The sequence below is a fragment of the Citrobacter sp. R-1.5.2 genome, from assembly GCF_035064245.1.
In the GTDB taxonomy this organism is placed as follows: Bacteria; Pseudomonadota; Gammaproteobacteria; order Enterobacterales; family Enterobacteriaceae; genus Citrobacter.
This window is the reverse complement of the sequence record NZ_JASEYC010000004.1, coordinates 1-53,982: the sequence shown is the minus strand read 5'-3', so window position 1 is coordinate 53,982 and position 53,982 is coordinate 1. Positions and strand designations below refer to the sequence as shown.

The following is a 53,982-nucleotide window of genomic DNA, read 5'->3' as shown; positions in this document are numbered from 1 at the left end:
GCAGCACCAGCAGCCTGGCGGCCAGTTCAGCATCCACCTTGTTCAGCAGCGCGACCATGCGCCGGGCGACGCCGGTACCGTAACGCGTCACGTACAAGCCGTGCGCGATGGTCTCGTCCAGTAGCCTGTCATTCACGGAACGGGCCATTTCACACCCCCGACGGTGGTTCACTCAGTGACGCAGACTCGGCCAGCAACTCGCTCAGCACCGTATCAGGATCCGCGTCGGCATCAATCAGGTTGAGTTTTTGCAGGGCTTTAATCGCATCGATACGGCGAAGGTCACCGCCCTGGCGCAGGGACTGAATAGCCAGCGCAGCAGGCGGGTTGAATTCTTTCGACTCAACATCCAGCTCGGTGCGCACATCTACGTTGCCGCCCTCCTTCTCGCCGATGTACTCAGCCATGATCTGCAGGATGTTGTCGATCGCGTCTTCGAGGCTGGTGGCCATAGTGTAGAGCGGCGACTGCTCCTGCATTTTCTCTTCGGAGGTCTGATCCACCGATTTGGTAGAGGTGTTCTCCGTGCGCAGCAGCTTCGCGCCAGCCTGGCGCATCTGCTCCACCAGCTCTGCCAGCGACTCTTTGCCGGCACCAATGGACGAACCGGTATGTTCAACATATTCCAGACCCTGGGTTTGCCGATCGGTGAACGATGTGGCAGACGAAGACCCAATTACCAGCTCTTCTCCCTGCTCAAGCCCGAACACCGTCAATATAGGCACCCGGGCGACGTGCAGGATGTTGTCCTGCTCACTTTGGCTTTGCCAGTGCTTGATGTTCAGCATGGCCATGTTGAGTAGAGGCGGTGAACCACACATAAACCCGGTGCGCTTGGTGTAGAGCGTCACCAGGGTGATATCTTTACGAGAGGTCTCCCATTGATTGAATATCTCCCAGTTCGCCGCGCCCTCGGTGCCTCTGGACTTGCGGTAGATTTCCACCTTTCCCGGCGTCACATAACGTATCTGCTCCACCTTTGTTTGCCCGAAGTCGTCACCGTCCTCGACAACCACCTCTTTGATGCGCAGCGCGGTGAGCTCCAGCTTACCGTCCACCATCTTCGACTTCCATCCGATTACCTGGCGGGGATTAAGCATTGTGACGTACGGGCGCGCGCCGGTAGCTTTCTCATCCGCTTTGGTTTTCACCCTTTCGGGGTCCACTCGGGGATAGTCTACCAGCGCATGGGAGAGGCCATACTGCATCGCCAGGCCGAAGAATGACTGAGCCCAGACATCGAGGCGGGTACCCTCCAGGTCGATGTTCTTCGCAAACTCTCGCAGTTGCTCTGGAACGTTTTCGGCCAGCTTAATCGGCTCGGCAAATACGCGCCCGATATTTTGCTTAATGGTCTCTTCGTAGGCGGGCAAAAGCGTAGCCACAGAGAGGCGTTTTTTATAGTCCTCTTTGTCTTCTTTCGGCCAGCGCGGGAGATATGCCTCGCCCAGTTGTCGCATATAGAGCGTACCGCCCATCAGGGCATCGTTAATATCCCACGCCTCGACCATGTTCCCATAGTCCAGATTGGGTGTTGAGATGTCAGGCATGGAGTTACATCCGTAGTTGAGTGACTTTTCCGGTGGGTTTGATGATCGGGAATTGCTTCACGATGAAATAGCCACCAGCGTCGTTTGGGTGATCGTTGTCGGCTGATTTATCCGGCTCGCCGTTTGCCGCCCATACCTGCTGTTCAAGGCTGTCTGTGTAGACCGGGCAGCGAGCAACGTTAACTTTGTAGCGGCGCTCACCGTTGCCGTTGCAGAACATGGCATTCATGGAGTTTATGCGATCCTTTACCGGCGGGTTGGCGGCGTTCACCACCACGCTGAATCCTGCCTGCTTGAGCTGCGCAATATCGGTGGCGCTGGCGTTATTGGACTTGCGTGAATCGCCGGAAGCATCCGGATAGATATAAATCTGCCTGGAGGCAACATAGCGCCCGCCCTCGTAGCGCCAGAACTCTTCCTGGATACGCTTTATCATGGCCGGCGTGTCATAAACTTTTATCAATTCGCGTACCGCGCGCGGCTCGCCATTTCGAAGCACGTGGACGATGGCCGCCATTTTGCCTACGTTAAAGTCCATGCCGATATAGAGCGGTTCGCCTGCCTGTTCTTCATCAGTACAGTTATTCAGTCGTCGATCGAATTGGTGATAGATGGTGCCGCTGGTCAGGTTGGTGAAGCGCCCCCTCAGATACGCCTTAATCAACTCCGGCGGGTAGGAATTCATCAGCGAAGGGATGTAATCCGCGGGCAGGTTCTTCGCATTGTCAAACGTGCTGGCCTGTATCAGACCGTACAGGGCTGAGAGCTCTGGCTTTTCACGTACTGCCTTCACGAATTGCTGGTAAACGAATTTGAACCCCTCCGGCGTTGTCGTGACGTCAATACCGTTACGCAGCCCATCCACCTTGTAACGCATACGGGCGATGATTTTTCGCCAGGCTTGCTGCGCTTTGGCAGCCGCCATGACATCCAGCTCATCCACCATCGCGTTACCGATTTTGAAACCAACTATCGAGCCGGGCTTCTCCATCGAACGGCAGATTGTGGTCCCGCGGAACCGTCGCCCCTCGTAGAAGTGAACCTCTTTGTTCCCCTCATTGATTTTGACGCTCAGCCCCCAGTCGAAGGCCACCTCTTCGATAGTCGGGTAGAAGATGTCACGAATCTGCGGGTAGGTCGGCGCGAAATAACCCTGGTTGATTTTCGGGTGTTCCCACATCCCTTTGCAGATGCCGCCACAACCCACCCACGTTTTACCGGAACCGAACCCGGCAACGTAGGCTTTAAACTTGTGCTCCATCGCGAGGAAGCGAGCCTGTGGGATGTTAAGTGTCGGGCTGATCCCCATCTTCTTCCCTCGCATCCACTACGTTGATATTGATCTGTACTGGTGTTGGTTCGTCATCATCACCATCACCGGCCAGCTCTTTGCGGAGTTTTTCAATCTCCAGCTGCCGGCGGTCGATTTCGATTTGCTGGAGGCGCTGCGCGAATTCGCTATCGGCCAGGCCCAGGCGCTTCATTACGGCTTCGTACATCCGTTCGCGGCTGATTGCCGTTATCTCGACACCATTCTTCCCCAGCTTGACGCCGGAATATGCCAAAGCAGCGTCAGGGGAGAGTTTCCTGGTATCAGCGAAGTAAGGCTGGCCTATTCCGTCACCATTGCAGCGCGGGCAGGCAGGGTTCGGCTCTTGGGTGTGGTCATATCCATAGCCGCCCACGTCGACTGGCTCACGCTTGTCGCGTTCTTTAGCTTCCAGCCGCTTCTCTTCAAACTCCACGGCATCGCGCCACTGGTAATGGTGACCGAAGCCCCAGCAGTAACGACACGCGCCGCGACGATACTGTGAAAGCTGGTTTGCATCGAAAGTGGCGAGCTGCCACATCTGCGCCAGGACTTCATCAGCACAGCCAAGCGTGCGCGCAATGGAGGCTTTCTGCTGCTGCGCAATGGCCTGGGCAACGTTAGGATTCGTTATGAGCTGGCGACCGTAGTTTGGGTCACTATAACCAGCACGTGAAGCGGCAGCGGTGGCGTTGTTGTCTTTCAGGTACTCCGCGACAAATAAGCGCTGCTGAGCAGTAAGTCCATCATCATCCACCAGCTCATTTGCGCTTTTATCTTTTTGCGCAGTGCGCATTTTTTTCTGCGCAGTTTTTTGCGCATTTTGCGCAGTAGGTTTTTTGATATATCGACGTGCGCTGGCGTAATTCAGTCCCTGCGCTTCACACCAGTCTTTGGGGGAAATACCGGATTTAGCATGTTCGGCGAGGAACTGGTCTTGCAGTGCTCCCCAGTCCGGTTTAGCCATGTTGAATCACCTAACTTTGACATTATCAAAGCCCCTCAGCGAAGAGCTTCTGTAATGGAGAGCCGTTGTGAAAGTGGCTCTCTTATCAACTAGCTCAATTCTGAGCCGGTTACGCCGCTTCGTCTTTTTTTTGGCAGGCCTGGAATGACTAATTGAATCTGCTCCTGCATATGAATCCGCTCAGATTCAATACGGCGCTTTTCACCACCAACGCCCCAACTATTCATAATTCGAGCTGCTGTACTGACGCGCTTGGTCTTATGCTGATACTCCAGCTCAAGCTTGTTGGCCTCAGCGAAGAGGGAAAGCTTACCCATCACTACATCGCGGAAGGTCTGATAAACTTTCACTTCGAAAGACGCCGAAAGCCATGCAGCATACTTTAAGGCGATTAACTCATGCGCCCACGTCCCACGATTAGCTCCACCGTGGATAACATCAAGTATTTGATTTTGCTCCAAAGTGTCTTTTAGCACTTTGGAAACCTCATCGACAAAAGCCTGTACTCCGTCAGCACCGATAAACTGACTAGGAACCTGCTACTTCTTGGAAAGTCCACCGGCCATTGCCGCTCGGTGCATATCGTTAAGGTTATAGGTTCCGTGTTCATTACTTCTGACGTGAACATTTTCGATAACAATGCTTGGGTGATTCATGGCGATGATCCTTAAGAAAGATGAGCCTGTTCGCACAGAAAAGCCGCCCCGAGATGGTCGCCACCATATACGGCAGTTCTCAGGCTCAGCTTTCTGAAAGACTCGGGATTGTCATGCGCTGCGATGCGCGGTTTACTGCGGGTATAAAAAAAGCCCCGCATTTCGCGAGGCTCATTAAAAGGACTTTGTACTTTGCAAAGAGTATTTATTTCAGGCACTGCGTGTTGATGTATTCCTGCAAATAGCCAACCTGCCTCGTCACTGTGACGATTCGCTCTCTGAGGGTGAAATAATCCCGTTCAGCGGAGTCATTAAGTCGGGGGCTGGAAGCATCGACCATGCTGCCGGTGCTGGTCGCTCCGTTCGCGGGACATTTTGCGTTGATGCGCAACCCACACTTGCCATCACGAACGCAACGCTGCAGATCATCAAGCTGCTTTTTCGCATCGGCTAAGTCCTTTGTGTATTTGGCATCGAGTGCAGCTACATCGCGATGGCGTGTCTGCATGTCTTTGATGGTAGCGTTCGCCAAATTCAGCGCCTGAGTTTTCTCATCGCGCTGTTTCTTGTATTCGGTAGCGTTGTCGCGGTAGTGATTAACAGCCCAGCCAAGCGACACGATGGTGCAGACGACAACGGCAATGATGATTGCGGTTAACCTGCTCATGATTTTGGCTCGTTTACCGTACCGCCAGCCTCTTTGAATTTGGCGATAAGGTTATCTGCTTTGTGCTCAAACTGACCGTACCCAGCACCAGGCAGTGATGCCCAGATATTGCTGCAGCGATCGATAGCCTGACGGATATCACCAGAGTCAATTAACTCAAGCGCTCGGCGTTCTTTAATTTGCTGCAATGCGACAGCATCCTGGCTGGCAGGTGAGAAGTCTTTCAGCCCAAGCTGCTTGCGATAAGCATCCCACCAACGAGACAGTAGCTGATAGCGACCAGCTGCCGTAGATTTCAGTTTCGGATTTAGCGTTACCAACCTGCGAGGGTGATCGGAATAATCAGTGAATAACGACCCGCCGACAATTACATCGTATCCGCGGTTATTTGTAGGCTGTCCTTTTTTGTCAGTACCTTCTGACCATGCCAGCATGTCGAGAAATGCTTTACGCTGAGAGTTAATTTCCTGCATCATCCACCCCTACCTTCTTGGCAGTGAATTTCTTGATAAGCGATCCGATTGTTGCCGTTCCCAGATAGCCAATAAACACGCTGCCGATATAGGCAAGGTTTGTGCTCAGGCCAATGAACACGAGAATGTCCCTGACGAACCAGGCAAACATCGCGCACATCAACCCATCAATCAGCGTCTTTGATAGTGTGTCTCCGTTATAGCGACCACGCAGATACGCCATAATGAATGCCAGAATCGCACCAATGCCCTGCTCTTTGGCAGCTAGCAAAGCAGCGATGAAGTCTTGTTTGTAGGGCATCTTCATAGTCTCTCTCCTCGCAAGTGAAGCGGGAGCTGTGTTTAGTGGGGAAAGGCTGTCAGACACTGATAGCTACGGGGCATCTTTGATTGATTGTCTGCGGCCGAAATAAAAAAGCCAGCGGCGCGGCTGGCAAGATTAGGGTAGTGCGTTGAGCTTTCGCTCTTATGGTCCTGGTAGGAATTTGGCGGGACAGGAAGGATTCGAACCTTCGACCAATCGGTTAACAGCCGATCGCACAACCTCTGTGCTTCTGACCCTGAATGCAAAAAGCCCCGCACTTGGCGAGGCTCTTAATTTTGGGTGGCTTCATCTCAAGGCGTCTATTGACCCGATGTGCGATGTTTACTTACTTACTCACCACCTAAACGAAGGCATTAACCCATCGTTAGGACAAAATTAACACAGATTCGGGAAAAGTAAATAGCCCGCAACAAAATCGCAGGCTATCGTTACAGGCGTTACCGCGTTATCTGCTTAAGCTGTTTTTCTGCCCAAGTCTCTTCGATATCGAATTTCGTGATCAGCTGGTCATAGAATGGCTTAACGGACTTTTTCCAAGTGTCCAGGCTGATCGCATCGGTAATCTGACAAACAGCTGCATGGGCCTCAGTCGAAGGAATTCGTTCATAGCCACGCCCGCTGCAGCGTTTACAGTTGGCGAATACCGGTACGCCCTGCTTCGTTGTTTCTTCCTGGTCTACGGCTTTGCCTCGCCCCCGGCAATCATTGCAGGCGCAGCTCACGACTTTCTTCCCCTTGCAGGTCGTGCACAGCACTCGGGCCACCTCTTTTACCTCACGCCTGTTTTGGTGCTGCGAAGGTATCACCCTCAAACCAAACGCTTTTGATGCCTTAATGATTTCTTTTGCATGTGCCGGCGTATTGGTTTTCATACTGAATACCTCAGCATCAATAAAGCCCTCACCGTCGCAGCAATCGCACCGCTTTACACTGGCTGCGCTGCGGGAATAATCCTCAAAAGCGAAGGTGGCCAACTGGTGCACCACCTGAGGTTTAACCCCGGCACCGAGCTTACGCAGTGCGGCAACCTTGTCGCATTTTGTCATCGCGTACTCAGCCAGCAGACCGATCGCCCGATCCCGGTCGTTATTGCTTATGCCCATCTTGCCGAGGAAGGCGCTGTAACCCATTGCGGCGCGTTCCTGCGTCATGCCCATGGCAGCCATAATGTCGGTACCGGTCAGTGAATCGGAGGCGGTAGCACGCGGAGAATCGCTAATCAGCGTGGATTTTGCGAAGTGGTATTTCACTGTGTTTTCAAGGTTCATAGCGCTTCTCCAGCATAAGTTTTCACGTAATTCTTCAGTATTCGGTAGTCCGTCAGCACAGAGCCGGGAAAGTGATATAAGCGCAATCGTTGCCAACGAACGCGGAGGTGATCGGCAAAATAGGATTCAAATGTCATGCAGCCTCCCTGCTCTTAATTAACTCTCGACGCAATGCGCTGTAATGCTTCCTGATGGATTCGAGTTCTTCGATGGTGTATCGGTGTGGAACGTTGTTGTTTTCGAGAGCCTCAACGCGCTCAGACCCGATTTTCTCTATAAGCCCAAGCCGGTACTGCTGCTGATTGCCCGACAGTTGCACATTGCAGTGGTGGCACTGTTTACTGATATTGTCTTCGTGGTAGCGGAGATGTGACGCTTTCCCACGTGAGCGGTAATGCCCGGCTTCCCACTGGACGGTGTCGAACGTCCCACAACTGATGCATGGCAAATCATGGTCACGCTCGCGAATATAGTCATTGACGACGCGCTGGGTTAAATCCTCCCAGTGCTTCAGCGGCTTAACTGCAGCTTTACGCTGGCGCCAGGCGGCTCGCTCTTTCTTCTCAGTAGCGCGCTGTTTGGCGGACTCTTTGCGCTTAGCGTCTTCACGGGCTTTTCTGGTCTGCTCTTTGCCGACAGCGCTGGCGCACTCATAACCGCAGGCAGTCTGCGTATCACGCACCGGGTGAAACCACTGGCGGCATTCTTTGTTGGCGCACTTACGGCGCGGTAGCTTAGCCATACTCACCCCCACGCCTTGCTTTGCCATACCCGGCTAGGGCGCGGCGCTTTCTCGCTTTCCGGCAGCTGCACGCTGACAGTCCAGGTGATGTTGTCGCGATTCAGGCTACGTTCTACCGTGGCGCCACGGCGGCGGTAACTGGCCACCAGCTCGTCGGCCTGTTCGGTTGTGCATTCGTGATGGTGGAACCAGGAATATTTCATCGCCATCACCCCGCAAAGCTCATGAGCTGCGATGCGGCGTTTTCCGCTTCTCGCTGAGTCTTGAATGCCCGGGACAATACCCAGCGCCACAGAACATCGAGCGCGGCTTTGTACAGTTGCTGGAACTCGGTTTCGTCCATGTTAGCGAAGGCAATACTGCGGGGATGTTTGCGAAGTGTTCCGTCAGGAAGCTGAATAGCGTCATAGTGACCAGACTCGACGATCACCCAGGCGCGATAAGCATCATAGGATTTGCAGATGCTGATGCTACCGGCGCGCTTATCAGCAATGCGGTCGAGATATTGCTCGGCAGCATCCAGGAGTGCGGCTTCACTTCCCGCGAATGAGGCAAGAAACTTGGCATAGCCGGTTACCAGCTTGCGTTCGTTGGAGGAGATTGCTCCGCCAGTAGGTTCCCAGTATTCAAACCCAAGGTTCAGGAGCGCAAAGAAACGGCGATGGAATGCGGGATTCCTCACCTGGCGAAATTCGGCTACCAGCACGGCGCCGAGTTTGATTTTTGATTGCAGAATATCGCTGGTCTCCGGCGTCGCGGGGATCAGGATTCCTGATGACTGCTTGATGAGTTGTAGTTCGTGCGCCATGGTTTCTCTCCGTGGCGCAGTAGGTTACGGTTGTTCAGACCGTTGATTTCATATTATCAGAAGGTGGGGTTACCCGGTAGCCGAGACGGTGAATAAACTGCATAAAACCATTAGGAGTAAAGACCTCTTCATCATCCAGCAAAGGCCGCATAGAAACCATGCCATTGACGCGATAAATTAGATGCCTGCCCGATGAAGGAAAGCTAAACACCACGCAGCCGTCAGACCTTCTTACAATGTCATACCAGTTGTCTTCTGACGTTTGCAAAGCTGAATCACTCACATTTATGTTCTCCCTTCGAGCGACTAACAGACGCGATTAAAGATTGTCGGCAGCAGCATCAGAGGGTTACGCAAATTGCGGTATTCTGAAAAATGCGCGCCAGCCTTAAGCGCAATTCTAATAAAACCAGTCGTCAGCGCTTTCCCAGGTATCCTGGAGGATTGATTCAATTTTCTTTTTATCGTCCTTGTCACCACCAAAAACACTTAACCCATCGGACCCGGCACGGCGGATTGTGAGCCTGCAATTGTCATAGTGATCATTCAGGCGCTTAAGCAATTCTTTCTCCAGTGCTGGTACTGCGCCTTTAGGAAGTTCTTTCATGCGATCAATGGTTAATTCAACTTTCATAATGGCCTCCATTGCATGTACTGTGTTTTTATACAGTATACCTATGCACGGAAATGATCAACGTTTTAAGAGCACAAATTGTTAATTTTCTGTCAGTAGTAAAAAAAGAAAACCCGCCGTAGCGGGTTGAATTAGCGATGTTTTATTACGCCGCTATTTGTTTCTGCTGACAAAGCTCCGGCAAATTAGCACGCACCAGCGCCTCAGCAAATGGCGGCGGAACAGCATTACCACATCGCGCAACCTGCTTGTCCTTAGCATACTTCTTACCCCGATAGTCCTGGTCGATGATGTACCACTCAGGGAATCCCTGAGCGCGGTATAGCTCGTGCGGTTGCAGCATACGCATGCCAATATCAACGCTGCGACCGATTGCCAGCTCAATTCCCGTACTCGCCCCGCCGCCGCCAGCAAAATTATCAACAATGATTTCTGAATCTCTCACGCGTATTTCTCCATAGCGATGGCCAGTGACCGGGCCGCAGCGATTATTGACGGTACCGGCATTTGTTCCAGCCACATGCGGTTGATGTGATGCTTCAGGCGGCGCTGGTGATGTGCCGGAAGATCCCCGGCACTTTCAATCTGGCTATATACCATTCCTACTTCGGCAGGCCAGACAGTTTCCTCAACATTCACCAGCAGCAGGTTTTCCAGCTCAATTATCCGGTTCGTGGCATATTGCAGTAGCTGATCCATCACTTCATCTCCCGCCATGCCCGCTTATTACATCTCGGGAAGCGTTCTAGCCTCCATATCCAAATCATCCACAACATCTTATTAAATTCAGGTAGTGCCCGATAATCATCAGCACTCATTTCGAGGGCCTTGAATCGCCACTTTGCCACCTTGACCACCCGCCACAGCATCACCATACAAAACAGAGTGCAAACAACAAGGAAACCGAAAAAAAGATAAGTACTCACCTCACTCCTCCTGCTGCGGTGCTGCTGGCAGTGGCATCCAATGGGTTACCAATATGTGCTCTATACAGCATGCGGCGGCCACATCTACTCTGTCGAAAAACAGCCCTGAATGCTCATCAAAGAACGATACAAAGCAATGCCCCATCCTGTTCCTGGTTAGAACCTCCTGCTCGTCTTCCGGCATCCGCTCGCTGCACTTAATCCAGCCATCCTGAATCACCGGAGAGTTGCCAGCCTGAAGCATGGCGGCGAGGCAGGCTTCGTCAATGCGGCATTGAATGCGGGATAGCAACTGAATATCACCGCCCAAAAACTCATCGCGGCGATTCACATCGCACATAACCATCTTTGCCGTATCAAGTGCGATTGTGTCGAAATGCTGAGTTATGGCCACCACTAGCTGAGGTAACTGTGGTGCTGCGTAGAGTGGCGTCAGATCATAGCAACTAATGCTGTAGCGATCTGCGTCAACCCGATTGGTTATTGCCGTGCGTTCATCATCGCAAAATTCCTTCTGCATAGTCACCCAAGCCATCGGCTCCTGCTCCATGCTGGCGAGTAGTTGGCGGGCCATTGATTTCAGCATTGCAATATCAGCATGCCCCAGGGTGTAACCAACCTTTAAATCGTAAACTGCTTGCACCTGTTGCTCTTTCGTAAATTTATCCATCTCATTCCCCCTTTACGCCAATGCCAGCGGCGGTGGCTGACTCTTCATGTGCGCGTTTAGCAGCATTAAGGATTGCTGCCAGTGGCGTATATCCGCCATCCATTCGGATTGTGTTGTGGATGGTTGCCATTGTGTCGCGCAATTTGCTGTGGCTTGCAGACAGTTCTGCTATGCGCTTCCCTGCGGCTTCCAGCTTTTCACGCGTCTCTCGCATATCGTCACGCATAGCAATCGCAACGGCTTCAAGAGAATCCTTGTCGCGCTGTAGCTGGAGATTCTCATCCAGCAGCGCTTCTGCGGCGATGTAAATTACCTGGTGCTCGCGGTCTGCCGGGTCGCTGTAATGGTCTTGCATGAACTGGAATTCTTCACGCAGCGCCTGTTTGTTGAGTGCTGTCATTTGGCTGCCTCCTGTTTGCGAAGTGCCTGCGCCAGCCATTCAAGTGCCCTTAACGGTTCGACAGTGCTGTCTGTAACGCCGAATAATTTGCTCATATGCTCGATAGCAGCATCAACACCTTGCGCCAGCACTTCAGCCAGGAAAGCGTCGCTGGCTGGGGTTTTGACGTCGCACATGAACTCAAGCGCATCGTTTCCATCAAGGTTGCAGAACTCCCATGCAGACGAATAGAACTCAATACCAGGCCAGGTTGCGAGCTTATTCATTTTGTCATTCAGCGTTACATTCTCCGCCGCCAGCTCCCTGCACTTGCTCTCGGTGTTAGCGAGCTGTACTGCCGTGGATGCTTCTGATGCTTGCCATGCCCACCATGCAACCTGCATATCCCAGGCCATGTACTCGCCATCAGAGTTTTTGCATACCCGGTAATCAATCAAGTCGCCGAAACGAGCCTTAATGGCTTGCTCAAATTTTTCTCTGCTGCTCATGCTGATGCCCTCCCGTAAAACGCCAGAACGCGCTGCATTGTCGGACTTGTGCGGCAAACTGAAGTAACCATGTTTTTTCTCGTGTTCTGTTTGATCTGCTTAATGTTCAACTCCCCGCCGGGCTGAAGTGAATAGACCGGGCGATGTGGTTCGCCAGTGCGGATTACTACCGCTTTGCGTGTCAGGTGAAGCAGCAGGTTATGTGCCTTCTTGCAGTCACATCCCAGCAGGCTCTGGACCTGACGAGGCGTGATGGTCTGGTTAACCCGAAGAAAATCAACGATTGCCCACAGTGATTTGCTTGCCATAGTGACTTGCCCTCCAAGTTATTTAACGATCCGGAGATGGCTAACGTTCTTGCGATAGCTTCCCCAGTCAAAGTTCACCCACATCCCGCCATCCATCTGGAGGCGATCGATAACCCGCGCACCTAACGCGCCGAGAAGTTCGTCATGGTTCAGATTCGTCAGAACGCCAACCGGACGCATCGACGACAGCCGACGGTCGATAACCTGATTCAGAATGACTTTCTCGCCGTTGCTTCCGCGTTGAATACCGACCTCATCCAGCACCAGCAGATCGACTTTGCAGAGATCATCCAGAAGTGAAGCTTCTGACTGGCCACCGTCGTAGCACTCGCGAACGCGCAGCATCAGGTCAGGGATTGTCACTACCAGTACGCTATGCCCGCCAGAAAGCAGATGATTTCCGATTGCCGCAGCGAGATGGTTTTTCCCGGTACCCGGACCACCGCTAAACACGAAACTTGCGAACCCAGCGCCGAAATTTTGTGCGTAGCTCTTTGCCATCGTGAAGGCTTTGCGCTGACCTTCCCCGGAAACCTGATAATTCGCGAACGTGCAGCTGCGGTGCAGGCTTTGAATTCCTGAGCGGCCGAAGATTTTCTCTGTGCGCGCTTTCTGATTCAGCTTGTCCAACTCTTCGCAATGTTTCAGGCCTTCTTCCCGCTGCCACGCCAGCAGCTCTGCTGCGCTGGTGAACTTCGGCTGAACGCCTGGCGGAATGAGTTTTTTCAGGCGCTCAAGAGCGCTGCCGGAATTAACAATGTTTTTCACCGTTACCCCCTGAATCCGGTTGGGATGGTTTTATCTGGCTCAGAAATTCGGTTGGGATCTCGCTGTCCAACATGGACGGTCCTTTGGCCGTGACCACGCGATTGCAACAGACTGTTGGCAAAGGTCTGCTCCCAAGCCAACTGGTGTTTAACCTTGCCGTCAGGTATCCAGTAATCACGGAATTGCTGAAGTTCTTCAGCGGTGTAACCCGGCTCAGTGCCGACGTTCTTACCCCAGAGCGCAGCCTGACGCACGAAGTCTGGAGACGGGGTCCATGAGTCAGTGATCGGAAATTTACCCAATGGGCCAAAATCCAGACCGGGCCCCAAATCCTCGTTCTGAGGTTTGGGAGGGATAGCTGGCAGAGGTGGGTGATTTCCAGAAATATCATCCCCAGAATGACTTCCGCCCGCGCGTTCTCTCTCTGGGTTTAGATCTTCTCTTCTCTTCTCTTCTCTGCGGTTACGCGTTACGTTACTAATAACGTTACTCGTTACGTTACTTTCCTGGAGTTTTTTCCGTTCACGAAACTCCTTCTGGCGCTGCGCATTTGTCTTGGCCGTAGCTGAGCGCATATCACCTGACGTATTGTATTCATTGAAGTTTGGAAGAATGACGCAGTTATTCTCCGCATCATAAATGGCCCAGCCTACGGTTGATAATGCAGCCCCAAAACCGGGTACTCCGACAATATCATCGATATCAGACAGGTCTGCATTTTCAAATACACCGTTACGCGAGTGTTCATTTGCCGCAGACCAAAACGTTACTAGTAACGACACCGTAACGTTACGGGTTACGTTACGCGTTACAACGTCTGATAACGTGGTGTTATGCGAAAGTGTGAACATTTTTCCCACCTCCGGTGAACGCTCCAGTATTCGCGCAATTCCGTTCACCTTCGGGCTGGTGACCAGTGATGTACGCATCTTTATCCAGTCCCCGGCCATTAAGTCCTCCTGAAGAATAATTAAGGGAAGATTTATCCAGTCGCGGTCCGACACGCTGGCAAAACAATTTGTGGTTAGGCATACTTACCCCGCAATGATTTCGCAATGAATTGCACCAGAAAGCCGTTGGTGTTCGCGCACCGCGGCTTTCGCCATTTTTGAACCGGTCATATAGCCCCCAGCATCATCTGCACCATCTCCATCAGTGGACCGCTTAACCCAGGGTCAACGCGGTACATCTCTACTATCCCCTCGCTCAACTCTTTCAGCTTCTGATGCCGTGGCGCATCCAGCGCGACGGCAATCTTTGCTTCACTGGTTTCTTTCTCCAGCCGAGCCAGACGGTCCATAACGTTGTCTTCTGGTAACAGGCGACTGCGGAACTCGAGTGGAAGGACAGCAAGAATTGCCGGAGTCAGTTGGCGAACGTTTTCGCGGTACCGTTCGCTGTTGAAATGGTTATCCAGAAAGCGGAAAAGCTTCTGACGCTGTCGGCTGAGGTCATCAGGGAAAGTGATCTCGTCTCCCCCTTGAGCCTGGTACTCTTCGATGATCAGAGCAGAAACGACATCCTGACCATCTACACCCGCCCACGCACGAACGGCATCGCGGATCTGGTCATGTTTATCTACCGAGACAGGTTGATTGCGATTTATCATCGCAGCCGTTTGATATCCGCTATTTTGATGAAGTGATAGTGACTGCATGGTTATGCCCTCGCTTCCTGAGCCGGTAATCCATCCGTAGGGTTGGGATACAAATCTGGTCGCAGTTCATGTGGTGTAATACCTGTAACCCTGAAAATCGGTAATACGCGGTCCGGAGGAACAGCACCTTTATAGCGCGTCTTCCAGCGGCTAACTGACATGGGCTTTATGCCCAGTAATGCTGCAAGATTGCTGGCATTACCTGCTTTTTTGATAGCTTTCTCTAATCCGTTCATCATTGTCTCCAAAAGATACACGAACAAATTAAGCCTTAGACTTATACATAAATCAAGTCCCAGGCGAATTTTATTTTATAAGCAAAAGGCTTATTCTTTTGATATGGCTGAGAAAAAAATACTTAACCCGATTCTCATCGAGCGTTTGACAGAACTGACGCAGCGGGGGATGACAAAATCTGATATGGCAAGGGTTGCGGGGATTACTCCGCAATCCGTAAACGGCTGGTTTAAAAAAGGGGTTATCAGCAAAAGTTCAGCATTAGCGGTTGCTGATGCTGCTGGGGTATCCGTCCCTTGGCTGCTTGGTGAGGATGTTGGAGAGAAGGATGGTCTTAAGCCTGATGAACAGCGCCTGCTGGAGCTCTACCGCCAACTGCCAGAAGAAGAACAACAGAACATGTTGCGGATCGTATCTCTACGATTGAAAGAACTCGATGAACTGTACGCCAAGTATATGGGGCGGCGGATTAAGGGTGATGGTGAATAGCACGGTAGTTAGAAGCTACTTTCCCCTCAGATGTTTCTGTACAAAAGGGATACATCTTAACGATATGCAAAATTCACTTACCAGTTAATTATCATTATATTGAGAGCTGAGATGGGCGAACAGGTTGAAGAAGAAAAAAGTCAGGAAAGTGTCAATACAACAGCATTGACGCTATCAATATCTAGACAAGAATTTCGAGATTATTTTCAACGCCTCGAAGAAAAACATGGCGAGATGGCTTGTCCACTTTGTAAGCATACGCTTTGGGGAGTTCCTCCACGAGAAGATAGTCAAGATTATCCTGCAATAATTACCCTTCCTCTACCTCATTCAGCTGGCCGAGGTATATGGGCATTCCCTGTTGTATGTGTAGAATGTGGTTTCATTGCCACATTTGCTGCTAACCGAGTATCACTAAAGGTCCGAGAGGGATAACAGTGGCTGCAGTTTGCTTAGATCATCAATCAAGCTCAATTATTTCGATTGATCGGGTTGAAGTATTTGAGACCTTCCCGAAAATCGAAAATCATGTTGGCGATATTCCTTACACACTTGATGAATCCAGGATATTGTTGCTAAGTAACAGTGTTTCACATCCTGATAGCTGTGTTGGGCTGAAAGCATTTTCTGTCGCGCTAATAGTGATGCTAGGTGTTATAGTGTGGTTAACAGGAGGTAAGGTTATGTACTATATCCCTCTTTACGCAGCACTCATACCAGTAGCTTATTGGTTAGTGAAGATTGGATTTGCGTATTATGTAGTCAAAACACAAAAGTTACATGTTGACTCGAAATCGTTCTCGGGAAAAAATCATGGCTAACGATAACGTTAAAAATGTAGCTAAAAATGGACTACCTTTTCTAATTGTCTCCCTCATATGCGGTTATGCTACAGATGCTATTCCTATCTTCTTTCCTGACGGTGAGTTTCGTGATTGGGCATACAGATCTGTTCCTTTTCTGTCTTTGATTCTTCTTTTTGTAATCAAGACGTTAAAGGATTTTGGTGGAATGTCATTTACAGGTCTGTTATTTACAATATGCTCAAGCCGAGAAAAGAAAAGGCTAAAGATCATTATGGATGACAATCACGCTAGTGATGAGACCATGCAAGCAGCAAAAAAGCGTTATGACGAAATATTACGAAAAGAACTCGAGTTAAGCTCAAGGTTGCTGACCTACATTTCTCAGTGGTCGATCTTTAAGAAAGCACCGACTCCCCCATCATCTGTTGAATAAAGCAATAACCCAGTCACCGAACTGGGTTTTTTATTGCCCTTTTCTCACCAACGCAGCTGCATCTCGCAAAACTCCCTTGTGAATGGCGTTTCCCACTGCTCTGCGCTTAGCCTCTAGACTATCCACAATCGCATCGCGGCTGATCACTATCCCGGTAGCTATCAGACAGACAACTACACCGCCAATCTCACCAGCGATGAATGCTGCACGGTCTTCTTCCAGTTCGTCACGATCCATAACTCACCCTCATTGATGTTTTTCTGACCATAGCATCCTCCGCTCACATGCATTCGTCAAAAAAATAAGCCGTAAACTTAACCACAGCGTTAGTCACAAGCTTGACATGAATTAAGTCTTAGGCTTAATATAAATCCACATCAACACAACCACCGAGGCAGGACGCCCACGAAGTAGCCATCCGGGGCATACGAAGACCGGAATGAGGTGGTGAGATTAACGCGCAGTAGGTTTGAAACGTTCCGCCAGCCTGGCGACAAGGGCAAAGCACAGAAGTGAGCTTCGCGGTGGTGAACTGCAGAGTGAAAAAGCTCAACCGTGAAGATCAGCACCACGGCGCCACCAGCGAAGTTCACTCAGAAAACAGGAGAACATCATGGTTCATCAGCACTACGGTACACAGACGGTAAACCGCGGCGCAGTTCAGCCGGGGATGCTCGTCAAACACAAAGACTCAACTTGGACAGCATCAGCTAACGCTCGCGGACGTTTGTATCTGCATCGCGGCGTAGAAATGACTTACACCAAGGATTTGCTGGTTGAAGTTTATCTGAACGGTCTGGGGCATGGACTCAGCCACTAGCGGAGGATGTCATGTTAGACAAGAAATGCGGATATTGCGGCAAGCCGGTTAAAACGGAAGAAGTAATCAAAAACACCCTTCTCTATCGCAACGGCTCACAGCTGGCGCGCAAAGAGAAAGAGTACTGTTCCAGACGTTGCGCTTCGCACGACCAGATGGCTCACGAAGGCTAACGTACACCCCGCGCAAGGCGGGATCTACGTCCGGTGGTACCGACCAAAGTTACACCGGAAACAACATTAAAACCAAAGTTAACCCAATGGGCGCTATCAATGGCCCGGGGATTCTAACACCCAAAAATGAGGATCTCACATGGAATTCTTTTATGTAGTCAGGGCTACACAGAAATCCGGAAAGCAAGATGCAGTGGTCTGGTTCACTGCAAAAACTGAGGCTCGCGCCAACCTGATGCTGGATGTTGCTCTGGAAGATGCTGGCATCGAAACGGGCCGTGGTAAGGACTACGCCAAACCAATTCGCACTGATTTCCCGGTTGTTGACGACCTGCCAGAAGAAGGTGAGATTGATTTCATCTGGTGTGATCGTTACGAACTTGCCGAAGACCAGCACACCTGGAACGTAAAATTAAAAGCGGACGATGCGGCGCTGGAAGAAAATAGTCAGGCTGATGATAATGTTGTTGATGATGAAACCGGCCACGCAGAAGAGTCTCAGCAGGTAGAACAACCGAACCTGATCGTTGTTGCCACCCTGCCATTCCGCCAGCGCGTACTGGCTCAGTTCATCGGTGATGGTGAATATCTCTATCACGTCGACGCCGCGCAGAAAAAAGAGATAGTCCGCCTTGAGATGGACACCGATGACGCGTACGTCCAGAACCTGCTGCTGGCTGCTGAGAATGTGGAAGCATTCAAAAAAGCCATTGAGCACGATATTCATAAAGTAGTGAATGCCGTTAAGAAAGTCTTCCCTGTCGACTGTAAAAGACCGGAGCTGGCAACAGTTATCCAGTTCCTGACGGTGTGGTTCAAAACTGAATACATCGATCGCGGCCTGCTGGTCAAGGAATGGCAGAAAGGCAATCGTGTAACAACCATTAATCGCACACCTTCAGGTGCGAGCGCCGGCGGCGGCATTGTCTCTGACCGTAAATTCCCGCAAACCATTCTCGGTCTGGAGCATGAGATTGCTCTGGCTTTACGTGCTCGTGACCGCGAATTTGATATTTACAACGTCCCTCTGGATATAGAACTGCAGGCAAACTCCATCATGAATAAGATGGACGATCCCGAATGGCTGGCAACTCGAGAGAGATTCGTTTCAATTCCTGGTGGCCTGGACTACTCACGTGCCTGCATCATCGCAACAGTAAAAACCACACCAGAGGGGCTTTATGCTGATCCTGTAAAACACCAAGAATATTTGAATAGAGTACTTACGGAAACCGACCACGCCAACCCAGATCCATTGCTCGTTGATATAGCCTGCGGTCGTTCGTCTATGCCTGTACCTATGAAACAGGAAAAAGTAACGGCTGAAGACGTAAACAAAATTCTTGCAGCTTCCCGCGGCGAATATGTTGAGGGGGTTAGTGACCCTACAGATCCGAAATGGATCACAGAAGACCTCGCATCAACCGCCCAACAAACAGATGACCGTTCACCACTTAATGAGGAAACCACCAGCGATGTGCAGATGGAAGAAACTGTCAGTGATGAAGAACAGGCTGGTAATGAAGTGCAGTCAGGCGAAAGCAGTCTGGAAACTGGTGAAGAGTCACATACCGGCCAGCAAGCCGATGTGAAACAAAAACCAGAAAATGCGCATCAGAATGATGAATCTGTGCATCAAAACACCCAAAAAGTGAATCAAACCGAGCCAGAAGCGCAATCTGAAGAACCGGCTGTTGTGTATCCAGCCTACTTCGAGCCTGGCCGCTATGAAGGTCTGCCGAATGAGGTTTATCACGCAGCGAACGGGATCAGCAGCACACAGGTGAAAGATGCCCGCGTCAGCCTGATGTACTTCAATGCGTGCCACGTAGAGAAAACCATTATCAAAGAACGTTCTCCGGTACTGGACATGGGTAACCTGGTGCACGGCCTTGCGTTGCAGCCAGAGCAGCTCGATGAAGAGTTCAGCGTTGAACCGGTGATCCCGGAAGGTGCGTTTACCACAACGGCAACAATCCGCGTGTTTATCGATGAGTACAACGCAGGTCTGCCAGCGCAATTGAGCGCCGACGACATAAAGACATTGCTGGAAAAACACAACGCCGCCCTGCCGCAGCAGGTGCCGCTCGGCGCATCGCTGGAAGAAACAGGTCAGAGTTATATGTCGCTGCCTGTTGGGTTCCAGCGTATTGAAGACGGCCAGAAACAAACCGCAACGGCGATGAAAGCCTGCATCAAGGAATACAACGCCACTCTGCCTGCTCAAGTTAAAACCAGCGGTAGCCGTGATGCGCTACTCGAGCAACTGGCAATCATCAATCCTGACCTGGTGGCACAGGAGGCGCAGAAACCTCAATCACTGAAAGTGTCCGGTACCAAAGCAGATCTGATTCAGGCCGTGAAGTCTGTTAATCCGGACGCCGTCTTCGCCGACGAACTGTTGGATGCGTGGCGCGAGAATCCGCAAGGGAAAGTACTGGTCACCCGCCAGCAACTGAGCACTGCACTGGCCATTCAAAAAGCCCTGCTCCAGCACCCAACCGCCGGCATGTTGCTTCAGCATCCGAGCCGCTCAGTTGAGGTGAGCTACTTCGGCTTTGACGACGAAACCGGACTTGAAGTCCGCGTGCGTCCTGACCTTGAGATCGACCTGGACGGGGTACGCATTGGTGCCGACCTTAAAACCATCAGCATGTGGAACATTAAACAGGAAGGTCTGCGCGCCAAACTGCACCGGGAAATCATCGACCGTGACTACCACCTGAGCGCCGCCATGTATTGCGAGACCGCGGCACTGGACCAGTTCTTCTGGATTTTCGTCAACAAAGACGAGAACTACCACTGGATCGCCATCATCGAGGCATCCGCTGAACTGCTGGAGCTGGGCATGCTCGAGTACCGCAAGGCGATGCGCGCTATCGCTACCGGCTTTGACACTGGCGAATGGCCTGCGCCGATCACCGCTGATTACACCGACGAACTGAACGACTTCGACCTGCGCCGCCTTGAAGCGCTGCGCACTCAGGCATAAGGGGAATGATGATGGAAAAGACCAACGTTGCAGTTATTGAACATAACGAACCGAGCACGATGAATAACACATCCCTGCTTCTGAATATCGACGTAATGGATCGCATGATGAAATTGGCAGAGGTGATGTCTCAGGGCGTCGCGACAGTACCGAAACATCTACAGGGGAGACCTTCTGATTGCCTGGCAATAATCATGCAGGCCGCTCGTTGGGGTATGGACCCATTTGTTGTAGGACAGAAAACCCACCTAGTTAACGGGGCTCTGGGCTATGAAGCACAGCTTTACAACGCTTTAATCACCAGTTCCAAAGTTGTACACGGGCGCTTTAAATACGAGTACGGCGGCGAGTGGGAAAAAATTGTTGGCAAAAAAGACGGGCGTGATGAATCAGGTTTGTTTGTTCGTGTCGGAGCAGTACTTCGCGGCGAGACAGAGGTGACTTGGGGAGAGCCAATTTACCTTGCTGATATTACTACACGAAATTCCCCTTTGTGGAAAACAGCACCTAAACAACAAATAGGTTATTTGGCCGTCAAGTATTGGGCAAGGACTTACTGCCCTGAAGTCACAATGGGTGTTTATGACAGAGAAGATCTGGAACAGCGAACAGAGCGCGAAATTAACCCTGCACCAACCCAACGAATGAGCGTTGCTGAAATTGCAGGTGACACCGTCACAACCACGCAAAGCGCACAGGAATCGTCGGTAAATATCGACACTCTTGCCGATGATTTCCGCGAACGAATTGATGCCGCTCAGGATGTTGATAGTGCAAAAGCACTGCGCGCTGATATCGAAAGCGCGAAGGCCACGCTCGGATCTGCCCTGTTCACCGAGCTGAAGAATAAGGCAGTGAAACGCTATTACCTGGTTGATTCACGTAACAAGGTCGAAGCCGCGATCAACTCGCTGCCGTCTCCGGACGAACCGGATGCAGCTGAACGGTTTGGGGAAGTTGAGCGAGTTCTTGCAACTGCGAAACGTCATCTTGGCGACGAGCTGCACGATCAGTTCAGCATCACCCTGGCGGATATGAAACCGGAATACGTGGGCTAAGGGAGGCGGGAGGGTTCGCCCTCCCGGTAACGAGATGAGTAAATCATTAAATGCACGTTGCATCCGTCGCTGGACAGTCGAATTTAAAGGTCGTTGCGACTCGAAATATAGCCCGTACTGGCGCAAGCGGGATCTACGCCGGTATATCCGTGAGTGCGCCCTGACAACTGCCGACTGCATGGTTGAGTGCATGGCAGAGGACAACGCTCTGGTAGATTTTCAGGGTAATGGTCGAGGCTGGTCACCTGAGTTTTCAGCATGGTACAGCGAACGCCGCGCACAGTATCGGACAGAAGCTCTCACATATCTCAATCATGATGCCACCAATGACGAAATCGACGAAGAAATTCAGAACGAGCTGGAGGCCTGGAATGACTGATATCGCCACGTTCACAAAAGAGCAATTAATAGCGGTGTGCCGCGCTGACGTTGCTGAAATGTCGAAGTTTTTAAAGGAGGATGAATTCAGTAACCCGTCACGTGCTGCCCTGTATTTGCGCATTACTGAAATTGCACTGGCAGCGCTGACTGCTGATTCGGAACAGGTACGCCGTGAACATGCAGCATGGTCACAGGCTACTTTTGGCGATGTCGGTCCAGTTGGTCCGCTGAAGCACCTTTCCAAAGAAGCGCTCGAGGCTGCTGCTGAACCAGGCGACCTTAGCGAATGGGCTGACATGCAATTCCTGTTATGGGATGCGCAACGTCGCGCCGGTATCAGTGACGAGCAGCTAATCACGGCCTGCATAGAGAAACTGGCGATAAACAAACAGCGCGAATGGCCCGAGCCAAAGGACGGGGAGCCACGATTGCATGTGCGAAGCGAAGAGGAATCGCTCAACGCACGGCGCAGCCGCAACCGTGAATCAAACGCACGCGCTCGCGAACGTGAAACACCAACACAACGCAAAGCCAGGCTGGCGAAAAACAGGGCGAGAATGGCCATACGTCGTAAAGGCGGTGAAGCATGAAACTGATTAACCGAGGCAATCAGCAATCCCCGTTAGCGCGTCAGGCATGCGACATCGCGCTGGCCACTCATCACGAACGCTATGGCGACTACGGGCGCAGCAAGATGAAGGAGACATACACGGTGAGAGTTGAAGGTGTGAAGATTTGGGTTGAGGTGGTTAACCGTAAGGCGAGCTACGTGGCCACGGCTATGACAGGCATGCGCCGGCTGCGTGCGCTTCCTGTTCAAGTTGCCTGACAACGAATTATCAATTTGGCCCCACATGGGGCCACTGGAGAACATCGATGGAAGAAGAAGTATTCACCAGAGATGAGGCAGCCGCCTTCCTGAAAGTGGATAAAGGCACGATTGCTCAGTGGATTAAGTCTGGTCGCCTGGCTGCAACCCGAATAAATCCACATAAGAAAAAAAGCCCATACCTGATCTGCAAAACAGATTGTATTGCGGCAGTGAAGAACCCGATCCACAATCAATCCGTGAATGCGGTTGATGTGCAGGAGGATAAAGCATGTCAATCAAACAACGTGCCGGTACGTGGCACTGTGACTTCGTTACGCCTGGTGGAAGCCGAATTAGACGGTCTCTTGGGACAACGGACAAAAGGCAAGCGCAGGAACTCTATGATCAGCTAAAAGCTGAGGCATGGCGAGTTGATAAAATGGGGGAGTTTAAGCCACGAACGTTCGATGAAGCGTGCGTTCGCTGGCTTAACGAAAAGCAGCACAAGAAAAGTCTGGATGATGACAAAAGTCGGATCGGCTTCTGGAGATTGCACTTCAAAGGAATGGATTTATCGGCAATCACCGAGGATAGAATACTCTCGGCAGTAAGCACGATGGTTAATCGTAAGCATCGTATGAACTGGGAGGCGAAGCGGGATAGTCTGCTGAGAAGGGGGAAGCCGGTTCCTGAATTCAAGGATAAGCCGGCGGCGGCGGCCACCAAGGCGACGCACCTCGCTTTCATTCGGGCATTACTGCGATGCGCGGCCAACGAATGGCGATGGATAGCCAAAGCGCCGAACATCAAATGCCCCGTGCCGAAAAACAAGCGTATTCGCTGGCTTACTAAAGAGGAAGCGGCGAACCTGATCCGGGAGCTTCCCGAGCATATGAAGCCAGTTGTTATTTTTGCACTGGCGACGGGGCTGCGCAGGTCGAACATTACTGATCTGGAGTGGTCGCAAATTGATATGCAGAGGAAGGTCGCGTGGATTCACCCAGAGGACGCAAAAGCAGGAAGGGCGATTGGGGTCGCCCTGAACGAATCAGCCTGTAAGGTGCTGCGTGATCAATTGGGGAAACATAACCGGTGGGTCTTTGTTCATACTGAATCATCCGTTCGCCCGGATGGAACGAGAACAAAGGCGGTGCGCAAAATGCGGTCTGATGCTAACACGGCATGGCGCGCAGCGTTAAGACGGGCGGGAATAGAAAATTTCCGCTTCCATGACCTGCGACATACCTGGGCGAGCTGGCTTGTACAGTCCGGCGTGCCACTCAGTGCGCTGCAGGAAATGGGAGGTTGGGAAAGCATCGAGATGGTGCAACGTTATGCGCACCTGGCACCGAATCACCTGACGCAGCATGCCATGCAAATAGACTCATTCCTGGCGGGGAATGGCACAAATATGGCACAAGGAACGTTTGCAGACTTGGTGAATATCGCGTGAGGTCGCGTGGTTACTGGTGCCGATAATAGGAGTCGAACCTACGACCTTCGCATTACGAATGCGCTGCTCTACCAACTGAGCTATATCGGCCCTGATAAGGACATGCCCACGAATGTGAACACGGGGTAGAAGGTTAAAACTAACCGGGCGATGCGTCAATGGCCTTGTGAATCAAACGCCTATTTTTGCATCACCCGGTTTCAATTACGCACGAATCGTGTCGTCACCAAAGCCAATCCACTTGTAAGTGGTCAGTGCTTCCAGCCCCATTGGGCCACGCGCGTGTAATTTTTGCGTGCTCACGGCGACTTCCGCACCGAGCCCAAACTGACCGCCATCGGTAAAACGGGTCGAGGCGTTTACGTACACGGCGGAAGAATCGACTTCATTCACAAAACGATCGGCGTTGCGCAGCGTACGCGTCAGAATCGCATCGGAATGCTGAGTACCATGCTCACGAATATGAGCAATGGCATCATCCAGGTCGGCAACAATCTTCACGTTCAGATCCAGCGACAAAAACTCATCGTCATACTGTTCCGCTTTTACCGCCACGACGTTTGCCGGTCCGGCCTGCAACACGGCTAGTGCGGCATCATCTGCATGAAGCGTCACGCCGCTTTCTGCCATTTGCTGGCTTAGTGCAGGCAGGAAGCGCTCAGCGATACTCTGATTCACCAACAGTGTCTCGACAGTGTTACAGGTGCTTGGACGCTGCGTTTTGGCGTTGACGATAATCTTCAGCGCCGGGGCGATCTCAGCCGTATCATCTACATAGATATGACATACGCCAATACCACCGGTGATCACCGGGATAGTCGACTGTTCACGACACAGCTTGTGCAGCCCTGCGCCACCGCGAGGGATCAGCATATCGATGTACTTATCCATCCGCAGCATTTCAGTGACCAGCGCACGATCCGGGTTATCAATCGACTGCACCGCAGCGGCCGGTAAACCACTGGCTTGCAGCGCATGCTGGATCACGGCAACAGTGGCGGCGTTAGTCCGATACGTCTCTTTCCCACCGCGTAGAATCGCCGCATTGCCCGTTTTCAGGCACAGCGAAGCCACATCAACGGTGACGTTAGGACGCGCTTCATAAATCACGCCAATCACGCCCAGCGGCACGCGGCGACGCTCCAGACGCAGACCGCTATCCAGTAGACCGCCGTCAATCACCTGCCCTACTGGGTCAGCGAGATTACACACCTGACGCACGTCGTCAGCGATGGCTTTCAGGCGTGCCGGGGTCAGTGCAAGGCGATCAAGCATCGCTTCGCTCAGGCCATTTTCACGCGCCTGTTCAACATCCTGTGCGTTCGCGCTGAGGATACTTTCCGTTTGCGCTTCCAGCTCATCAGCAATGGTTTCCAGCACGCGGTTTTTTTCGCGGCTGGAGAGTAGCGCCAGCTTATACGACGCAGCTTTGGCAGCAATGCCCATTTGTTCCAGCATATGCCTGTTCCTTAACGGGTAATCATATCGTCGCGATGGACAGCAACCGGGCCATATTCATAGCCAAGAATAGTGTCAATCTGTTGTGAGTGGTGCCCGGCAATACGGCGTAACGCGTCACTATTATAGCGCGTGACGCCGTGGGCAATATCACGCCCTTCGAGGTTGCAGATGCGGATCACTTCACCACGAGAAAAGTCGCCTGTCACGCTTTTAATGCCTTTTGGCAGCAATGAACTGCCGCGCTCCAGAATCGCCGCGGTAGCACCCTCATCGACGGTAATCTCCCCGGCAGGCGGAGCACCGAAAATCCAGCGTTTACGGTTTTCCAACGGAGAAGCCTGCGCATGAAAACGCGTCCCAACGGAAACGCCTTCCATCACATCACCAATGACGCCCGGCTTGCTGCCTGCGGCAATAATGGTGTCGATACCCGCGCGGCAAGCCACGTCGGCAGCCTGTAATTTAGTTCCCATCCCCCCGGTTCCCAGACCAGAGACGCTGTCTCCGGCAATGGCGCGCAGCGCATCATCAATGCCGTGAACGTCTTTGATCAGTTCCGCCTGCGGGTTAGTACGCGGATCGGCGGTGAACAGGCCCTGTTGATCGGTCAACAGTAGCAGCTTATCGGCACCCGCCAGGATCGCCGCCAGCGCCGAAAGGTTGTCGTTATCACCGACTTTAATTTCAGCGGTCGCCACTGCGTCGTTCTCATTGATGACGGGAACAATGTTGTTATCCAGCAGCGCACGTAGCGTATCGCGGGCGTTAAGGAAGCGCTCTCTGTCTTCCATATCCGCACGCGTCAGCAGCATCTGGCCGATATGAATACCGTAAATTGAGAACAGCTGTTCCCACAGTTGAATCAATCGACTCTGCCCTACCGCCGCCAACAGTTGTTTCGACGCTATCGTCGCCGGGAGTTCAGGGTAACCAAGATGCTCGCGTCCGGCGGCAATCGCGCCCGAGGTAACGATAACAATACGATGCCCTGCGGCATGGAGCTGCGCGCACTGGCGAACCAGTTCGACGATATGGGCGCGGTTCAGGCGGCGCGATCCGCCCGTTAACACACTGGTGCCAAGTTTTACCACCAGCGTCTGGCTGTCACTCATGATTCTCTGCCATTCAAAATTGGGGAAAATGATATCAAACGAACGTTTTAGCAGGACTGGCTCCGGTTGCCAACAGCCAGCGCACAAAGCATGAAATTTTATTGCGCAGGATCAGCAAGCGTAGCGGCAGATTTTGACGCATTTATTACAGACACAAAAAAACATTCTTTTTTAAAAATATTCTTACTTTGTCATAAAACGTTCATTACCAAACGTTAAAAACCTTCCTGTCTTTTAACGGGGATCACACCCAGTAAATATTAGCGCGTACTTTAAATCAGGAATGAAAATGAAAAAGAGCACTCTGGCATTAGTGGTGATGGGAATTGTTGCATCGGCGTCCGTACAGGCGGCAGAAGTCTATAACAAGAACAGTAATAAACTGGACTTGTATGGCAAAGTCAAAGCGATGCACTACATGACTGATTATGACAGCAAAGATGGCGACCAGAGCTATATCCGCTTAGGTTTTAAAGGCGAAACGCAAATTAACGATCAACTGACCGGTTATGGTCGTTGGGAAGCTGAGTTCGCAGGAAATAAAGCGGAAAACGAAACCAATCAGCAAAAAACACGTCTGGCTTTCGCCGGTGTGAAATTAAAAGATTTTGGTTCGTTTGATTATGGTCGTAACCTGGGTGCGCTGTATGACGTGGAAGCGTGGACGGATATGTTCCCGGAATTCGGCGGTGACTCTTCCGCACAGACCGATAACTTTATGACCAAACGTGCCAGCGGCCTGGCCACCTACCGTAATACCGACTTCTTCGGCGTCGTTGATGGTCTGGATCTTACCCTGCAATATCAGGGCAAAAACCAGGATCGCGATGTGAAAAAACAGAACGGCGACGGTTTTGGTACTTCCGTGACGTATGACTTTGGCGGCAGCGATTTCGCTATCAGTGGTGCATATACCAACTCCGACCGTACCAATCAGCAGAACCTGCAAAACCGGGGTACCGGCGATAAAGCAGAATCCTGGGCAACAGGTTTAAAATATGATGCCAATGATATTTATCTGGCAACGTTCTATTCTGAAACACGCAATATGACACCTATTTCCGGTGGCTTTGCTAACAAAACTCAGAACTTCGAAGTGGTCGCTCAGTACCAGTTTGACTTTGGTCTGCGTCCATCCCTGGGTTATGTGCTGTCAAAAGGCAAAGATATTGAAGGCGTAGGCGATGAGGATCTGGTGAATTATATCGACGTGGGCGCAACCTATTATTTCAACAAAAATATGTCAGCCTTTGTTGATTATAAAATCAACCAACTGGATAGCAATAATAAGCTGGGCATCAACGATGATAATATCGTCGCGGTGGGTATGGTCTACCAGTTTTGATATAGCATAAAAAAAGCCGGATGGGGTTGCGCCGCCATCCGGCTTTTTTCTGTTCATTATGCCGTTAATTTAACCGGCTCATCCTTAAAGTCGTCAGCAGGCTCCAGCGCCAGATTCAGCGTCATTAACAACCCACGCAACTTTTCATGAAACTCGCGTAAGGTGTATTCCAGTCGCTCTACCACTTCAGTCTCTTTAATCGGCACGGCGGTCCAGTTGCCGTCTTTATCGAACAAACCAAACTGGTAGCTGTACGTAAAGCGTTTCTCCTGCGCTTCCAGCTCCATCCACCAGCCCCAAAATTCACGTTTCTCTGGTGCCGGTTTCACGTTGACGCAAACAGCCAGACAATCGAAAAAGAATCGATTATCTTCGCACTGCCCTTCGCGGATGTAGGGGCCAAGCGCGGTGAATTTTTTGATCAATCTGCTTTTCGGGTGTCCACTCGGTAACGTCATTGCGATCTCCTTAGGTGAAGCAACTGTTTTACCAAACCAATAAAATTTAGCAATCTATTAACACAATCTATGATTGATCCACCCGGTAATTTCTTGCAGCGCTTTGTCAAAATTGCGATACACCGGGTTGAACGGAATCTCCAGCAGCTTACCGTCGGAAGATGAAGATGTGATTAAACGCGACTCATCTTCCGGGCTAAATGGATCGTTTTTCCAGAACCCCGACAGCATTGGCGTTGGACAGCGACGGCCCAGCAGCCCTTGCACCTTTAATGAATAGCGGTTTAGCTCGACGCGCAGCGCTTCATCAGACGCATCGTGCATCCCCAGACGGCTGGCCAGAACGTCAAGATACATTTCCGGTACTGAAGCCTGACGTTGCGGGTCGCTAAGCAGCGCATGCACCACCGGTCCGAGACAGGCCACCGCCTTCAGGCGCGATGATTCAAGATAGGCCAGGCGTACTGCAACGTTAGCGCCAAAGCGAAAACCGAATGCCGCCACACGGGTGTGATCGACCCAGGGAATATTCGGCAGCGCTTTTAATACATGTTGATGCAGCAGACTGGAATCCTGGGTCAATTTCCATTTTGACGAGAATCCGACTGAAGGCATATCCAGCGTCAGCATGGCAATACCACGCGGTGCGAAATAGCGCTCATACAGGGTGTAGTAGTCGGTTTGCATGGAATCCAGGCCACCGCACATCAGCACAGTCGGGAACGGGCCGTCGCCTTTTGGCATGTGCAGGAAGCCGGTTATCGGCGCACCGCCGGCAACAGCAAATTCCATCTCGCGCAGCGTACCTGGCAGTCGTTGAGCCGCCTCTTCGTAAGCGCGGTTGGCCAGGGCCTGCGCCTGTTCTGCCAGCTCATCGCCTTTTAAATGCGGGTATGCTGCAATGTTGTACAGCGTGGAGGCATGCAGCCAGTGGCGACCACTCACCTGCGGGTCCTCTTCCATAGACGCTTTCTGTTGCCAGTCCATCGCCTGCTTCGCCCACTCGTAGATCCAGTTCCCACCACGATAGCCAATGACCGTATCGTAGAGCTCTTTATCCGTGCGTTCGGCTTCGCTCATGACGATACGCGCCTGCACTTCAAGGATTTCACGCGGATCGACCCCACGCCAGATCCACATCAGGCGATTCACCATGCGATACCAGTGCGGGATTGTTTTGCCATCCAGAGCGGACTGCACAGACGGTTGCGCGCCGTGGTTAAAACGACGAACCAACGTTGATGTTTCAGGATGTTTGAAGCGGGGTTTAAACAGAACTTCGCTGAGGTTAGCCTGCGACATGATTACGGCCTCCATGAGTACTCACTAAGGCATAGTGTAACCTGACACCGCACAAAAAGAACAACGCCCGGCAGTGCGGGCGTTGAAAACTTTTTAGATTAGCGACCAGAGATCGGCGGAACAAATACCACGCCCATATCCCACGGCTGCTCAATCCAGGTATCCTGAGGGATATCAACCACATAGTCATTCACCAGCGGGCGACCTGCCGGCTTAGCGAAGATAGTGACGAAATGCGCTTTAGGATACATTTCGCGGATAGCAACGGCGGTACCACCGGTGTCTACCAGGTCATCGATCACGATGAAACCTTCACCGTCACCTTCCGCACGCTTCAGCACTTTCAGTTCGCGCTGATTGTCGTGATCGTAGCTGGAGATGCATACGGTATCGACATGACGAATGCCCAATTCACGCGCCAGCAATGCGCCCGGCACCAGACCACCACGGCTAACGGCAATAATGCCTTTCCATTGTTCAGAAGGCATCAGGCGGCTTGCCAGTTTACGTGCATGGACTTGCAACATGTCCCAGGTGACGACGTATTTTTCGCTCATGTGAAGTGTCCCAGCCTGTTTATCTACGGCTAATTAATAAATTGAGGGTGAACCAGGTTGCGCGAGATTATAGAGACCTGACGCACTAAAAACCAGTGTTTCGCGGAATCCGCGCCTCTTTTTGCATGCTTTATACTAGCCGTCAGCGAAGAAAGTGGTATTCTCAATCGCATCGCGCAAGCCTGACTTGTGGTGTTTTTAATTCCGCTAACCCCGTGGCCTGCAAGTCAATTTTGTAGGACATCGCCAAGGAGACTCAACGTGTCTGAACTGTCTCAGTTATCCCCGCAACCGCTGTGGGATATTTTTGCCAAAATCTGTTCTATTCCTCATCCGTCCTACCATGAAGAGCAACTCGCTGAACACATTCTGAGCTGGGCCCAGGAGAAAGGTTTCCACGTCGAGCGCGATCAGGTTGGTAATATCCTGATTCGTAAACCCGCTACCGCAGGAATGGAAAATCGCAAGCCGGTTGTTTTGCAGGCGCACCTGGATATGGTCCCGCAAAAAAATAACGACACCGTGCACGACTTCACCAAAGATCCGATCCAGCCGTATATTGATGGCGAATGGGTAAAAGCCCGTGGTACCACGCTGGGTGCAGATAACGGTATCGGTATGGCGTCTGCGCTGGCGGTACTGGCTGATGACAACGTGGTACACGGTCCGCTGGAAGTGCTGCTGACCATGACCGAAGAAGCGGGCATGGACGGCGCATTTGGTCTGCAGGCGAACTGGCTGCAGGCTGATATCCTGATCAACACCGACTCTGAAGAAGAAGGTGAGATCTACATGGGTTGCGCGGGGGGTATCGACTTCACCTCTAACCTGCCGCTGTCCCGTGAAGCTATTCCTGCTGGCTTCCAGAGCTTTAAGCTGACCTTAAAAGGCCTGAAAGGCGGTCACTCCGGTGGCGAAATTCACGTTGGCCTCGGTAATGCCAACAAGCTGCTGGTACGCTTCCTGGCAGGCCACGCCCAGGAACTGGATCTGCGTCTGGTTGACTTCAACGGCGGTACGCTGCGTAACGCGATTCCGCGCGAAGCCTTTGCGACCCTCGCCGTTGCTGCCGATAAAGTTGATGCGTTAAAAGCGCTGGTCAGCACGTATCAGGAGATCCTGAAAAACGAGCTGGAAGCCAAAGAGAAGAATCTGGCGCTGCTGCTGGATGCCGTCAGCAACGACAAAGCCGCACTGACTACCCAGTCTCGCGATAGCTTCATTCGTCTGCTGAACGCGACGCCAAACGGTGTAATCCGCAATTCCGACGTGGCAAAAGGCGTTGTAGAAACCTCGCTGAACGTTGGCGTTGTGACCATGACTGACGATAATGTACAGATTCACTGCCTGGTTCGTTCGCTGATCGACAGCGGTAAAGACTACGTGGTAAGCATGCTGGATTCGCTGGGCAAACTGGCTGGCGCGAAAACGGAAGCCAAAGGTGCGTATCCTGGCTGGCAGCCGGATGCAAACTCACCGGTAATGCACCTGGTGCGTGAAACCTATCAGCGTCTGTTCAACAAGACGCCGAATATCCAGATTATCCACGCAGGTCTGGAATGCGGTCTGTTCAAGAAACCGTATCCGGATATGGACATGGTTTCCATTGGGCCGACTATCACCGGTCCGCACTCTCCGGATGAGCAGGTTCATATTGAAAGCGTCGGTCATTACTGGACGCTTCTGACCGAGCTGCTGAAGTCTATTCCCGCGAAGTAAGTCTCTGCAATAAATGCCGGATGGCGCTGCGCTTATCCGGCCTACGCGCTGGTTTGTAGGCTGGATAAGGCATTTACGTCGCCATCCGGCCTGCACGCTGATTTGTAGGCCGGATAAGGCATTTACGCCGCCATCCGGCAATACATCAGCGTCAAATCCCCAACAGTAGTTGCCTTTCCAGTTGCGGATCCAGCAGCGTTACGTGTAATCCCACCAGCCTTACCCCGCGCCCTCCCCGACGTTCATTCCAGGTATTGCGCGCCGTCGCGATCAGATCCTCTTTATTTAAGCGCGGCCAGACGTGTTCCTGCGTCGTCTGCTGAAAATCATTAAACTTTAACTTCACCCCCTGACGGGCGATGAAGAGATCAGGTTTAACCTTTGCCAGCCGCCGCTCCAGTTCCGGGTAGAGTCGCTCAATAATCGCCTCACACTCCGACCATTCATGAATATCTTCCGCCAGCGTGCGCTCGACACCGACTGACTTTCGCAGCCTGTCGTTATTCACATCGCGTTCATCAATACCCTGACTACGTTCCCACAGCACACGACCAAACTTACCAAACCGCTTAAGCAGCAGGGCCAGATCGTATTTTTGAACATCTTCACAGGTCCGCAATCCCATCGATTCCAGTTTCGCGGCAGAGACTTTGCCGACGCCGGGTATTTTCCCCAACGGTAACGTTCTGAGGAATTCGGGAACATCCGCGGGAGTAATCACATATTGCCCGTTGGGTTTATTCAGGTCGGAGGCGATTTTGGCCAGAAATTTAACCGGAGCAACCCCCGCAGAAGCGGTTAGCTGTAGTTCGTTGAAAATCGTCTGACGGATCTCTTGTGCCATCAACGTGGCCGAGCCGTGGCAGTGGGGACTGTCGGTCACATCAAGATAGGCTTCATCCAGCGAAAGGGGTTCGATGAGCGAGGTATAGCGAGAGAAGATGGCCTGAATCTGGCGAGAGGCCTCTTTATAAGCGTCGTAACGGCCGGGTAATAAGGTGAGATGCGGGCACAGTTTTAGCGCCATTCCTGTAGGCATTGCGCTACGCACACCAAACTTTCGTGCCGGGTAATTGGCGGTGCTGATGACACCCCGGCGTTCGCGACTGCCACCAATAGCAATGGGGATGTCGCGCAGGGCCGGGTTATCACGCATTTCCACCGCCGCGAAAAAGCAGTCCATATCGACATGTATGATTTTGCGCATCGCTCGCCTCCCATAATACTGTTTAAGTATACAGTATTTTTATGATATGAGAAGCCTGCACCCGACCCGCAAAATGACAAATCCATGATGAATGCCAGACGGGATTATGCCCCCCTAATGTGAAGGGCGAAACCCCCCTTAATGAACGACGGGAGCAGGTTGTTGGCGCAAAGACATCACCTTCTTTTGTTTATCCAGCTTGCTTACCAGCGGCTGCACAATTTTCTCTCCGTGCTGGCCAAAATATTGATACAGCGTGTCAGAGGCACTTTGCGTCAACACCATGATCTCAATGCGCCGGTTACCTGCACTTTCAGGATTCTTGGCATCCAGCAGCATTTGATCGGCCATTGCGCTAACCTGCATCACTTTACTCTGAGGCATTCCGGCATCCTCCAGCACACGACGGGCCGACAGTGCACGGTCGCCGGAGAGATTCCAGTTGTTATAGACATTGCTCTTGTAACTCATCGCGTCCGTATGGCCGGTAATGATGAGTTTGTTGTCCAGTGAATCAAACACCGGGGCCAGTTCTACCAGCAGCGCGTTAAAAAAGGGCGTAATTCTGGCGCTACCCCGTTCAAACATATTCCGGTTCTGGTCGTCTTTAATCAATACGCGTAGCCCCTGGGGCACAATCTCCATCTCCAGGTTGGCTTCCATATGCGCATTCCTGGCAATCACGCTAATGTCGGTTGCCAACTCACCCAACTCGCTCGCCGATTTTTTCTTTAACAGGGCCGTTTTCTCATTCACATCACGCGCTTTCTTTTCTGTTTCTGCGCTCACCGTTGCCGTCTCTTTCGGTGCAGCGGTCTTCTCTTTATCCAGATTCGCGCGGGTGATACTTTGATTTTTCGTCGTAGAAGGTAGAGGTTGCTTGCCAATCTTATTCAGTGGCGCAAGCCCACCGCCGTTAAAGATGGATTGACCATGCAAGGCCGCCACGATGTTTTCTCGTTCTGATTTACTGACGCTGTTTACAATCAACTTCATTGTGGTAACCAAAGGCGCAGAGCGAATCTCCGAGGTTTCTGCCCGCTTTACGCTGGACGCCATGCCCGGTAAGCAGATGGCGATCGATGCCGATCTGAATGCCGGGCTTATCAACCAGCAACAGGCGCAGACTCGCCGTAAAGATGTCGCCAGCGAGGCCGATTTCTACGGTGCAATGGACGGCGCATCAAAATTCGTACGCGGGGATGCCATCGCCGGGATGATGATACTGGCGATCAACCTGATTGGCGGTGTCTGCATCGGAATCTTTAAATACGATTTAAGTGCCGAGGCGGCCTTCCAGCAATACCTGTTGATGACCATCGGTGACGGCCTGGTCGCGCAAATCCCGTCTCTGCTGCTATCGACGGCTGCGGCAATCATCGTGACGCGCGTCAGCGATAATGGCGATATTGCTTCCGACGTTCGCACACAACTGTTGGCCAGCCCTTCCGTGCTGTATACCGCCACCAGCATTATGTTCGTGCTGGCGGTGGTACCAGGGATGCCGCACTTCCCGTTTCTGATTTTCAGCGGGCTGCTCGGGTTTACCGCCTGGCGTATGAGCAAACGACCGAAAGTCGCAGAAACTGAAGAGAAGAGTCTCGAAACGCTGAGCAAAGCCATCGCCGAAACCAGCGAACTGCAGGTCAGTTGGGAGACTATTCCGCTGATTGAACCCATTAGCCTGAGTCTGGGCTACAAGCTGGTGTCGCTGGTGGATAAATCGAAAGGCAATCCGCTGACCCAGCGCATTCGCGGCGTACGGCAAGTTATCTCCGATAACAACGGCGTGTTGCTACCAGAAATTCGTATTCGCGAAAACTTCAGGCTGAAACCCACGCAGTACGCCATTTTTATCAACGGAATCAAAGCCGATGAAGCAGATATCCCCGCAGATAAGCTGATGGCGCTCCCCTCCAGTGAGACCTATGGCGAGATTGATGGTGTGTTAGGTAACGATCCGGCTTACGGGATGCCCGTCACCTGGATTCAACCGGCGCAGAAAGCAAAAGCGCTCAATATGGGTTATCAGGTTATCGATAGCGCCAGTGTGATTGCGACACATGTGAATAAAGTCATCCGCAACTACATCCCTGACCTGTTTAACTACGACGATATTACACAATTGCACAATCGCCTCTCCTCGATGGCACCGCGGCTGGCTGAAGATCTCAGTGCTGCATTGAACTATAGCCAGCTGTTGAAGGTGTACCGGGCACTGCTTATTGACGGTGTTTCATTGCGCGATATCGTCACGATCGCCACTGTACTGGTCGCCAGTAGTGCCGTTACCAAGGATCATATTTTGTTAACCGCAGATATCCGCCTCGCGCTGCGTCGTAGCATTACCCACCCGTTTGTGCGCAAAGATGAGCTGGCGGTATACACGCTGAATAATGAGCTGGAGAACTTGCTGGCGAATGTGGTTAATCAGGCACAGCAAGGTGGAAAAGTAGTGCTGGACAGCGTTCCGGTCGATCCGAATATGCTTAATCAGTTCCAAACCACTATGCCGCAGATAAAAGAACAGATGAAAGCCGCAGGTAAAGAGCCGGTACTGCTGGTCGCACCGCAGCTACGTCCTCTGCTCGCGCGCTATGCGCGGCTGTTTGCACCCGGACTGCAAGTACTGTCGTATAACGAAGTACCGGACGAACTGGAATTAAACATTATGGGAGCGTTGAGCTAACGTAAACCCAGGGCGGCAACTTAAGTCTTAACTTACTTTGTCGCTTTATTACATTACGTAAGAAATACAGGCAATTGATGGGATCGCATTACACTTACAGGGACTGAAATGTAATGGCACGGAAGCAGGCTGAAAAAATGGTGCCTCACGAACCGGGGCATCGTCGTTATTCCCGACAATGGCTAACGTTTATGGAGTTTGTCCATCGGCAGGAGGAGGCGAGCACATCCCCCCGCCAAAAACATCGACCGAAACGTAAAGAGCAGGCTTCCGCCACGTATTTACTGTTTGAACTGTGCGAGTTGCTCTTCGTCGGCGTACTGATCTTTGCTTTTATGACGTTACTCCTGCTGATTATGAATTAAAGAATCGTATTCTCCGTAAGAATACGCCGGGCGCCGAGGTAATGGTCTTGCCAAAACGCATCAGATAAATGACTTACCCGAATACTTTCTCCCGTGCGTGGTGATTCAATAAACTGATCCTGCCCCAAATAGACGCCCATATGATCGGCAATATCCCGACTGTGAATGTGAAAGAACACGAGATCACCACGACGAAGATCGCGATCAGCCACAATCGTTGCCCGTCGATAGTGGTACATTTCGTTCGCCGTGCGGGGCAACTTTGCTGCCAGTATTTTGTTGTAGGCGTAAAAAATCAGCCCACTGCAGTCAAAGCCCTGATCCGGGCTGGTCCCGCCCCACAAATAAGGTTTACCCAGTTGCTGCTCGAGACGGTGGATTGCCACTTCGGTCATGTTATGCAGATGATCGCTACTGAGAAAATGGTCATTCTCGGCCAGCGCCTGCCAGCGACGATCGCTGGCTTTCAGCGGCCCCGGGAACCACTCCGGGTGCTGTTTAATCAGCGTCCTGTTTTGCTGGCGTAGCGCGCTTTTACTTTGCGCATTGCCTTCCACCACATAACTTGCCTGCTTTTTTACCTGCGCGTGGTACAGCTTCAGCAGCCGGGCGCGGTTACGCATGCGCATTTGCGCCGCATAGCTTAAATGGGCGTCAGATAAGAGGGGCTGAACTTTGGCGAGCGACGGCGATGAAAACACAACACACAAAGACAGCAGGCCCGGCAAAATACGTCGGGACGCAGAGACAAAAGACATGAAAAAAGAGTACCGAGGCAAACACGTTCAGCGCAGTCTAGCGCGATGGCCTGACAATCCGTTTTAATATTCGATTATTAAATAATTATTTCTTTAAATTCAATGCATTATAACCAGCACACTCATCAGGCATTACGACATAAGGCCGATGAAAAAATACGCCACTGTCTGACTGCCTTTCTGCGCGATTTTCCGTATAAAGAGAAACTAAAGTGTAAACGGCGCACGAGAGACTTGCGAAAAACTCTCTTGGTGCTAATGTGAGCGCTCCAAATACAGACTTTTCTGATTTGGGGACTCTTTTTGCCGTCCTGGCGTGTGTAATCGTTTTATCAAGGAATAAGCAGTATGCGTAAAATCGCATTTTTTCTTGCGATGCTTTTATTGCCGTGCGTTTCATTTGCCGGTTTGCTGAGCAGCGGCAGCCCAACCACGCCAATCAGCAAAGAATATAAGCAGCAATTGATGGGGTCCCCTGTCTATATTCAGATCTTTAAAGAAGAGCGGACGCTCGATCTGTACGTCAAGATGGGCGAACAGTATCAGCTGCTCGACAGCTATAAGATCTGTAACTACTCCGGTGGCTTAGGGCCCAAACAGCGTCAGGGTGATTTCAAAAGTCCGGAAGGGTTCTACAGCGTTCAGCGCGGGCAACTCAAACCAGACAGTCGCTTTTATAAAGCCATTAACATTGGCTTCCCTAACGCCTACGATCGTGCGCACGGCTACGAAGGTAAGTACCTGATGATCCACGGTGCTTGCGTTTCTGTCGGTTGCTATGCGATGACCGACAACGGTATTGATGAGATTTTCCAGTTTGTGACCGGCGCTCTGGTATTCGGCCAGTCCAGCGTTCAGGTGAGCATTTACCCGTTCCGCATGACTGACGCGAACATGCAGCGCCATAAGTTTTCGTATTACAAAGATTTCTGGTCGCAGCTAAAACCGGGATACGATTACTTTGAACAAACGCGTAAGCCACCGACCGTTTCCGTTGTCGATGGCCGATATATCGTCAGCAAGCCGTTGAGTCACGAAGTCGTTCAGCCACAGCTGGCATCAAACTACACGCTCCCCGAGACAAAATAGCGCCCACTCGCCTGGCATAATCTTTTGCCAGGTTTCATTGCCCGTCAGTGGCTGAGTAGCAATCACAGTGACCACATCATTGGGTGTGGTCTCTGAGCTAAAATCAATTTCCACATCCTGATCCAGCAATGTCGCCACGCCAAACGGCGCACGACGCGTGATCCAAAACAGGTTGGTCGAACAGAAGGCCATCACATAGCGCCCGTCAGACAATAGCATGTTGAAGACGCCCTTCTCTCGCAGTTCTCCTGCCAGCGCCGCGATATATTTAAACACCGCCGTCATATTACCTGGCGTGCGCGGATAACGCTCGGTCAGCTTATGCAGCAGCCAGCAGAAGGCTTTTTCACTGTCGGTTTCGCCGACCGGACGGAAATTACCGGTTTCCAGCGATTTATAGCCGCTCAGCTGTCCGTTATGGGCATAGGTCCAGTTGCGTCCCCACAGTTCACGCGTAAACGGGTGGGTATTTTCCAGCGCCACTTCACCCCGATTCGCCTGACGAATATGGGCAATCACGGAACAGGATTTAATGGGATAGTCTTGAACCAGTTTGGCAATAGGCGAATTAAAGCTGGGTTGCGGATCTTTAAACGTACGGCAGCCCTTACCCTCGTAAAATGTAATACCCCAGCCGTCTTTGTGCGGCCCGGTACCTCCGCCGCGCTGAACCAGCCCGGTGAAGCTAAAGCAAATATCGGTTGGCACATTGGCGCTCATCCCGAGCAGTTCGCACATACATCACCTACCTTAAAACGGTTAATTGCCTGATAAGACCAGCAAAGCACAGCTCGTAGGCCGGATAAGACGCTTGCGTCGCCATCCGGCACAATACCCGATGGCGCTTCGCTTATCGGGCCTACACGTTCCAGGCCCGATAAGACCGGCAAAAATTACCCGCTTACTTAACCATCTCTTTTTCGATCAACTGGATCAGGATATGGATCACTTTGATATGAATTTCCTGGATACGGTCGGCATAGCCAAAGTGCGGCACGCGAATTTCAATATCTGCGCTACCGGCCATTTTACCGCCATCTTTGCCGGTCAGGGTGATGACTTTCATTCCCTTCTCACGCGCCGCAGCAATCGCTTTAATCACGTTACCGGAGTTACCCGAAGTCGAGATGCCTAACAGGACATCGCCTTCACGACCAACCGCTTCAACGTAGCGGGAGAATACATAATCGTAACCAAAATCGTTGCTGACGCAGGAGATGTGGCTGACGTCAGAAATAGCGATAGCCGGGTAGCCCGGGCGGTTTTCACGATAGCGTCCAGTCAGCTCTTCGGCGAAATGCATCGCATCGCAATGGGAGCCGCCATTACCACAGGAAAGTACCTTCCCACCGGCTTTGAAGCTATCTGCCAACAGGACCGCCGCGCGTTGAATGGCGTGAATATTGGCGTCATCTTTAAGAAAATTAGCCAGCGTTTCCGCCGCTTCGCTCAGTTCGTTACGAATAAGATCCTGGTACATGAGAATATCCTTCAGCATGAATGTAAATGACAAGATGCAGTGTACCGGATAGCGCTACCAGCGAGAAGTACAAGCCACAGGAATGGCTGCTGCTTTTGATTTTTTGTGCCGGTTAAAACAACAACAATGTGAGCTTTGTTGTAATTATTTTGTAAACACATTGCTAAAAGAATTTACATACACTACAACCATATCATCACAAGTGGTCAGACCTCCTACAAGCAAGGGAGCTTTTCGTTATGATGATTTTGAGTATTATCGCTACGGTTGTTCTGCTCAGCGTTCTGTTTTATCACCGCGTGAGCTTATTCCTCAGCAGCTTAATTTTGCTCGCCTGGACGGCTGCGCTCGGCGTGGCTGGCCTGTGGTCAGTCTGGCTGCTGGTTCCTCTGGCCATTATTCTCGTACCGTTTAACTTTACCCCGATGCGTAAATCCATGATTTCCGCTCCCGTGTTCCGCGGTTTCCGTAAAGTCATGCCGCCAATGTCGCGTACTGAAAAAGAAGCGATCGATGCCGGTACAACCTGGTGGGAAGGTGACCTGTTCCAGGGCAAACCTGACTGGAAAAAACTGCATAACTATCCGCAGCCGCATCTGACTGCTGAAGAACAAGCGTTTATTGACGGCCCGGTGGAAGAAGCGTGCCGCATGGCGAACGACTTCCAGATAACCCATGAACTCGCGGATCTGCCGCCGGAATTGTGGGCATATCTGAAAGAACACCGCTTCTTCGCAATGATCATTAAGAAAGAGTACGGCGGGCTGGAATTCTCTGCGTATGCTCAGGCTCGAGTACTGCAAAAGCTCTCCGGTGTTTCTGGGATCCTGGCGATCACCGTCGGCGTACCTAACTCATTAGGCCCTGGTGAACTGCTGCAGCATTACGGCACCGAAGAACAGAAAAACCACTATCTGCCGCGTCTGGCACGTGGTCAGGAAATCCCGTGTTTTGCACTGACCAGCCCGGAAGCCGGCTCCGATGCCGGTGCGATCCCTGATACCGGCGTGGTTTGTATGGGCGACTGGCAGGGCCAGCAGGTGCTGGGTATGCGCCTGACCTGGAACAAACGCTATATCACGCTGGCTCCTATTGCTACCGTTCTGGGTCTGGCGTTTAAACTCTCTGACCCGGAAAAACTGCTGGGTGGCGAAGAAGATCTTGGCATTACCTGTGCGCTGATCCCAACCTCAACGCCGGGCGTACAAATTGGCCGTCGTCACTTCCCGCTGAACGTGCCGTTCCAGAACGGACCTACGCTGGGTAAAGATGTCTTCGTTCCGATTGATTACATTATTGGTGGCCCGAAAATGGCCGGCCAGGGCTGGCGTATGCTGGTGGAATGTCTGTCAGTAGGACGCGGCATTACCCTGCCATCTAACTCTACGGGCGGCGTTAAATCCGTCGCCATGGCGACTGGCGCATATGCGCATATCCGTCGCCAGTTCAAAATCTCTATCGGCAAGATGGAAGGTATTGAAGAACCGTTGGCACGTATCGCCGGTAACGCCTATGTGATGGATGCCGCAGCGTCGCTGATTACCTACGGCATTATGCTGGGTGAGAAACCCGCGGTGCTGTCGGCTATCGTGAAATATCACTGTACTCACCGTGGACAGCAGTCAATCATCGATGCAATGGATATTACTGGCGGCAAAGGCATCATGCTTGGCGAAAGTAACTTCCTGGCCCGTGCTTATCAGGGTGCACCGATCGCCATTACCGTCGAAGGCGCCAACATCCTGACGCGTAGCATGATGATCTTCGGTCAGGGCGCAATTCGCTGCCATCCGTATGTACTGGAAGAGATGGCTGCGGCGCAGAATAACGACGTGAATGCGTTCGACAAACTGCTGTTTAAACATATTGGTCACGTAGGCAGTAATAAAGTGCGCAGCTTCTGGCTTGGTTTGACTCGCGGGTTAACCAGCAGCACGCCAACCGGTGATGCCACCAAGCGTTACTACCAGCACCTGAACCGTTTGAGCGCCAACCTGGCATTACTTTCAGATGTGTCCATGGCCGTATTGGGTGGTAGCCTGAAGCGTCGTGAACGTATCTCTGCTCGACTGGGTGATGTGTTAAGTCAGCTGTATCTGGCCTCCGCTGTGCTGAAACGTTATGACGATGAAGGCCGGAATGAAGCCGACCTGCCGCTGGTTCACTGGGGCGTACAGGATGCGTTGTACAAAGCTGAACAGGCGATGGACGACTTGCTGAAAAACTTCCCGAACCGCCTGGTTGCCGGGTTGCTGAATGTGGTCATCTTCCCTACCGGTCGCCACTACCATGCACCGTCTGACAAGCTGGATCATAAAGTCGCGAAGATTCTGCAGGTTCCAAGCGCCACCCGTTCTCGTCTTGGTCGCGGTCAGTACCTGACGCCAAGCGAACACAACCCGGTTGGCTTACTGGAAGAGGCGTTGCTGGATGTCATTGCAGCCGACCCAATCCACCAGCGGATCTGCAAAGAGTTGGGTAAAAATCTACCGTTTACCCGCCTGGACGAGCTGGCACATAACGCGCTGGCCAAAGGACTGATTGATAAAGACGAAGCGGCGATTCTGGTGAAAGCCGAAGCAAGCCGTCTGCGCAGTATCAATGTTGATGATTTTGAACCCGAGGCGCTGGCGACTCAGCCGGTAAAGTTGCCAGAGAAAGTGCGTAAGGTCGAAGCAGCATAACGCTAACGCACAACGTTCAGCCCCGCTAAATGCGGGGCTTTTTATTGCCACATTTTCGTTAATGCTCATGCTACAGTGTCAAAATGCTGTTCAACGAGGAGCCTCGACCGTGCCAGGTTTAAAAATTACTCTGCTGCAACAACCGCTGATCTGGATGGATGGCCCAGCCAACCTGCGCCATTTCGACAGACAACTGGAAACCGTCACCGGGCGTGACGTTATTGTGTTGCCTGAGATGTTTACCAGTGGATTTGCGATGGAAGCGGCAAACAAATCGTTGCCGCAAGAGGAAGTTGTAAGCTGGATGCGTAGCAAAGCGCAGCAGACGAATGCCCTGATAGCAGGTAGCGCGGCGATACAGTCTGAACGGGGACCCGTGAATCGTTTTTTGCTGGTTGAACCCGAAGGCACCGTGCATCTCTATGACAAACGCCATCTGTTCCGCATGGCAGACGAACATCAGCATTATCAGGCCGGTGAAGAACGCATCATCTTTGAATGGCGTGGTTGGCGTATTCTGCCGCTGGTCTGTTATGACCTGCGTTTTCCGGTGTGGTCACGTAACCGTAATGACTACGACCTCGCCTTGTATGTTGCCAACTGGCCCGCACCGCGCTCGCTGCACTGGCAGGTTCTGCTCACCGCACGGGCAATTGAAAATCAGGCGTATGTAGCAGGATGTAACCGTGTGGGAACCGATGGTAACGGCCATCATTATCGCGGTGATAGCCGGGTCATCAACCCACAGGGTGAAGTCATTGCCACCGCCGAGCCACATCAGGCAACGCGAATTGATGCTGAGCTGTCGCTTTCGGCGCTACGCGAGTACCGCGAGAAATTTCCTGCCTGGCAGGATGCTGACGCTTTCACCCTGTAGAGATCGCCTTCCCTCCCGCCACGGACCTGGTATCCACGGCGGGATTGTTTCACTCCGTAACCAACCGCAAAACAAATTCGCGTGGCGACATGCATCGGGCAACGTATTCTGCAAGGGATAATCACGCGTCATTAACGGGTGATCTACACTTTCAATAATTCCCTTATCAGGATGTCTAAATGAAGAACTTCGTACGTATGACCTTGCTGGCTGCCACTCTGGCTGGCGCCTCTTTTAGCACGCTTGCAGCAAACGTATCCAACGTTCCCGCGCCGGCTCAGGATCCGGTCGTTCAACACCTTAAGTTGACCAACGACCAGGTGGCGCAGATTAAAAAACTGCACCAACAGCTGGAAAACAACGTTGACCAGATTTCAGTGAAAGACGTTAAAGACGGTGCGCTGATTGACGTCATCAAGTCCGGGAAATGGGATGATGCCGCTGTTAAGAAACAGCTTGCCGCGTTCAGCAACATCGAACAACAGGCGCGTTATTATCGCGTGAAATATTACTTTGATCTGAGCAAAGTGCTCACCCCAGAGCAGCGCCAACAGGTACAAAAAGATATCGCCCAGACGCTGAGCGAGTAACAACGGCGGCCTGCAATGAAACATTATTGCAGGCTTTTATTTTTGGTGGATTAAAACGACGAAAGCCTGAATCATTTCTGATTCAGGCTTTCTGAATAGTGGCGGAATGGACGGGACTCGAACCCGCGACCCCCTGCGTGACAGGCAGGTATTCTAACCAACTGAACTACCACTCCGCGTTGTGTTCCGCTTGGGAACGAAGCGAATATTACGGATTGCCTCGCGCCTCGTCAACGCTTTTTCTCACGTTTTTTAATCGTTTGCTGCAAAAATCACCCGAATGACCATTTCTGTACTGTAAATACCAGAACTAGGCCCGCCAGAGGCAACTTCCGCCCTTCTTCTGTACCAGGTCAAGGCGCGACTCATGGGCTGCCAGCTCTTCATCAGTAGCGAAAACAACGCGTAATTTACTGGACTGACGCACAATGCGCTGGATCCCCGTATCATTCTGCTGCTGGCTGTCACCTTCCATAGAGAATGCCATGGTGGTCTGCCCGCCGGTCATCATCAGATAAACGTCGGCCAGAATCTGGGCATCGAGCAATGCGCCATGCAGAGTACGCTTGCTGTTGTCTATCTCATAGCGCGAGCATAACGCGTCAAGGCTGTTACGCTTGCCAGGAAACATTTTCCTCGCCAACGCCAGACTGTCGGTCACTTTACAGAAGGTGTTCGTCTTCGGGATATCGCGATTGAGTTTCGCGAACTCGTAATCCATAAAGCCGATATCAAACGATGCGTTATGGATGACCAGCTCCGCGCCACGGATATAGTCAAGAAACTCATCGGCGACATCGGCGAACGTGGGTTTATCAAGCAAGAACTCATCGGCGATTCCGTGTACGCCAAATGCTTCCGGGTCCACCAGCCGGTCCGGCTTCAGGTAGACGTGGAAGTTATTTCCGGTCAAACGGCGGTTAACCACTTCAACTGCGCCGATCTCAATAATCTTATGGCCTTCGTAGTGGGCACCAATCTGGTTCATACCGGTGGTTTCGGTATCGAGGACTATCTGCCGTGTAATTCCAGTGCTCATAGCGGTCATTTATGTCAGACTTATCGTTTGATTTCGATTTGCTAAAACAGGAAGTCTACCAGAGATGCTTAAACAGGTAGAAATTTTCACCGATGGTTCTTGCCTGGGAAACCCAGGTCCTGGCGGTTATGGGGCTATCTTACGCTATCGCGGGCGCGAAAAAACCTTTGCCGAAGGGTACAACCTCACCACCAATAACCGTATGGAGTTGATGGCGGCAATCGTCGCGCTGGAAGCACTTAAAGAGCCATGTGAAGTGGTACTCAGCACCGACAGCCAGTACGTGCGCCAGGGCATTACACAGTGGATCCACAACTGGAAAAAACGCGGCTGGAAAACCGCAGATAAAAAGCCAGTGAAGAACGTCGATCTGTGGAAACGTCTGGATGCCGCACTTGGGCCGCACCAAATCAAATGGGAATGGGTTAAAGGGCATGCGGGTCATCCGGAAAATGAACGCTGTGATGAACTTGCACGTGCTGCAGCAATGAGTCCCACCCAGGATGATGTTGGGTATCAGGCAGAGTCTTAAGCGTCTGGCTTGCGGTATTGTCGGGTTGCCCCAACAGCCTGGCGGATGCGTGCCTTACTTTTACTTTGTTTCATCGGATTGAGCGTAAGCGGAATGGTTCGCTTGCGCGCGACAACCAACTGAAGACAGCCCAGTGCCGGAATATGCGCACTTAACATTTTACCGCCCTGCTTCGCCCAGGGCAGCACGTGGAACCGGCTATAGTGCAGCACCTCAAAATTCAGCAAAGAGAGCCAATCCAACTGGCGCATCAGGGTAAACATCCGGCTGTTGTAAGGCGGTGTTTTACGTAGCACTGGCACCAGCTTACGCAATCCCATCAGGCTAACCGGGTTAAACCCGCTCAGTATTAACCAGCCATCATCAATCAGTACCCGGTCGGCTTCACGCAATAAGCGATGCGGATCGGCGCACCACGGTAGTGTATGAGCCAGCAGACAGACATCCACGGATTTATCGGCAAAAGGAAGGTGTAAAGGATCGGCCGTAACCTGCATGGGCGAACCTTGCAAAGAAACATTTACCTGATGAGAAACCGCGCACGCTTCGGAATTGATTTCTGCGCTTAAATTACCAATCTTAAGCAGATGAAATCCGTACATTTTTGCGAACCACGGGTTAAGCTGATGTTCCAGCGCCTCACGATAGTGCTCACCCCAGGGTAAATCATCCCAGCTAACGGGCGCTACGACAGTTTGAGGGATCCTTGCCGGTTTCATCACAACCTTCCGTTACGCATTGAGAGGTAATTTATGAATCTTAACAGTATTCCCGCATTTCAGGACAATTACATCTGGGTCCTGACAAATAATGAAAACCGTTGCCTGATTGTTGATCCGGGCGAAGCCGCTCCCGTCCTGAAAGCGATTGCAGAACATCACTGGGTGCCGGAGGCCATTCTCCTGACCCATCACCACCATGATCATGTTGGCGGTGTGAAAGAACTTTTGCAACATTTCCCACAATTAGTGGTTTACGGGCCGGCTGAAACGCAAGATAAGGGAACGACCCATATAGTCAAAGATGGCGATATTGCACTCGTTTTAGGGCATGAATTTAAGGTAATTGCTACGCCGGGTCACACTTTAGGACATATCTGTTACTTTAGCCAACCTTATCTATTTTGCGGAGATACACTCTTTTCAGGCGGTTGTGGCAGACTATTTGAAGGTACAGCTTCACAGATGTATCAATCACTTAATAAATTAAGTGCGCTTCCTGATGATACATTGATCTGCTGCGCTCATGAGTACACATTAGCAAACATGAAGTTTGCCTTAAGCATTCTGCCGCACGATTCGTGCATAAATGAATATTATCGTAAAGTTAATGAGTTACGCGTAAAAAAACAAATGACACTACCCGTAATTCTGAAAAATGAGCGGCGAAATAATCTTTTTTTAAGAACGGAAGATATTGATTTAATTAATGAAATAAACAAAGAAACAATATTGCAACAACCTGAAGAGCGTTTTGCCTGGTTAAGGTCAAAGAAAGATACGTTCTGACAATTCCGGGTTGCCTTTTGAAAACTTCGCCGTTATGATCGGTCGTCTTTTAAGCAACTATTGACACACACATGAAGGCAAAAGCGATATTACTCGCCTCTGTCTTGCTTGTTGGGTGCCAGAATACTGGTAACGTCCAACAGCACGCACAGAGCCTTTCTGCAGCTGGTCAAGGGGAAGCAGGAAAGTTTACAAGTCAGGCGCGATGGATGGACGATGGAACATCTATCGCTGCTGATCAGGATTTGTGGGCTTTCATTGGTGACGAGCTAAAGATGGGAATTCCGGAAAACAACCGGATTCGCGAACAAAAACAGAAGTATTTACGCAATAAGAGCTATCTCCACGATGTAACTTTACGGGCAGAGCCGTATATGTACTGGATAGCCGGGCAAGTTAAGAAACGTAACATGCCTATGGAACTGGTACTACTACCCATAGTGGAGAGCGCTTTTGATCCTCACGCAACGTCTGGCGCCAATGCCGCAGGTATTTGGCAGATCATTCCGAGCACGGGGCGCAATTATGGTTTAAAACAGACCCGCAATTATGATGCACGTCGCGACATTGTGGCTTCCACCACTGCCGCGCTGGACATGATGCAGCGTCTGAACAAGATGTTTGATGGCGACTGGCTGCTGACCGTTGCCGCGTATAATAGCGGTGAAGGTCGCGTGATGAAGGCAATCAAAGCGAACAAATCTCGGGGTAAATCCACCGATTTCTGGTCGCTCCCTTTGCCTCAGGAAACGAAGCAGTATGTGCCCAAAATGCTGGCATTGAGTGATATTCTCAAAAACAGCAAACGCTATGGCGTGCGTCTGCCTACCACAGACGAAAGCCGTGCGTTGGCACGTGTTCGCCTGAACAGCCCGGTTGAGATGGCTCAGGTTGCCGATATGGCGGGTATTTCCGTCAGCAAACTGAAGACCTTCAATGCAGGTGTGAAAGGCTCCACGTTGGGTGCCAGCGGTCCGCAATACGTGATGGTACCAAAGAAGCATGCAGAGAAGCTGCGTGAGTCTTTGGCTTCCGGCGAAATTGCAGCCGTACAGTCAACGTTGGTGGCTGATAACACGCCGCTGAACAGCCGTAGTTACAAAGTTCGCTCTGGCGATACGCTTTCTGGCGTCGCTGCACGTCTTGGCGTGAGCACGAAGGATCTGCAGCAGTGGAATAATCTGCGTGGATCATCACTGAAAGTGGGCCAAAGCCTGACCGTAGGTGCTGGCAACAGCGCGCAGCGACTGGCTAACAACAGCGATAGCATCACCTATCGTGTGCGTAAAGGCGACTCTCTGTCGAGCATTGCCAAACGCCACGGGGTTAACATCAAGGATGTAATGCGCTGGAACAGCGATACGGACAATCTGCAACCGGGCGATCAGCTCACGTTGTTTGTCAAAAACAACGGCATGCCTGACTCCTGATAGCATTGTAAAAATGAAGGCACTGGTTTCCCCCCAGTGCCTTTTTTATTTATCCCGCTTTATGCGCCTCAACCATTATCGTATCACTGGTGAATGAACCATCCTCCTGTAACGCGAAGTAGGCTTTCACTTCAGCAGATGCGCTCTCCTGATATAAACGAATCGCTTCTGTCAACGCGGCAGGTGTACGCATCCGCGCCACCCACGAACTGAACTCCAGCGGCAGGCGATCGGTCAACACGGTATTGGTAATCAAACCGGCGTCGTTGATTAAAGACAGCCATTCACCGCTGGAATAATTGCGGACATGCGAGGTGTCGCGTAACGCTTCGACAGTTTGCAACCAGATATCACGGACCGGATGTCCTGGCGACATCACATCCATTACGATCGCCACACCACCGGGTTTCAGTACACGATTGACTTCACGCAGCGCACGTCCGACATCATGCCAGTGATGCGCCGAATAGCGGCTAATCACTACATCAAAAGCGCAATCGCCGAACGGCAGGCTCTCTGCATACCCCTGTTGCGTGGTGATGCTGTCCAGGCCCTTCTCTTTTGCAGCCTCTGCGACCACCTCAAGCATTTGAGACGATAAATCATAAGCCACAACCTGTTGAACGTTTTGCGCAGCCACAAAGCTGGCGTGTCCTGCTCCACATCCCATATCCAGTACCCGTGCCTGTGGAAAAGCAGACAGCCTTTCCGCCAGTCGTTGTAAATCACGACCAGTAGCATGTACGGTGCTGGTTAAATAGGCGTTAGCCTGAGAGCCAAACTGCTTTTCGACGTTGTCATGGTGGGAGCGTGTTGTCATTGTGTTGTCCTTCGGTTGTTGTGAAATATGAAGGGCAACCATCACAGGCCTGCCCTACGGCAGACCTGACATACCTTTATTGCTCAGGCTTGCCGGGACTGAATTCAACGAGTAGTGGATTGTGATCGGAGGCGCGAGTGACCAGCACAGAGGCCTCACTCACGTTCAAACCACGATAAAACACAAAGTCGAGTGGGCGACCAAACGCACGCCGGCGTTGATCGTCGGTAAAGCGAACCTGGCGCAGCGACATTTCACGCGCAAAGCGGTACAGCGCATTCATTCGTCGGCGGCTCCAGGCATTGAAATCACCGGCCATAATCACCGGACCACTGTGATGGGCGATTTGATCCCCAATGGGAAGTAACTGCTTACTATAGACATCGACGCCGAGGCTGAAGTTTACCGCGTGGATATTCACCACCATTAATAAACGCGAGTCAGGCAGCGGGTACACTGTGACCAGAGCCGATTTTGCCAGGCGTAAAATTGGCTCACGCTCGCGCAATGGGCAGCAGTAGACCGGATGTGCAGCAGAAAGCGTCATGACGCCAGAAGGATGCTGAGGCAACACGAAAGCGGGAACCTGATCGGCGGCAAGATAGTTAGCGGTCGCAAACTGCACCAGTTCAGGCGTGGTTTGTGCTTCCTGCAATAACACCAGATGCGCGTCTTTGCCAAAATTCTTCAGCACCGACTGCCATTCTGCGCGCTGCTGTTTAAAAATATTCCATACCAGCACGCGAATGCGATCTTCACTGCTTAACGGCACGCCTGCAGGTAATGCCTGGCCGATATGCGCAAATGACCCTGGCGGTAAAATCCGCTCAGCGGGCTGTCCGGCAACATAGCGCATGGCATAGGTGTTTTTTCGCACTTTAGACTTTCAAACCTCTATAACGTCAACCAGTCCGCAGCCGGACTGGTTCTTCTGTTATAGGGACTTTAGCACTCACTTTCAACGAACAATTGCAGTTTGTTTTGTAAGTGGGTACTTACATCAATGATTTATCCCAATACTACCCGCGCCGGTTTATCCAGGCGACCGCTGATACCCATCAGTAAAAAAGCAACCAGAACAATCAGCGCACCAATCCACGGAGTCTGTGCTAAACCATAATGCTCTACCGTTTGTCCGCCAATCACAGAGCCAAGCGCAATACCAATATTAAACGCAGCAATGTTCAGACCGGATGCCACATCCACCGCATTGGGGGTAAATTGTTCCGCTTTCTGTACCACGTAAACCTGCAAACCTGGAACATTGCCAAAGGCGAAGATCCCCATCACCAGAATCGTCACTAACGCAGCGTATTGCGTAGAGGCCGTCAGTTGAAAGACCATCAGCAGGACAAACAGCGCCGCGAAGATAAATTTCAGCGCCGGGACAGCACCATGTTTATCCGCCAGCTTACCTCCCCAAATATTACCGATAGCGACCGATACGCCATAGCCCAGTAAGATCCAGCTTACCGCTGCCGGCGAGAAGCCTGCCAGGTCCTGCATCATAGGTGCCAGGAAGGTGAACGCAGTGAAGACACCACCGTACCCCAACGCCGTAACCGCGTAGATAAGCAACAGGCGTGGGTGGGTTAACACTTTTACCTGATCACGAATGCTGGCAGCCGCCCGACCCGGAATATTCGCAGGGATCAGCAGTTGGCTGCTAATCAGTGCAATCACACCCAACAGTGATACGGCAAGGAAAGTCTCACGCCAGCCAAAATGTTGTCCGATAAATGTACCCAGCGGTACTCCCGTCACCAGTGCAACCGTTAAACCACCAAACATGATAGCGATGGCAGAAGCGGCTTTCTCTTTTGGCACCAGGCCTGTCGCAATCGTAGAACCAATTGAGAAGAAGACACCGTGTGCCAGGCCTGTCAGCAGGCGGGCGACAATTAATGTCGTATAACCAGGTGCCTGCCATGCCAACAAGTTACCGGCCGTAAACAGGACCATCAGCGCCACCAACAGTTGCTTACGTGGCAGACGTCCGGTCAGGGCTGTCAATACTGGCGCTCCGATCGCGACACCCAGCGCATAGATTGAAACCAGCATCCCGGCAGAAGGTAAAGAGATCGCCAGTTGTTCAGCAATGGTCGGCACCAGGCCGACAATCACAAATTCAGTCGTACCAATAGCGAAGGCACTTATTGTCAGTGCAAATAAAGCGAGAGGCATAAATAGCTCCATATCATCAGTAATCAGATGACAGGCAGTATGCCGGGATGTTTTAATAACAAAAATATTCAAAATCTCAATATAATTTTGCTTCAGGTGCAAAAATGAAAGCAACCTCCGAAGAACTGGCAATTTTTGTCGCGGTCGTGGAAAGCGGTAGCTTTAGCCGGGCCGCAGAGCAGCTTGGGCAGGCCAATTCCGCGGTCAGTCGGGCAGTAAAGAAGCTGGAGATGAAGCTGGGCGTTAGTTTGCTCAATCGAACAACCCGGCAGCTCAGTCTGACAGAAGAAGGTGAACGCTACTTCAGGCGTGTACAACAGATACTGCAGGATATGGCTGCGGCGGAAACCGAAATCATGGAGTCGCGTAATACACCGCGCGGTTTGCTGCGTATCGATGCCGCAACACCGGTGATGTTGCATTTCCTGATGCCACTGATCAAACCTTTCCGTGAGCGCTATCCCGAGATGACGTTGTCGCTGGTTTCCTCAGAGACATTCATCAATCTTATTGAACGAAAAGTGGATGTTGCGATACGTGCCGGTGCCTTAACTGACTCAAGTCTGCGCGCACGTCCACTCTTTACCAGCTACCGCAAGATTATTGCTTCACCTGACTATATTGCCCGCTTCGGCAAGCCAGAGACTGTTGAAGAGTTAAAGCAGCACCTGTGTCTGGGGTTTTCTGAACCCATGTCGCTCAATACCTGGCCCATTGCCTGTAGTGACGGACAATTGCATGAGGTTGAGTGCGGTCTATCTTCGAACAGTGGCGAAACGCTGAAGCAGCTTTGCCTGAGCGGCAACGGTATTGCTTGTCTTTCAGATTATATGATTGATAAGGAGATCGCTCAGGGTAAGCTGGTCGAATTGATGGCGGATAAACGGCTGCCAGTCGAGATGCCTTTTAGCGCGGTGTATTACAGCGATCGTGCCGTCAGTACCCGTATTCGGGCATTTATCGATTTTTTAAGTGAATATATAAGAACAGCTCCCGAAGGAGCTGTAAAAGAGGGTTAAAGGCACAGAGGGTCAGGCAATTAATCCCACTCAGGCGCCAGACCTTCCGGGCTAACCAGGCGGTCGTTGCAATCCAGAGCAGCGATTGCCGCTTTGTCTTCCGCATCAAGGTGCAGTTCCAGTGCCAGCAGGTTGCTTGCCAGGTTTTCACGCTTAGTAGAAGAAGGGATCACAGAGTAACCTTCCCCCATCGCCCATGCCAGAATCACCTGGGCCGGCGTCGCGTTATGTTTAGCGGCAATGCGAGCAATCACTTCATCTTTCAGCGCCTTACCGTAGGCCAGTGTCATGTATGAGGTGATGTGGATACCGTGCTCTTTCGCCCAGTCAACAACCTTACGGCTTTGCAGATACGGAGATAACTCAATCTGGTTAGTCGCAATATTCTCTGCACCCACAGCAGCAATAGCTTTTTCCATCAATGGGATAGTGAAGTTAGAGATACCAATTTCACGAGTCAGCCCTTGCTCTTTGGCTTCGAGCAATGCCTGCATAAACTCTTCAACAGAGACAGCATCATTTGGTGATGGCCAGTGGATCAGCGTCAGATCAACATAATCTGTGCGCAGTTTTTTCAGGCTCTCTTTCAGGCTTGGGATCAGCTTGTCTTTACCAAGATTCTCAATCCAGATCTTAGTTGTGATGTACAACTCATTACGCGGTACGCCACTTTCGGCAATCGCCTGGCCAACAGCAGCTTCATTATCATAGATTTGTGCAGTGTCGACTGCGCGGTAACCCAGCTCCAGAGCTGTTTTAACAGAAGCGATAACCACGTCGTCTTTCAGGCGGAAAGTACCTAAACCAAATGCAGGGATAGTCATAGAATTCCTCTTTTTAATCACAATGTTCGTTAACTGAGGGGATTATGACCTTCTGCTCTTTATAGAAAAAGAGCGAAAAATGCAGAGGATTTTTGCGAATTTAGCAATAATAAAGTTACAGGCAAAGAAAAAGCCCTGAGCAAATGCTCAGGGCTCTTAATAAGTGGCGGAACGGACGGGACTCGAACCCGCGACCCCCTGCGTGACAGGCAGGTATTCTAACCAACTGAACTACCGCTCCACCGAATTTCTTTGTCACCACCCGGATTATTCATCCCGGTTTACTGCAATTTGATGCCTGGCAGTTCCCTACTCTCGCATGGGGAGACCCCACACTACCATCGGCGCTACGGCGTTTCACTTCTGAGTTCGGCATGGGGTCAGGTGGGACCACCGCGCTACAGCCGCCAGGCAAATTCTGTTTATCAGACCGCTTTTTTGCGTTCTGATGTAATCTGTAATCAAGCTGAAATCGATGTCTCTCTTCGCCAAAACATCTTCGGCGTTGTAAGGTTAAGCCTCACGGTTCATTAGTATCGGTTAGCTCAATGTATCGCTACACTTACACACCCGACCTATCAACGTCGTCGTCTTCAACGTTCCTTCAGGAGACTTATAGTCTCAGGGAGAACTCATCTCGGGGCAAGTTTCGTGCTTAGATGCT

The 53,982-nt window shown here is 51.5% G+C and carries 63 protein-coding genes, 4 tRNA genes, 2 rRNA genes and 4 pseudogenes (1 of these 73 only partly in view); 25 read left to right on the top strand and 48 right to left on the bottom strand.

Annotation, left to right across the window (positions count from 1 at the left end; all coding sequences use genetic code 11):
* The 26 genes and pseudogenes from QMN38_RS09475 to QMN38_RS09350 all read right to left on the bottom strand — a co-directional run.
* A protein-coding gene (locus QMN38_RS09475; protein WP_323604888.1) for a phage minor head protein crosses the window boundary here: on the bottom strand, nt 1-148 show its beginning. 959 nt of this gene lie to the left of the window's left edge; the window shows 148 of its 1,107 coding nt (coding positions 1-148); it begins with the start codon at nt 146-148; the stop codon falls past the left edge of the window.
* A gap of 1 nt (nt 149) precedes the next feature.
* Complete coding sequence (locus tag QMN38_RS09470; RefSeq protein WP_175330104.1) at nt 150-1,550, bottom strand: DUF4055 domain-containing protein; 1,401 nt, start codon at nt 1,548-1,550, stop codon at nt 150-152.
* A 4-nt stretch (nt 1,551-1,554) separates the two neighbouring features.
* Nucleotides 1,555-2,859, bottom strand: a complete 1,305-nt coding sequence (locus tag QMN38_RS09465; protein WP_045418821.1) for a terminase large subunit domain-containing protein — start codon at nt 2,857-2,859, stop codon at nt 1,555-1,557.
* Nucleotides 2,837-3,826, bottom strand: coding sequence for a terminase small subunit (locus QMN38_RS09460; protein ID WP_323604887.1), 990 nt, complete (start codon nt 3,824-3,826; stop codon nt 2,837-2,839). Before QMN38_RS09460 ends, QMN38_RS09465 begins: the two co-directional genes overlap by 23 nt.
* An 89-nt stretch (nt 3,827-3,915) precedes the next feature.
* Complete coding sequence (locus QMN38_RS09455) at nt 3,916-4,347, bottom strand: KilA-N domain-containing protein (RefSeq protein WP_323605048.1); 432 nt, start codon at nt 4,345-4,347, stop codon at nt 3,916-3,918.
* 340 nt (nt 4,348-4,687) lie between these two features.
* Nucleotides 4,688-5,149, bottom strand: coding sequence for a lysis protein (locus QMN38_RS09450; RefSeq protein WP_323604886.1), 462 nt, complete (start codon nt 5,147-5,149; stop codon nt 4,688-4,690).
* Nucleotides 5,146-5,622 (bottom strand): glycoside hydrolase family 24 protein, encoded by a 477-nt coding sequence (locus QMN38_RS09445; protein ID WP_323605047.1) that lies wholly within the window; start codon nt 5,620-5,622, stop codon nt 5,146-5,148. The genes QMN38_RS09450 and QMN38_RS09445 overlap by 4 nt, the downstream gene beginning before the upstream one ends.
* A complete protein-coding gene (locus tag QMN38_RS09440) occupies nt 5,609-5,929 on the bottom strand; it encodes a phage holin, lambda family (RefSeq protein WP_323604885.1) in 321 nt (106 codons plus the stop codon). Before QMN38_RS09440 ends, QMN38_RS09445 begins: the two co-directional genes overlap by 14 nt.
* Nucleotides 5,930-6,108: 179 nt before the next feature.
* Nucleotides 6,109-6,183, bottom strand: a tRNA-Asn gene (locus tag QMN38_RS09435).
* Nucleotides 6,184-6,384: 201 nt separating this feature from the next.
* Nucleotides 6,385-7,215, bottom strand: coding sequence for an antitermination protein (locus QMN38_RS09430; RefSeq protein WP_323604884.1), 831 nt, complete (start codon nt 7,213-7,215; stop codon nt 6,385-6,387).
* A complete protein-coding gene (locus tag QMN38_RS09425; RefSeq protein ID WP_001568781.1) occupies nt 7,212-7,352 on the bottom strand; it encodes a YlcG family protein in 141 nt (46 codons plus the stop codon). Before QMN38_RS09425 ends, QMN38_RS09430 begins: the two co-directional genes overlap by 4 nt.
* Entirely contained in the window at nt 7,349-7,957 is a 609-nt protein-coding gene (locus QMN38_RS09420; RefSeq protein ID WP_323604883.1) for a recombination protein NinG, read from the bottom strand. Before QMN38_RS09420 ends, QMN38_RS09425 begins: the two co-directional genes overlap by 4 nt.
* Before the next feature lie 2 nt (nt 7,958-7,959).
* Complete coding sequence (locus tag QMN38_RS09415) at nt 7,960-8,166, bottom strand: hypothetical protein (protein WP_181029597.1); 207 nt, start codon at nt 8,164-8,166, stop codon at nt 7,960-7,962.
* Nucleotides 8,166-8,765: a DUF1367 family protein gene (locus QMN38_RS09410; protein WP_064545070.1), complete on the bottom strand. Its 600-nt coding sequence runs from the start codon at nt 8,763-8,765 to the stop codon at nt 8,166-8,168. Before QMN38_RS09410 ends, QMN38_RS09415 begins: the two co-directional genes overlap by 1 nt.
* A 34-nt stretch (nt 8,766-8,799) precedes the next feature.
* Nucleotides 8,800-9,048: a hypothetical protein gene (locus QMN38_RS09405; protein WP_001568777.1), complete on the bottom strand. Its 249-nt coding sequence runs from the start codon at nt 9,046-9,048 to the stop codon at nt 8,800-8,802.
* A 117-nt stretch (nt 9,049-9,165) separates the two neighbouring features.
* Nucleotides 9,166-9,399, bottom strand: a complete 234-nt coding sequence (locus QMN38_RS09400; RefSeq protein ID WP_016236996.1) for a DinI family protein — start codon at nt 9,397-9,399, stop codon at nt 9,166-9,168.
* A 145-nt stretch (nt 9,400-9,544) separates the two neighbouring features.
* Nucleotides 9,545-9,766: pseudogene (locus tag QMN38_RS09395) on the bottom strand (DNA cytosine methyltransferase); the annotation flags it as partial.
* A gap of 74 nt (nt 9,767-9,840) precedes the next feature.
* Nucleotides 9,841-10,098: a hypothetical protein gene (locus tag QMN38_RS09390; RefSeq protein WP_016156704.1), complete on the bottom strand. Its 258-nt coding sequence runs from the start codon at nt 10,096-10,098 to the stop codon at nt 9,841-9,843.
* Nucleotides 10,099-10,326: 228 nt separating this feature from the next.
* Nucleotides 10,327-10,995 (bottom strand): DUF551 domain-containing protein, encoded by a 669-nt coding sequence (locus tag QMN38_RS09385; RefSeq protein WP_323604882.1) that lies wholly within the window; start codon nt 10,993-10,995, stop codon nt 10,327-10,329.
* 1 nt (nt 10,996) lies between these two features.
* The gene (locus QMN38_RS09380) at nt 10,997-11,395 is read right to left on the bottom strand and encodes a nucleoside/nucleotide kinase family protein (protein ID WP_323604881.1); all 399 of its coding nucleotides are present in this window, start codon (nt 11,393-11,395) and stop codon (nt 10,997-10,999) included.
* Nucleotides 11,392-11,883 carry a phiTE_015 family protein gene (locus QMN38_RS09375; RefSeq protein WP_323604880.1) on the bottom strand — a complete coding sequence of 164 codons (492 nt, stop codon included), beginning with the start codon at nt 11,881-11,883 and terminating at the stop codon, nt 11,392-11,394. Before QMN38_RS09375 ends, QMN38_RS09380 begins: the two co-directional genes overlap by 4 nt.
* A complete protein-coding gene (locus tag QMN38_RS09370; protein ID WP_323604879.1) occupies nt 11,880-12,191 on the bottom strand; it encodes a hypothetical protein in 312 nt (103 codons plus the stop codon). Before QMN38_RS09370 ends, QMN38_RS09375 begins: the two co-directional genes overlap by 4 nt.
* Before the next feature lie 18 nt (nt 12,192-12,209).
* Nucleotides 12,210-12,959, bottom strand: coding sequence for an ATP-binding protein (locus QMN38_RS09365; protein ID WP_057064862.1), 750 nt, complete (start codon nt 12,957-12,959; stop codon nt 12,210-12,212).
* A 2-nt stretch (nt 12,960-12,961) separates the two neighbouring features.
* Nucleotides 12,962-13,909 carry a DnaT-like ssDNA-binding domain-containing protein gene (locus tag QMN38_RS09360; protein WP_071684484.1) on the bottom strand — a complete coding sequence of 316 codons (948 nt, stop codon included), beginning with the start codon at nt 13,907-13,909 and terminating at the stop codon, nt 12,962-12,964.
* Between the two features lie 167 nt (nt 13,910-14,076).
* Nucleotides 14,077-14,616 (bottom strand): toxin YdaT domain-containing protein, encoded by a 540-nt coding sequence (locus QMN38_RS09355; RefSeq protein ID WP_323604878.1) that lies wholly within the window; start codon nt 14,614-14,616, stop codon nt 14,077-14,079.
* 2 nt (nt 14,617-14,618) lie between these two features.
* A complete protein-coding gene (locus QMN38_RS09350; protein ID WP_038641081.1) occupies nt 14,619-14,852 on the bottom strand; it encodes a transcriptional regulator in 234 nt (77 codons plus the stop codon).
* A gap of 103 nt (nt 14,853-14,955) precedes the next feature.
* Between QMN38_RS09350 and QMN38_RS09345 the strand changes: the two genes are divergently transcribed.
* The 4 genes from QMN38_RS09345 to QMN38_RS09330 all read left to right on the top strand — a co-directional run bounded on the left by QMN38_RS09345 (nt 14,956) and on the right by QMN38_RS09330 (nt 16,581).
* Nucleotides 14,956-15,342 carry a helix-turn-helix domain-containing protein gene (locus QMN38_RS09345; RefSeq protein WP_279266374.1) on the top strand — a complete coding sequence of 129 codons (387 nt, stop codon included), beginning with the start codon at nt 14,956-14,958 and terminating at the stop codon, nt 15,340-15,342.
* A 111-nt stretch (nt 15,343-15,453) separates the two neighbouring features.
* On the top strand, nt 15,454-15,777 hold the full coding sequence (locus QMN38_RS09340) for a hypothetical protein (protein WP_227093154.1): 324 nt from the start codon (nt 15,454-15,456) through the stop codon (nt 15,775-15,777).
* Nucleotides 15,778-15,779: 2 nt separating this feature from the next.
* Nucleotides 15,780-16,163 carry a hypothetical protein gene (locus QMN38_RS09335; RefSeq protein ID WP_227093153.1) on the top strand — a complete coding sequence of 128 codons (384 nt, stop codon included), beginning with the start codon at nt 15,780-15,782 and terminating at the stop codon, nt 16,161-16,163.
* A complete protein-coding gene (locus tag QMN38_RS09330; RefSeq protein ID WP_227093152.1) occupies nt 16,156-16,581 on the top strand; it encodes a hypothetical protein in 426 nt (141 codons plus the stop codon). Before QMN38_RS09335 ends, QMN38_RS09330 begins: the two co-directional genes overlap by 8 nt.
* Before the next feature lie 30 nt (nt 16,582-16,611).
* On the opposite strand, the gene QMN38_RS09325 is transcribed toward QMN38_RS09330, so the two are convergent.
* The gene (locus QMN38_RS09325) at nt 16,612-16,818 is read right to left on the bottom strand and encodes a hypothetical protein (protein WP_323604876.1); all 207 of its coding nucleotides are present in this window, start codon (nt 16,816-16,818) and stop codon (nt 16,612-16,614) included.
* Nucleotides 16,819-17,194: 376 nt separating this feature from the next.
* Between QMN38_RS09325 and QMN38_RS09320 the strand changes: the two genes are divergently transcribed.
* The 9 genes and pseudogenes from QMN38_RS09320 (at nt 17,195) to QMN38_RS09280 (ending at nt 24,269) form a co-directional block, all read left to right on the top strand.
* Nucleotides 17,195-17,401, top strand: a complete 207-nt coding sequence (locus tag QMN38_RS09320; RefSeq protein ID WP_001568763.1) for a hypothetical protein — start codon at nt 17,195-17,197, stop codon at nt 17,399-17,401.
* A gap of 11 nt (nt 17,402-17,412) precedes the next feature.
* Nucleotides 17,413-17,574: a YdaE family protein gene (locus tag QMN38_RS09315; protein ID WP_323604875.1), complete on the top strand. Its 162-nt coding sequence runs from the start codon at nt 17,413-17,415 to the stop codon at nt 17,572-17,574.
* A gap of 139 nt (nt 17,575-17,713) precedes the next feature.
* On the top strand, nt 17,714-20,566 hold the full coding sequence (locus tag QMN38_RS09310; protein ID WP_323604874.1) for a RecE family exodeoxyribonuclease: 2,853 nt from the start codon (nt 17,714-17,716) through the stop codon (nt 20,564-20,566).
* Nucleotides 20,567-20,577: 11 nt separating this feature from the next.
* Entirely contained in the window at nt 20,578-21,624 is a 1,047-nt protein-coding gene (locus QMN38_RS09305) for a RecT family recombinase (RefSeq protein WP_136392520.1), read from the top strand.
* A gap of 34 nt (nt 21,625-21,658) precedes the next feature.
* Nucleotides 21,659-22,003 (top strand): hypothetical protein, encoded by a 345-nt coding sequence (locus QMN38_RS09300; protein ID WP_286630978.1) that lies wholly within the window; start codon nt 21,659-21,661, stop codon nt 22,001-22,003.
* Nucleotides 21,996-22,451, top strand: a pseudogene (locus QMN38_RS09295) (DUF550 domain-containing protein); the annotation flags it as partial. The gene QMN38_RS09300 and the pseudogene QMN38_RS09295, both read left to right, overlap by 8 nt.
* A gap of 140 nt (nt 22,452-22,591) precedes the next feature.
* Nucleotides 22,592-22,834, top strand: coding sequence for a DUF4060 family protein (locus QMN38_RS09290; RefSeq protein WP_323604873.1), 243 nt, complete (start codon nt 22,592-22,594; stop codon nt 22,832-22,834).
* 47 nt (nt 22,835-22,881) lie between these two features.
* Nucleotides 22,882-23,229: a helix-turn-helix domain-containing protein gene (locus tag QMN38_RS09285; protein ID WP_275222851.1), complete on the top strand. Its 348-nt coding sequence runs from the start codon at nt 22,882-22,884 to the stop codon at nt 23,227-23,229.
* Nucleotides 23,112-24,269 (top strand): site-specific integrase, encoded by a 1,158-nt coding sequence (locus tag QMN38_RS09280; RefSeq protein ID WP_275222861.1) that lies wholly within the window; start codon nt 23,112-23,114, stop codon nt 24,267-24,269. Before QMN38_RS09285 ends, QMN38_RS09280 begins: the two co-directional genes overlap by 118 nt.
* A gap of 14 nt (nt 24,270-24,283) precedes the next feature.
* On the opposite strand, the gene QMN38_RS09275 is transcribed toward QMN38_RS09280, so the two are convergent.
* From QMN38_RS09275 to proB, 3 genes are all read right to left on the bottom strand, one after another.
* Nucleotides 24,284-24,359: transfer RNA gene (locus QMN38_RS09275), tRNA-Thr, on the bottom strand.
* 114 nt (nt 24,360-24,473) lie between these two features.
* Nucleotides 24,474-25,727, bottom strand: coding sequence for a glutamate-5-semialdehyde dehydrogenase (gene proA, locus QMN38_RS09270; RefSeq protein WP_323604872.1), 1,254 nt, complete (start codon nt 25,725-25,727; stop codon nt 24,474-24,476).
* A gap of 11 nt (nt 25,728-25,738) precedes the next feature.
* Entirely contained in the window at nt 25,739-26,842 is a 1,104-nt protein-coding gene (gene proB, locus QMN38_RS09265) for a glutamate 5-kinase (RefSeq protein WP_202039385.1), read from the bottom strand.
* Between the two features lie 289 nt (nt 26,843-27,131).
* Here proB and phoE point away from each other — a divergent pair, with 289 nt between their 5' ends.
* Entirely contained in the window at nt 27,132-28,187 is a 1,056-nt protein-coding gene (phoE, locus tag QMN38_RS09260) for a phosphoporin PhoE (protein WP_323604871.1), read from the top strand.
* Between the two features lie 56 nt (nt 28,188-28,243).
* Here phoE and crl read toward each other — a convergent pair whose 3' ends face one another.
* The 3 genes from crl to gpt all read right to left on the bottom strand — a co-directional run bounded on the left by crl (nt 28,244) and on the right by gpt (nt 30,504).
* Nucleotides 28,244-28,645, bottom strand: coding sequence for a sigma factor-binding protein Crl (gene crl / locus QMN38_RS09255; RefSeq protein ID WP_323604870.1), 402 nt, complete (start codon nt 28,643-28,645; stop codon nt 28,244-28,246).
* A gap of 57 nt (nt 28,646-28,702) precedes the next feature.
* A complete protein-coding gene (gene frsA, locus QMN38_RS09250; RefSeq protein WP_323604869.1) occupies nt 28,703-29,947 on the bottom strand; it encodes an esterase FrsA in 1,245 nt (414 codons plus the stop codon).
* Between the two features lie 98 nt (nt 29,948-30,045).
* On the bottom strand, nt 30,046-30,504 hold the full coding sequence (gene gpt, locus QMN38_RS09245; RefSeq protein WP_048212530.1) for a xanthine phosphoribosyltransferase: 459 nt from the start codon (nt 30,502-30,504) through the stop codon (nt 30,046-30,048).
* Nucleotides 30,505-30,765: 261 nt separating this feature from the next.
* Between gpt and pepD the strand changes: the two genes are divergently transcribed.
* Nucleotides 30,766-32,223 carry a cytosol nonspecific dipeptidase gene (gene pepD / locus QMN38_RS09240; protein ID WP_137384432.1) on the top strand — a complete coding sequence of 486 codons (1,458 nt, stop codon included), beginning with the start codon at nt 30,766-30,768 and terminating at the stop codon, nt 32,221-32,223.
* A 151-nt stretch (nt 32,224-32,374) separates the two neighbouring features.
* Here pepD and dinB read toward each other — a convergent pair whose 3' ends face one another.
* Both dinB and lafU read right to left on the bottom strand, forming a co-directional pair.
* Complete coding sequence (dinB, locus tag QMN38_RS09235) at nt 32,375-33,430, bottom strand: DNA polymerase IV (RefSeq protein ID WP_323604868.1); 1,056 nt, start codon at nt 33,428-33,430, stop codon at nt 32,375-32,377.
* A gap of 138 nt (nt 33,431-33,568) precedes the next feature.
* Nucleotides 33,569-34,489, bottom strand: coding sequence for a putative lateral flagellar export/assembly protein LafU (lafU, locus tag QMN38_RS09230; protein ID WP_323604867.1), 921 nt, complete (start codon nt 34,487-34,489; stop codon nt 33,569-33,571).
* Between lafU and QMN38_RS09225 the strand changes: the two are divergent.
* Nucleotides 34,401-36,119: pseudogene (locus tag QMN38_RS09225) on the top strand (flagellar biosynthesis protein FlhA); the annotation flags it as partial. The gene lafU and the pseudogene QMN38_RS09225 overlap by 89 nt on opposite strands.
* Before the next feature lie 113 nt (nt 36,120-36,232).
* On the top strand, nt 36,233-36,484 hold the full coding sequence (locus QMN38_RS09220) for a hypothetical protein (protein ID WP_271450290.1): 252 nt from the start codon (nt 36,233-36,235) through the stop codon (nt 36,482-36,484).
* Here the strand turns inward: QMN38_RS09220 and QMN38_RS09215 are convergent.
* Nucleotides 36,481-37,242, bottom strand: a complete 762-nt coding sequence (locus tag QMN38_RS09215) for a C40 family peptidase (protein WP_323604866.1) — start codon at nt 37,240-37,242, stop codon at nt 36,481-36,483. The two genes, QMN38_RS09220 and QMN38_RS09215, sit on opposite strands and share 4 nt — an antisense overlap.
* Nucleotides 37,243-37,590: 348 nt before the next feature.
* Between QMN38_RS09215 and dpaA the strand changes: the two genes are divergently transcribed.
* Entirely contained in the window at nt 37,591-38,331 is a 741-nt protein-coding gene (gene dpaA, locus QMN38_RS09210; protein WP_137384395.1) for a peptidoglycan meso-diaminopimelic acid protein amidase, read from the top strand.
* Here dpaA and QMN38_RS09205 read toward each other — a convergent pair.
* Both QMN38_RS09205 and lpcA read right to left on the bottom strand, forming a co-directional pair.
* Nucleotides 38,302-39,069 (bottom strand): class II glutamine amidotransferase, encoded by a 768-nt coding sequence (locus QMN38_RS09205; RefSeq protein ID WP_069323846.1) that lies wholly within the window; start codon nt 39,067-39,069, stop codon nt 38,302-38,304. The genes dpaA and QMN38_RS09205 overlap by 30 nt on opposite strands.
* Nucleotides 39,070-39,232: 163 nt before the next feature.
* Nucleotides 39,233-39,811 carry a D-sedoheptulose 7-phosphate isomerase gene (lpcA, locus tag QMN38_RS09200; RefSeq protein WP_016151815.1) on the bottom strand — a complete coding sequence of 193 codons (579 nt, stop codon included), beginning with the start codon at nt 39,809-39,811 and terminating at the stop codon, nt 39,233-39,235.
* Nucleotides 39,812-40,050: 239 nt separating this feature from the next.
* On the opposite strand from lpcA, the gene fadE reads away from it, so the two are divergent.
* From fadE to QMN38_RS09185, 3 genes are all read left to right on the top strand, one after another.
* Nucleotides 40,051-42,495 carry an acyl-CoA dehydrogenase FadE gene (fadE, locus tag QMN38_RS09195; RefSeq protein WP_137384394.1) on the top strand — a complete coding sequence of 815 codons (2,445 nt, stop codon included), beginning with the start codon at nt 40,051-40,053 and terminating at the stop codon, nt 42,493-42,495.
* Between the two features lie 109 nt (nt 42,496-42,604).
* The gene (locus QMN38_RS09190) at nt 42,605-43,372 is read left to right on the top strand and encodes an amidohydrolase (protein ID WP_271455693.1); all 768 of its coding nucleotides are present in this window, start codon (nt 42,605-42,607) and stop codon (nt 43,370-43,372) included.
* 179 nt (nt 43,373-43,551) lie between these two features.
* Nucleotides 43,552-43,962 carry a Spy/CpxP family protein refolding chaperone gene (locus tag QMN38_RS09185; protein WP_271442047.1) on the top strand — a complete coding sequence of 137 codons (411 nt, stop codon included), beginning with the start codon at nt 43,552-43,554 and terminating at the stop codon, nt 43,960-43,962.
* A 99-nt stretch (nt 43,963-44,061) separates the two neighbouring features.
* Here the strand turns inward: QMN38_RS09185 and QMN38_RS09180 are convergent.
* Nucleotides 44,062-44,138: transfer RNA gene (locus QMN38_RS09180), tRNA-Asp, on the bottom strand.
* Nucleotides 44,139-44,272: 134 nt separating this feature from the next.
* A complete protein-coding gene (gene dnaQ / locus QMN38_RS09175) occupies nt 44,273-45,001 on the bottom strand; it encodes a DNA polymerase III subunit epsilon (protein ID WP_170974423.1) in 729 nt (242 codons plus the stop codon).
* Here dnaQ and rnhA point away from each other — a divergent pair.
* Nucleotides 44,955-45,533: pseudogene (rnhA, locus tag QMN38_RS09170) on the top strand (ribonuclease HI). The gene dnaQ and the pseudogene rnhA overlap by 47 nt on opposite strands.
* Here the strand turns inward: rnhA and QMN38_RS09165 are convergent.
* On the bottom strand, nt 45,530-46,252 hold the full coding sequence (locus tag QMN38_RS09165) for a class I SAM-dependent methyltransferase (RefSeq protein WP_271450287.1): 723 nt from the start codon (nt 46,250-46,252) through the stop codon (nt 45,530-45,532). The pseudogene rnhA and the gene QMN38_RS09165 sit on opposite strands and share 4 nt — an antisense overlap.
* Nucleotides 46,253-46,285: 33 nt before the next feature.
* Here QMN38_RS09165 and gloB point away from each other — a divergent pair, with 33 nt between their 5' ends.
* Both gloB and mltD read left to right on the top strand, forming a co-directional pair.
* Nucleotides 46,286-47,041 (top strand): hydroxyacylglutathione hydrolase, encoded by a 756-nt coding sequence (gene gloB, locus QMN38_RS09160; RefSeq protein ID WP_271457245.1) that lies wholly within the window; start codon nt 46,286-46,288, stop codon nt 47,039-47,041.
* 71 nt (nt 47,042-47,112) lie between these two features.
* On the top strand, nt 47,113-48,471 hold the full coding sequence (gene mltD / locus QMN38_RS09155; protein WP_271450285.1) for a murein transglycosylase D: 1,359 nt from the start codon (nt 47,113-47,115) through the stop codon (nt 48,469-48,471).
* 49 nt (nt 48,472-48,520) lie between these two features.
* On the opposite strand, the gene QMN38_RS09150 is transcribed toward mltD, so the two are convergent.
* From QMN38_RS09150 to QMN38_RS09140, 3 genes are all read right to left on the bottom strand, one after another.
* A complete protein-coding gene (locus QMN38_RS09150; RefSeq protein ID WP_271450284.1) occupies nt 48,521-49,291 on the bottom strand; it encodes a class I SAM-dependent methyltransferase in 771 nt (256 codons plus the stop codon).
* A gap of 76 nt (nt 49,292-49,367) precedes the next feature.
* Nucleotides 49,368-50,168, bottom strand: a complete 801-nt coding sequence (locus tag QMN38_RS09145; protein ID WP_008783770.1) for an endonuclease/exonuclease/phosphatase family protein — start codon at nt 50,166-50,168, stop codon at nt 49,368-49,370.
* Between the two features lie 131 nt (nt 50,169-50,299).
* Nucleotides 50,300-51,475 (bottom strand): MFS transporter, encoded by a 1,176-nt coding sequence (locus QMN38_RS09140; protein WP_271457244.1) that lies wholly within the window; start codon nt 51,473-51,475, stop codon nt 50,300-50,302.
* Between the two features lie 104 nt (nt 51,476-51,579).
* Here QMN38_RS09140 and yafC point away from each other — a divergent pair, with 104 nt between their 5' ends.
* Nucleotides 51,580-52,494, top strand: coding sequence for a DNA-binding transcriptional regulator YafC (gene yafC / locus QMN38_RS09135; RefSeq protein WP_323604865.1), 915 nt, complete (start codon nt 51,580-51,582; stop codon nt 52,492-52,494).
* Nucleotides 52,495-52,514: 20 nt separating this feature from the next.
* Here yafC and dkgB read toward each other — a convergent pair whose 3' ends face one another.
* The 4 genes from dkgB to QMN38_RS09115 all read right to left on the bottom strand — a co-directional run.
* Nucleotides 52,515-53,318, bottom strand: coding sequence for a 2,5-didehydrogluconate reductase DkgB (dkgB, locus tag QMN38_RS09130; protein ID WP_271442052.1), 804 nt, complete (start codon nt 53,316-53,318; stop codon nt 52,515-52,517).
* A 164-nt stretch (nt 53,319-53,482) separates the two neighbouring features.
* A tRNA-Asp gene (locus tag QMN38_RS09125) sits at nt 53,483-53,559 on the bottom strand.
* A gap of 55 nt (nt 53,560-53,614) precedes the next feature.
* A 5S ribosomal RNA gene (rrf, locus tag QMN38_RS09120) occupies nt 53,615-53,730 on the bottom strand.
* A 97-nt stretch (nt 53,731-53,827) separates the two neighbouring features.
* Nucleotides 53,828-53,982 (bottom strand): 23S ribosomal RNA (locus QMN38_RS09115); the annotation flags it as partial.

What these genes read in the sequence shown, in the direction of transcription:
- QMN38_RS09470 (WP_175330104.1), bottom strand. Translation starts at nt 1,550, where the DNA reads ATGCCTGACATCTCAACACCCAATCTGGACTATGGGAACATGGTCGAG.
- QMN38_RS09465 (WP_045418821.1), bottom strand. Translation starts at nt 2,859, where the DNA reads ATGGGGATCAGCCCGACACTTAACATCCCACAGGCTCGCTTCCTCGCG.
- QMN38_RS09460 (WP_323604887.1), bottom strand. Translation starts at nt 3,826, where the DNA reads ATGGCTAAACCGGACTGGGGAGCACTGCAAGACCAGTTCCTCGCCGAA.
- QMN38_RS09450 (WP_323604886.1), bottom strand. Translation starts at nt 5,149, where the DNA reads ATGAGCAGGTTAACCGCAATCATCATTGCCGTTGTCGTCTGCACCATC.
- QMN38_RS09445 (WP_323605047.1), bottom strand. Translation starts at nt 5,622, where the DNA reads ATGCAGGAAATTAACTCTCAGCGTAAAGCATTTCTCGACATGCTGGCA.
- QMN38_RS09440 (WP_323604885.1), bottom strand. Translation starts at nt 5,929, where the DNA reads ATGAAGATGCCCTACAAACAAGACTTCATCGCTGCTTTGCTAGCTGCC.
- QMN38_RS09430 (WP_323604884.1), bottom strand. Translation starts at nt 7,215, where the DNA reads ATGAACCTTGAAAACACAGTGAAATACCACTTCGCAAAATCCACGCTG.
- QMN38_RS09425 (WP_001568781.1), bottom strand. Translation starts at nt 7,352, where the DNA reads ATGACATTTGAATCCTATTTTGCCGATCACCTCCGCGTTCGTTGGCAA.
- QMN38_RS09420 (WP_323604883.1), bottom strand. Translation starts at nt 7,957, where the DNA reads ATGGCTAAGCTACCGCGCCGTAAGTGCGCCAACAAAGAATGCCGCCAG.
- QMN38_RS09415 (WP_181029597.1), bottom strand. Translation starts at nt 8,166, where the DNA reads ATGGCGATGAAATATTCCTGGTTCCACCATCACGAATGCACAACCGAA.
- QMN38_RS09410 (WP_064545070.1), bottom strand. Translation starts at nt 8,765, where the DNA reads ATGGCGCACGAACTACAACTCATCAAGCAGTCATCAGGAATCCTGATC.
- QMN38_RS09400 (WP_016236996.1), bottom strand. Translation starts at nt 9,399, where the DNA reads ATGAAAGTTGAATTAACCATTGATCGCATGAAAGAACTTCCTAAAGGC.
- QMN38_RS09390 (WP_016156704.1), bottom strand. Translation starts at nt 10,098, where the DNA reads ATGGATCAGCTACTGCAATATGCCACGAACCGGATAATTGAGCTGGAA.
- QMN38_RS09385 (WP_323604882.1), bottom strand. Translation starts at nt 10,995, where the DNA reads ATGGATAAATTTACGAAAGAGCAACAGGTGCAAGCAGTTTACGATTTA.
- QMN38_RS09380 (WP_323604881.1), bottom strand. Translation starts at nt 11,395, where the DNA reads ATGACAGCACTCAACAAACAGGCGCTGCGTGAAGAATTCCAGTTCATG.
- QMN38_RS09375 (WP_323604880.1), bottom strand. Translation starts at nt 11,883, where the DNA reads ATGAGCAGCAGAGAAAAATTTGAGCAAGCCATTAAGGCTCGTTTCGGC.
- QMN38_RS09370 (WP_323604879.1), bottom strand. Translation starts at nt 12,191, where the DNA reads ATGGCAAGCAAATCACTGTGGGCAATCGTTGATTTTCTTCGGGTTAAC.
- QMN38_RS09360 (WP_071684484.1), bottom strand. Translation starts at nt 13,909, where the DNA reads ATGGCCGGGGACTGGATAAAGATGCGTACATCACTGGTCACCAGCCCG.
- QMN38_RS09355 (WP_323604878.1), bottom strand. Translation starts at nt 14,616, where the DNA reads ATGCAGTCACTATCACTTCATCAAAATAGCGGATATCAAACGGCTGCG.
- QMN38_RS09350 (WP_038641081.1), bottom strand. Translation starts at nt 14,852, where the DNA reads ATGAACGGATTAGAGAAAGCTATCAAAAAAGCAGGTAATGCCAGCAAT.
- QMN38_RS09345 (WP_279266374.1), top strand. Translation starts at nt 14,956, where the DNA reads ATGGCTGAGAAAAAAATACTTAACCCGATTCTCATCGAGCGTTTGACA.
- QMN38_RS09340 (WP_227093154.1), top strand. Translation starts at nt 15,454, where the DNA reads ATGGGCGAACAGGTTGAAGAAGAAAAAAGTCAGGAAAGTGTCAATACA.
- QMN38_RS09330 (WP_227093152.1), top strand. Translation starts at nt 16,156, where the DNA reads ATGGCTAACGATAACGTTAAAAATGTAGCTAAAAATGGACTACCTTTT.
- QMN38_RS09325 (WP_323604876.1), bottom strand. Translation starts at nt 16,818, where the DNA reads ATGGATCGTGACGAACTGGAAGAAGACCGTGCAGCATTCATCGCTGGT.
- QMN38_RS09320 (WP_001568763.1), top strand. Translation starts at nt 17,195, where the DNA reads ATGGTTCATCAGCACTACGGTACACAGACGGTAAACCGCGGCGCAGTT.
- QMN38_RS09315 (WP_323604875.1), top strand. Translation starts at nt 17,413, where the DNA reads ATGTTAGACAAGAAATGCGGATATTGCGGCAAGCCGGTTAAAACGGAA.
- QMN38_RS09310 (WP_323604874.1), top strand. Translation starts at nt 17,714, where the DNA reads ATGGAATTCTTTTATGTAGTCAGGGCTACACAGAAATCCGGAAAGCAA.
- QMN38_RS09305 (WP_136392520.1), top strand. Translation starts at nt 20,578, where the DNA reads ATGGAAAAGACCAACGTTGCAGTTATTGAACATAACGAACCGAGCACG.
- QMN38_RS09300 (WP_286630978.1), top strand. Translation starts at nt 21,659, where the DNA reads ATGAGTAAATCATTAAATGCACGTTGCATCCGTCGCTGGACAGTCGAA.
- QMN38_RS09290 (WP_323604873.1), top strand. Translation starts at nt 22,592, where the DNA reads ATGAAACTGATTAACCGAGGCAATCAGCAATCCCCGTTAGCGCGTCAG.
- QMN38_RS09285 (WP_275222851.1), top strand. Translation starts at nt 22,882, where the DNA reads ATGGAAGAAGAAGTATTCACCAGAGATGAGGCAGCCGCCTTCCTGAAA.
- proA (WP_323604872.1), bottom strand. Translation starts at nt 25,727, where the DNA reads ATGCTGGAACAAATGGGCATTGCTGCCAAAGCTGCGTCGTATAAGCTG.
- proB (WP_202039385.1), bottom strand. Translation starts at nt 26,842, where the DNA reads ATGAGTGACAGCCAGACGCTGGTGGTAAAACTTGGCACCAGTGTGTTA.
- phoE (WP_323604871.1), top strand. Translation starts at nt 27,132, where the DNA reads ATGAAAAAGAGCACTCTGGCATTAGTGGTGATGGGAATTGTTGCATCG.
- crl (WP_323604870.1), bottom strand. Translation starts at nt 28,645, where the DNA reads ATGACGTTACCGAGTGGACACCCGAAAAGCAGATTGATCAAAAAATTC.
- frsA (WP_323604869.1), bottom strand. Translation starts at nt 29,947, where the DNA reads ATGTCGCAGGCTAACCTCAGCGAAGTTCTGTTTAAACCCCGCTTCAAA.
- gpt (WP_048212530.1), bottom strand. Translation starts at nt 30,504, where the DNA reads ATGAGCGAAAAATACGTCGTCACCTGGGACATGTTGCAAGTCCATGCA.
- dinB (WP_323604868.1), bottom strand. Translation starts at nt 33,430, where the DNA reads ATGCGCAAAATCATACATGTCGATATGGACTGCTTTTTCGCGGCGGTG.
- lafU (WP_323604867.1), bottom strand. Translation starts at nt 34,489, where the DNA reads ATGGCGTCCAGCGTAAAGCGGGCAGAAACCTCGGAGATTCGCTCTGCG.
- QMN38_RS09220 (WP_271450290.1), top strand. Translation starts at nt 36,233, where the DNA reads ATGGCACGGAAGCAGGCTGAAAAAATGGTGCCTCACGAACCGGGGCAT.
- QMN38_RS09215 (WP_323604866.1), bottom strand. Translation starts at nt 37,242, where the DNA reads ATGTCTTTTGTCTCTGCGTCCCGACGTATTTTGCCGGGCCTGCTGTCT.
- dpaA (WP_137384395.1), top strand. Translation starts at nt 37,591, where the DNA reads ATGCGTAAAATCGCATTTTTTCTTGCGATGCTTTTATTGCCGTGCGTT.
- QMN38_RS09205 (WP_069323846.1), bottom strand. Translation starts at nt 39,069, where the DNA reads ATGTGCGAACTGCTCGGGATGAGCGCCAATGTGCCAACCGATATTTGC.
- lpcA (WP_016151815.1), bottom strand. Translation starts at nt 39,811, where the DNA reads ATGTACCAGGATCTTATTCGTAACGAACTGAGCGAAGCGGCGGAAACG.
- fadE (WP_137384394.1), top strand. Translation starts at nt 40,051, where the DNA reads ATGATGATTTTGAGTATTATCGCTACGGTTGTTCTGCTCAGCGTTCTG.
- QMN38_RS09185 (WP_271442047.1), top strand. Translation starts at nt 43,552, where the DNA reads ATGAAGAACTTCGTACGTATGACCTTGCTGGCTGCCACTCTGGCTGGC.
- dnaQ (WP_170974423.1), bottom strand. Translation starts at nt 45,001, where the DNA reads ATGAGCACTGGAATTACACGGCAGATAGTCCTCGATACCGAAACCACC.
- QMN38_RS09165 (WP_271450287.1), bottom strand. Translation starts at nt 46,252, where the DNA reads ATGAAACCGGCAAGGATCCCTCAAACTGTCGTAGCGCCCGTTAGCTGG.
- gloB (WP_271457245.1), top strand. Translation starts at nt 46,286, where the DNA reads ATGAATCTTAACAGTATTCCCGCATTTCAGGACAATTACATCTGGGTC.
- mltD (WP_271450285.1), top strand. Translation starts at nt 47,113, where the DNA reads ATGAAGGCAAAAGCGATATTACTCGCCTCTGTCTTGCTTGTTGGGTGC.
- QMN38_RS09150 (WP_271450284.1), bottom strand. Translation starts at nt 49,291, where the DNA reads ATGACAACACGCTCCCACCATGACAACGTCGAAAAGCAGTTTGGCTCT.
- QMN38_RS09140 (WP_271457244.1), bottom strand. Translation starts at nt 51,475, where the DNA reads ATGCCTCTCGCTTTATTTGCACTGACAATAAGTGCCTTCGCTATTGGT.
- yafC (WP_323604865.1), top strand. Translation starts at nt 51,580, where the DNA reads ATGAAAGCAACCTCCGAAGAACTGGCAATTTTTGTCGCGGTCGTGGAA.
- dkgB (WP_271442052.1), bottom strand. Translation starts at nt 53,318, where the DNA reads ATGACTATCCCTGCATTTGGTTTAGGTACTTTCCGCCTGAAAGACGAC.